Origin of the sequence: Bacillus infantis (assembly GCF_050107595.1) — a bacterium.
Classification (GTDB): Bacteria; Bacillota; Bacilli; order Bacillales; family Cytobacillaceae; genus Bacillus_AB; species Bacillus_AB infantis_C.
This window is the reverse complement of sequence record NZ_JBNILH010000009.1, coordinates 1-54919: the sequence shown is the minus strand read 5'-3', so window position 1 is coordinate 54919 and position 54919 is coordinate 1. Positions and strand designations below refer to the sequence as shown.

69 protein-coding genes and 3 pseudogenes (1 of these 72 cut by a window edge) are annotated in these 54919 nt (G+C 43.0%); 20 read left to right on the top strand and 52 right to left on the bottom strand.

Annotated elements, in window-relative coordinates; all coding sequences use genetic code 11:
* Window positions 1–86, bottom strand: the start of a protein-coding gene (locus ACQCVH_RS18270; RefSeq protein ID WP_426837032.1) for a DUF5316 family protein. 205 nt of this gene lie to the left of the window's left edge; the window shows 86 of its 291 coding nt (coding positions 1–86); its start codon is at window positions 84–86; the stop codon falls past the left edge of the window.
* 219 nt (window positions 87–305) lie between these two features.
* Here ACQCVH_RS18270 and ACQCVH_RS18265 point away from each other — a divergent pair, with 219 nt between their 5' ends.
* Window positions 306–1085, top strand: coding sequence for a Cof-type HAD-IIB family hydrolase (locus ACQCVH_RS18265; protein WP_426837030.1), 780 nt, complete (start codon window positions 306–308; stop codon window positions 1083–1085).
* A gap of 132 nt (window positions 1086–1217) precedes the next feature.
* Here ACQCVH_RS18265 and ACQCVH_RS18260 read toward each other — a convergent pair whose 3' ends face one another.
* The 8 genes from ACQCVH_RS18260 to ACQCVH_RS18225 form a co-directional block, all read right to left on the bottom strand.
* On the bottom strand, window positions 1218–1397 hold the full coding sequence (locus ACQCVH_RS18260; protein WP_224897552.1) for a hypothetical protein: 180 nt from the start codon (window positions 1395–1397) through the stop codon (window positions 1218–1220).
* A complete protein-coding gene (locus ACQCVH_RS18255; protein WP_426837029.1) occupies window positions 1394–1981 on the bottom strand; it encodes a hypothetical protein in 588 nt (195 codons plus the stop codon). Before ACQCVH_RS18255 ends, ACQCVH_RS18260 begins: the two co-directional genes overlap by 4 nt.
* Before the next feature lie 59 nt (window positions 1982–2040).
* Window positions 2041–2895 carry a phosphotransferase family protein gene (locus ACQCVH_RS18250; RefSeq protein ID WP_426837028.1) on the bottom strand — a complete coding sequence of 285 codons (855 nt, stop codon included), beginning with the start codon at window positions 2893–2895 and terminating at the stop codon, window positions 2041–2043.
* A gap of 16 nt (window positions 2896–2911) precedes the next feature.
* On the bottom strand, window positions 2912–3352 hold the full coding sequence (locus ACQCVH_RS18245) for a GNAT family N-acetyltransferase (RefSeq protein WP_426837027.1): 441 nt from the start codon (window positions 3350–3352) through the stop codon (window positions 2912–2914).
* Window positions 3353–3435: 83 nt separating this feature from the next.
* Window positions 3436–4989: a DUF5643 domain-containing protein gene (locus ACQCVH_RS18240; protein ID WP_426837026.1), complete on the bottom strand. Its 1554-nt coding sequence runs from the start codon at window positions 4987–4989 to the stop codon at window positions 3436–3438.
* The gene (locus ACQCVH_RS18235; protein WP_426837025.1) at window positions 4976–5509 is read right to left on the bottom strand and encodes an RNA polymerase sigma factor; all 534 of its coding nucleotides are present in this window, start codon (window positions 5507–5509) and stop codon (window positions 4976–4978) included. Before ACQCVH_RS18235 ends, ACQCVH_RS18240 begins: the two co-directional genes overlap by 14 nt.
* A gap of 346 nt (window positions 5510–5855) precedes the next feature.
* Window positions 5856–6503 (bottom strand): pyridoxamine 5'-phosphate oxidase family protein, encoded by a 648-nt coding sequence (locus ACQCVH_RS18230; protein ID WP_426837193.1) that lies wholly within the window; start codon window positions 6501–6503, stop codon window positions 5856–5858.
* Between the two features lie 323 nt (window positions 6504–6826).
* Window positions 6827–7141, bottom strand: coding sequence for an STAS domain-containing protein (locus tag ACQCVH_RS18225; protein ID WP_426837192.1), 315 nt, complete (start codon window positions 7139–7141; stop codon window positions 6827–6829).
* Between the two features lie 84 nt (window positions 7142–7225).
* On the opposite strand from ACQCVH_RS18225, the gene ACQCVH_RS18220 reads away from it, so the two are divergent.
* Entirely contained in the window at window positions 7226–7744 is a 519-nt protein-coding gene (locus ACQCVH_RS18220) for an NUDIX domain-containing protein (RefSeq protein WP_426837024.1), read from the top strand.
* Between the two features lie 23 nt (window positions 7745–7767).
* Here the strand turns inward: ACQCVH_RS18220 and ACQCVH_RS18215 are convergent, their stop codons facing one another.
* From ACQCVH_RS18215 to ACQCVH_RS18180, 8 genes and pseudogenes are all read right to left on the bottom strand, one after another.
* On the bottom strand, window positions 7768–8340 hold the full coding sequence (locus tag ACQCVH_RS18215; RefSeq protein WP_426837023.1) for a histidine phosphatase family protein: 573 nt from the start codon (window positions 8338–8340) through the stop codon (window positions 7768–7770).
* 121 nt (window positions 8341–8461) lie between these two features.
* Entirely contained in the window at window positions 8462–8656 is a 195-nt protein-coding gene (locus tag ACQCVH_RS18210; protein ID WP_426837022.1) for a hypothetical protein, read from the bottom strand.
* Window positions 8657–8711: 55 nt separating this feature from the next.
* Window positions 8712–9203 (bottom strand): GNAT family N-acetyltransferase, encoded by a 492-nt coding sequence (locus ACQCVH_RS18205; protein ID WP_426837021.1) that lies wholly within the window; start codon window positions 9201–9203, stop codon window positions 8712–8714.
* A gap of 34 nt (window positions 9204–9237) precedes the next feature.
* The gene (locus tag ACQCVH_RS18200; protein ID WP_426837020.1) at window positions 9238–9366 is read right to left on the bottom strand and encodes a hypothetical protein; all 129 of its coding nucleotides are present in this window, start codon (window positions 9364–9366) and stop codon (window positions 9238–9240) included.
* Between the two features lie 77 nt (window positions 9367–9443).
* Window positions 9444–9968 (bottom strand): GNAT family N-acetyltransferase, encoded by a 525-nt coding sequence (locus ACQCVH_RS18195; protein WP_426837019.1) that lies wholly within the window; start codon window positions 9966–9968, stop codon window positions 9444–9446.
* Window positions 9969–10009: 41 nt separating this feature from the next.
* A complete protein-coding gene (locus ACQCVH_RS18190; protein ID WP_426837018.1) occupies window positions 10010–10171 on the bottom strand; it encodes a hypothetical protein in 162 nt (53 codons plus the stop codon).
* A 32-nt stretch (window positions 10172–10203) separates the two neighbouring features.
* Window positions 10204–11297, bottom strand: a pseudogene (locus ACQCVH_RS18185) (threonine aldolase family protein).
* Window positions 11298–11415: 118 nt separating this feature from the next.
* A complete protein-coding gene (locus tag ACQCVH_RS18180) occupies window positions 11416–11670 on the bottom strand; it encodes a DUF3949 domain-containing protein (protein WP_426837017.1) in 255 nt (84 codons plus the stop codon).
* Between the two features lie 205 nt (window positions 11671–11875).
* Between ACQCVH_RS18180 and ACQCVH_RS18175 the strand changes: the two genes are divergently transcribed.
* Both ACQCVH_RS18175 and ACQCVH_RS18170 read left to right on the top strand, forming a co-directional pair.
* Window positions 11876–12439, top strand: coding sequence for a sigma-70 family RNA polymerase sigma factor (locus tag ACQCVH_RS18175; RefSeq protein WP_426837016.1), 564 nt, complete (start codon window positions 11876–11878; stop codon window positions 12437–12439).
* Window positions 12436–13461: a DUF4179 domain-containing protein gene (locus ACQCVH_RS18170; RefSeq protein ID WP_426837015.1), complete on the top strand. Its 1026-nt coding sequence runs from the start codon at window positions 12436–12438 to the stop codon at window positions 13459–13461. Before ACQCVH_RS18175 ends, ACQCVH_RS18170 begins: the two co-directional genes overlap by 4 nt.
* A 616-nt stretch (window positions 13462–14077) precedes the next feature.
* On the opposite strand, the gene ACQCVH_RS18165 is transcribed toward ACQCVH_RS18170, so the two are convergent.
* The 3 genes from ACQCVH_RS18165 to ACQCVH_RS18155 form a co-directional block, all read right to left on the bottom strand.
* A complete protein-coding gene (locus ACQCVH_RS18165) occupies window positions 14078–15850 on the bottom strand; it encodes an ABC transporter ATP-binding protein (protein WP_426837191.1) in 1773 nt (590 codons plus the stop codon).
* A 49-nt stretch (window positions 15851–15899) separates the two neighbouring features.
* A complete protein-coding gene (locus tag ACQCVH_RS18160; RefSeq protein ID WP_426837014.1) occupies window positions 15900–17657 on the bottom strand; it encodes an ABC transporter ATP-binding protein in 1758 nt (585 codons plus the stop codon).
* A gap of 80 nt (window positions 17658–17737) precedes the next feature.
* Window positions 17738–18163, bottom strand: coding sequence for a MarR family winged helix-turn-helix transcriptional regulator (locus ACQCVH_RS18155; RefSeq protein ID WP_426837013.1), 426 nt, complete (start codon window positions 18161–18163; stop codon window positions 17738–17740).
* Between the two features lie 153 nt (window positions 18164–18316).
* Between ACQCVH_RS18155 and ACQCVH_RS18150 the strand changes: the two genes are divergently transcribed.
* The 3 genes from ACQCVH_RS18150 to ACQCVH_RS18140 all read left to right on the top strand — a co-directional run bounded on the left by ACQCVH_RS18150 (window position 18317) and on the right by ACQCVH_RS18140 (window position 19840).
* Window positions 18317–18457 carry a hypothetical protein gene (locus ACQCVH_RS18150; RefSeq protein ID WP_426837012.1) on the top strand — a complete coding sequence of 47 codons (141 nt, stop codon included), beginning with the start codon at window positions 18317–18319 and terminating at the stop codon, window positions 18455–18457.
* 318 nt (window positions 18458–18775) lie between these two features.
* Window positions 18776–19015 carry a hypothetical protein gene (locus tag ACQCVH_RS18145; RefSeq protein WP_426837011.1) on the top strand — a complete coding sequence of 80 codons (240 nt, stop codon included), beginning with the start codon at window positions 18776–18778 and terminating at the stop codon, window positions 19013–19015.
* Between the two features lie 96 nt (window positions 19016–19111).
* The gene (locus tag ACQCVH_RS18140; protein ID WP_426837010.1) at window positions 19112–19840 is read left to right on the top strand and encodes a ZIP family metal transporter; all 729 of its coding nucleotides are present in this window, start codon (window positions 19112–19114) and stop codon (window positions 19838–19840) included.
* Window positions 19841–20150: 310 nt separating this feature from the next.
* Here ACQCVH_RS18140 and ACQCVH_RS18135 read toward each other — a convergent pair whose 3' ends face one another.
* Window positions 20151–20603, bottom strand: coding sequence for a hypothetical protein (locus ACQCVH_RS18135; RefSeq protein WP_426837009.1), 453 nt, complete (start codon window positions 20601–20603; stop codon window positions 20151–20153).
* Window positions 20600–21151, bottom strand: a complete 552-nt coding sequence (locus ACQCVH_RS18130) for a DinB family protein (RefSeq protein ID WP_426837008.1) — start codon at window positions 21149–21151, stop codon at window positions 20600–20602. The genes ACQCVH_RS18135 and ACQCVH_RS18130 overlap by 4 nt, the downstream gene beginning before the upstream one ends.
* Before the next feature lie 144 nt (window positions 21152–21295).
* Here ACQCVH_RS18130 and ACQCVH_RS18125 point away from each other — a divergent pair, with 144 nt between their 5' ends.
* The gene (locus ACQCVH_RS18125) at window positions 21296–21541 is read left to right on the top strand and encodes a DUF2164 domain-containing protein (protein ID WP_426837007.1); all 246 of its coding nucleotides are present in this window, start codon (window positions 21296–21298) and stop codon (window positions 21539–21541) included.
* 99 nt (window positions 21542–21640) lie between these two features.
* Here ACQCVH_RS18125 and ACQCVH_RS18120 read toward each other — a convergent pair whose 3' ends face one another.
* The 3 genes from ACQCVH_RS18120 to brnQ all read right to left on the bottom strand — a co-directional run bounded on the left by ACQCVH_RS18120 (window position 21641) and on the right by brnQ (window position 24891).
* Window positions 21641–22060: a GyrI-like domain-containing protein gene (locus tag ACQCVH_RS18120; protein ID WP_426837006.1), complete on the bottom strand. Its 420-nt coding sequence runs from the start codon at window positions 22058–22060 to the stop codon at window positions 21641–21643.
* A gap of 115 nt (window positions 22061–22175) precedes the next feature.
* Window positions 22176–23021, bottom strand: a complete 846-nt coding sequence (locus tag ACQCVH_RS18115) for an aldo/keto reductase (RefSeq protein WP_426837005.1) — start codon at window positions 23019–23021, stop codon at window positions 22176–22178.
* Window positions 23022–23550: 529 nt separating this feature from the next.
* Window positions 23551–24891: a branched-chain amino acid transport system II carrier protein gene (gene brnQ, locus ACQCVH_RS18110; protein WP_426837004.1), complete on the bottom strand. Its 1341-nt coding sequence runs from the start codon at window positions 24889–24891 to the stop codon at window positions 23551–23553.
* A gap of 267 nt (window positions 24892–25158) precedes the next feature.
* On the opposite strand from brnQ, the gene ACQCVH_RS18105 reads away from it, so the two are divergent.
* Window positions 25159–25815, top strand: coding sequence for a GntR family transcriptional regulator (locus tag ACQCVH_RS18105; protein WP_426837003.1), 657 nt, complete (start codon window positions 25159–25161; stop codon window positions 25813–25815).
* A 37-nt stretch (window positions 25816–25852) separates the two neighbouring features.
* On the opposite strand, the gene ACQCVH_RS18100 is transcribed toward ACQCVH_RS18105, so the two are convergent.
* The 3 genes and pseudogenes from ACQCVH_RS18100 to ACQCVH_RS18090 form a co-directional block, all read right to left on the bottom strand.
* A complete protein-coding gene (locus ACQCVH_RS18100; RefSeq protein ID WP_426837002.1) occupies window positions 25853–26422 on the bottom strand; it encodes a hypothetical protein in 570 nt (189 codons plus the stop codon).
* A 240-nt stretch (window positions 26423–26662) separates the two neighbouring features.
* Window positions 26663–28120: pseudogene (locus tag ACQCVH_RS18095) on the bottom strand (CoA-acylating methylmalonate-semialdehyde dehydrogenase).
* Window positions 28121–28156: 36 nt separating this feature from the next.
* Window positions 28157–29352: pseudogene (locus tag ACQCVH_RS18090) on the bottom strand (iron-containing alcohol dehydrogenase).
* A 335-nt stretch (window positions 29353–29687) separates the two neighbouring features.
* Between ACQCVH_RS18090 and wrbA the strand changes: the two are divergent.
* Window positions 29688–30311, top strand: a complete 624-nt coding sequence (gene wrbA, locus ACQCVH_RS18085; protein WP_426837001.1) for an NAD(P)H:quinone oxidoreductase — start codon at window positions 29688–29690, stop codon at window positions 30309–30311.
* A gap of 122 nt (window positions 30312–30433) precedes the next feature.
* Here the strand turns inward: wrbA and ACQCVH_RS18080 are convergent, their stop codons facing one another.
* From ACQCVH_RS18080 to ACQCVH_RS18070, 3 genes are all read right to left on the bottom strand, one after another.
* On the bottom strand, window positions 30434–31423 hold the full coding sequence (locus tag ACQCVH_RS18080; RefSeq protein WP_426837000.1) for a sigma-70 family RNA polymerase sigma factor: 990 nt from the start codon (window positions 31421–31423) through the stop codon (window positions 30434–30436).
* A 137-nt stretch (window positions 31424–31560) separates the two neighbouring features.
* Window positions 31561–32319, bottom strand: coding sequence for a MerR family transcriptional regulator (locus ACQCVH_RS18075; RefSeq protein WP_426837190.1), 759 nt, complete (start codon window positions 32317–32319; stop codon window positions 31561–31563).
* Window positions 32320–32343: 24 nt separating this feature from the next.
* Window positions 32344–33162, bottom strand: a complete 819-nt coding sequence (locus ACQCVH_RS18070) for a VOC family protein (protein ID WP_426836999.1) — start codon at window positions 33160–33162, stop codon at window positions 32344–32346.
* 248 nt (window positions 33163–33410) lie between these two features.
* Between ACQCVH_RS18070 and ACQCVH_RS18065 the strand changes: the two genes are divergently transcribed.
* The gene (locus ACQCVH_RS18065) at window positions 33411–34553 is read left to right on the top strand and encodes a metal ABC transporter solute-binding protein, Zn/Mn family (RefSeq protein ID WP_426836998.1); all 1143 of its coding nucleotides are present in this window, start codon (window positions 33411–33413) and stop codon (window positions 34551–34553) included.
* An 87-nt stretch (window positions 34554–34640) separates the two neighbouring features.
* Here ACQCVH_RS18065 and ACQCVH_RS18060 read toward each other — a convergent pair whose 3' ends face one another.
* Window positions 34641–35219, bottom strand: a complete 579-nt coding sequence (locus ACQCVH_RS18060; protein ID WP_426836997.1) for a hypothetical protein — start codon at window positions 35217–35219, stop codon at window positions 34641–34643.
* A 299-nt stretch (window positions 35220–35518) separates the two neighbouring features.
* On the opposite strand from ACQCVH_RS18060, the gene ACQCVH_RS18055 reads away from it, so the two are divergent.
* A complete protein-coding gene (locus ACQCVH_RS18055) occupies window positions 35519–36274 on the top strand; it encodes an SDR family NAD(P)-dependent oxidoreductase (RefSeq protein WP_426836996.1) in 756 nt (251 codons plus the stop codon).
* 118 nt (window positions 36275–36392) lie between these two features.
* On the opposite strand, the gene ACQCVH_RS18050 is transcribed toward ACQCVH_RS18055, so the two are convergent.
* The 5 genes from ACQCVH_RS18050 to ACQCVH_RS18030 form a co-directional block, all read right to left on the bottom strand.
* Window positions 36393–36965, bottom strand: a complete 573-nt coding sequence (locus ACQCVH_RS18050) for a hypothetical protein (RefSeq protein ID WP_129612699.1) — start codon at window positions 36963–36965, stop codon at window positions 36393–36395.
* Between the two features lie 373 nt (window positions 36966–37338).
* A complete protein-coding gene (locus ACQCVH_RS18045) occupies window positions 37339–37755 on the bottom strand; it encodes an RrF2 family transcriptional regulator (RefSeq protein WP_009793461.1) in 417 nt (138 codons plus the stop codon).
* A 58-nt stretch (window positions 37756–37813) separates the two neighbouring features.
* Complete coding sequence (gene spxA / locus ACQCVH_RS18040; RefSeq protein WP_426836995.1) at window positions 37814–38209, bottom strand: transcriptional regulator SpxA; 396 nt, start codon at window positions 38207–38209, stop codon at window positions 37814–37816.
* Between the two features lie 250 nt (window positions 38210–38459).
* A complete protein-coding gene (locus ACQCVH_RS18035) occupies window positions 38460–39464 on the bottom strand; it encodes a DUF3231 family protein (protein ID WP_306009151.1) in 1005 nt (334 codons plus the stop codon).
* A gap of 148 nt (window positions 39465–39612) precedes the next feature.
* Window positions 39613–40125, bottom strand: a complete 513-nt coding sequence (locus tag ACQCVH_RS18030) for an SRPBCC family protein (RefSeq protein WP_426836994.1) — start codon at window positions 40123–40125, stop codon at window positions 39613–39615.
* A gap of 193 nt (window positions 40126–40318) precedes the next feature.
* Between ACQCVH_RS18030 and ACQCVH_RS18025 the strand changes: the two genes are divergently transcribed.
* Complete coding sequence (locus tag ACQCVH_RS18025; protein WP_426836993.1) at window positions 40319–40960, top strand: cupin domain-containing protein; 642 nt, start codon at window positions 40319–40321, stop codon at window positions 40958–40960.
* 124 nt (window positions 40961–41084) lie between these two features.
* On the opposite strand, the gene ACQCVH_RS18020 is transcribed toward ACQCVH_RS18025, so the two are convergent.
* From ACQCVH_RS18020 to ACQCVH_RS17990, 7 genes are all read right to left on the bottom strand, one after another.
* Window positions 41085–41360 carry a hypothetical protein gene (locus ACQCVH_RS18020; protein WP_426836992.1) on the bottom strand — a complete coding sequence of 92 codons (276 nt, stop codon included), beginning with the start codon at window positions 41358–41360 and terminating at the stop codon, window positions 41085–41087.
* Between the two features lie 40 nt (window positions 41361–41400).
* Window positions 41401–41856 (bottom strand): DUF4064 domain-containing protein, encoded by a 456-nt coding sequence (locus tag ACQCVH_RS18015; protein WP_426836991.1) that lies wholly within the window; start codon window positions 41854–41856, stop codon window positions 41401–41403.
* 193 nt (window positions 41857–42049) lie between these two features.
* On the bottom strand, window positions 42050–42517 hold the full coding sequence (locus ACQCVH_RS18010; protein WP_426836990.1) for a nucleoside 2-deoxyribosyltransferase: 468 nt from the start codon (window positions 42515–42517) through the stop codon (window positions 42050–42052).
* 63 nt (window positions 42518–42580) lie between these two features.
* On the bottom strand, window positions 42581–43018 hold the full coding sequence (locus ACQCVH_RS18005) for a hypothetical protein (protein ID WP_426836989.1): 438 nt from the start codon (window positions 43016–43018) through the stop codon (window positions 42581–42583).
* A complete protein-coding gene (locus ACQCVH_RS18000) occupies window positions 43015–43221 on the bottom strand; it encodes a helix-turn-helix transcriptional regulator (protein WP_426836988.1) in 207 nt (68 codons plus the stop codon). Before ACQCVH_RS18000 ends, ACQCVH_RS18005 begins: the two co-directional genes overlap by 4 nt.
* A gap of 121 nt (window positions 43222–43342) precedes the next feature.
* Window positions 43343–43552: a helix-turn-helix domain-containing protein gene (locus tag ACQCVH_RS17995; protein WP_426836987.1), complete on the bottom strand. Its 210-nt coding sequence runs from the start codon at window positions 43550–43552 to the stop codon at window positions 43343–43345.
* Window positions 43553–43561: 9 nt separating this feature from the next.
* Window positions 43562–44038, bottom strand: a complete 477-nt coding sequence (locus ACQCVH_RS17990; protein ID WP_426836986.1) for a DUF2975 domain-containing protein — start codon at window positions 44036–44038, stop codon at window positions 43562–43564.
* 175 nt (window positions 44039–44213) lie between these two features.
* Between ACQCVH_RS17990 and ACQCVH_RS17985 the strand changes: the two genes are divergently transcribed.
* Window positions 44214–44744, top strand: a complete 531-nt coding sequence (locus tag ACQCVH_RS17985) for a hypothetical protein (RefSeq protein WP_426836985.1) — start codon at window positions 44214–44216, stop codon at window positions 44742–44744.
* A gap of 46 nt (window positions 44745–44790) precedes the next feature.
* Here ACQCVH_RS17985 and ACQCVH_RS17980 read toward each other — a convergent pair whose 3' ends face one another.
* The 5 genes from ACQCVH_RS17980 to ACQCVH_RS17960 all read right to left on the bottom strand — a co-directional run bounded on the left by ACQCVH_RS17980 (window position 44791) and on the right by ACQCVH_RS17960 (window position 47257).
* Entirely contained in the window at window positions 44791–45387 is a 597-nt protein-coding gene (locus tag ACQCVH_RS17980; protein ID WP_426836984.1) for a GNAT family N-acetyltransferase, read from the bottom strand.
* 151 nt (window positions 45388–45538) lie between these two features.
* Entirely contained in the window at window positions 45539–45934 is a 396-nt protein-coding gene (locus ACQCVH_RS17975; RefSeq protein ID WP_426836983.1) for an NUDIX hydrolase, read from the bottom strand.
* A gap of 25 nt (window positions 45935–45959) precedes the next feature.
* Window positions 45960–46511, bottom strand: a complete 552-nt coding sequence (locus tag ACQCVH_RS17970) for an ATP-binding protein (protein ID WP_426836982.1) — start codon at window positions 46509–46511, stop codon at window positions 45960–45962.
* 56 nt (window positions 46512–46567) lie between these two features.
* The gene (locus ACQCVH_RS17965) at window positions 46568–46987 is read right to left on the bottom strand and encodes a VOC family protein (RefSeq protein ID WP_426836981.1); all 420 of its coding nucleotides are present in this window, start codon (window positions 46985–46987) and stop codon (window positions 46568–46570) included.
* Between the two features lie 63 nt (window positions 46988–47050).
* Window positions 47051–47257 carry a hypothetical protein gene (locus ACQCVH_RS17960; RefSeq protein ID WP_426836980.1) on the bottom strand — a complete coding sequence of 69 codons (207 nt, stop codon included), beginning with the start codon at window positions 47255–47257 and terminating at the stop codon, window positions 47051–47053.
* A gap of 77 nt (window positions 47258–47334) precedes the next feature.
* Here ACQCVH_RS17960 and ACQCVH_RS17955 point away from each other — a divergent pair, with 77 nt between their 5' ends.
* From ACQCVH_RS17955 to ACQCVH_RS17940, 4 genes are all read left to right on the top strand, one after another.
* The gene (locus tag ACQCVH_RS17955; RefSeq protein ID WP_426836979.1) at window positions 47335–47520 is read left to right on the top strand and encodes a DUF4083 domain-containing protein; all 186 of its coding nucleotides are present in this window, start codon (window positions 47335–47337) and stop codon (window positions 47518–47520) included.
* Between the two features lie 138 nt (window positions 47521–47658).
* Window positions 47659–48195, top strand: coding sequence for a sigma-70 family RNA polymerase sigma factor (locus ACQCVH_RS17950; RefSeq protein ID WP_426836978.1), 537 nt, complete (start codon window positions 47659–47661; stop codon window positions 48193–48195).
* Window positions 48195–48602, top strand: a complete 408-nt coding sequence (locus ACQCVH_RS17945) for a PadR family transcriptional regulator (RefSeq protein ID WP_426837189.1) — start codon at window positions 48195–48197, stop codon at window positions 48600–48602. The genes ACQCVH_RS17950 and ACQCVH_RS17945 overlap by 1 nt, the downstream gene beginning before the upstream one ends.
* A gap of 4 nt (window positions 48603–48606) precedes the next feature.
* On the top strand, window positions 48607–49893 hold the full coding sequence (locus tag ACQCVH_RS17940; RefSeq protein WP_426836977.1) for an FtsW/RodA/SpoVE family cell cycle protein: 1287 nt from the start codon (window positions 48607–48609) through the stop codon (window positions 49891–49893).
* Window positions 49894–49986: 93 nt separating this feature from the next.
* On the opposite strand, the gene ACQCVH_RS17935 is transcribed toward ACQCVH_RS17940, so the two are convergent.
* The 3 genes from ACQCVH_RS17935 to ACQCVH_RS17925 all read right to left on the bottom strand — a co-directional run bounded on the left by ACQCVH_RS17935 (window position 49987) and on the right by ACQCVH_RS17925 (window position 52924).
* Complete coding sequence (locus ACQCVH_RS17935) at window positions 49987–50640, bottom strand: 2OG-Fe(II) oxygenase (protein ID WP_426836976.1); 654 nt, start codon at window positions 50638–50640, stop codon at window positions 49987–49989.
* A gap of 201 nt (window positions 50641–50841) precedes the next feature.
* Window positions 50842–51261 carry a cytidine deaminase gene (locus tag ACQCVH_RS17930; RefSeq protein ID WP_426836975.1) on the bottom strand — a complete coding sequence of 140 codons (420 nt, stop codon included), beginning with the start codon at window positions 51259–51261 and terminating at the stop codon, window positions 50842–50844.
* 40 nt (window positions 51262–51301) lie between these two features.
* Complete coding sequence (locus ACQCVH_RS17925) at window positions 51302–52924, bottom strand: lysylphosphatidylglycerol synthase domain-containing protein (protein ID WP_426836974.1); 1623 nt, start codon at window positions 52922–52924, stop codon at window positions 51302–51304.
* Window positions 52925–53095: 171 nt separating this feature from the next.
* Between ACQCVH_RS17925 and ACQCVH_RS17920 the strand changes: the two genes are divergently transcribed.
* Complete coding sequence (locus ACQCVH_RS17920; protein ID WP_426836973.1) at window positions 53096–54211, top strand: serine hydrolase; 1116 nt, start codon at window positions 53096–53098, stop codon at window positions 54209–54211.
* A gap of 289 nt (window positions 54212–54500) precedes the next feature.
* On the top strand, window positions 54501–54919 hold a 419-nt coding region (locus tag ACQCVH_RS17915; protein ID WP_426836972.1), incomplete at its 3' end, for a transposase.

Here is a 54919-nt window from a genome sequence, read left to right as displayed (position 1 = left end):
AAATGGGCATATTCAAGTACCCCTGTTAATAGAGAAGCTACTATACCAAGGATGGCTATTGCAATTCCTATAAGAATATATTTCAAGTTGTTTCCCCCTTTCTCATCTCAATTTTACGAAGATGGTATCCATTTGGTTTCAATATCAGAATAAATTTCTGAAAAATCAACCTTTTACCTTGAGAGCAGAGTTGTTGAAGATGTTATAATATTTTATAAAAACATCTTAATAGTGATCGCGATAATATCTCGGGTCATTCCTATTTAAAACTAATATACTGAAAACAATTGCCGCCGGAGGTTCTTATGAGCTATAAAATAGTATTTTTTGATGTGGATGGGACGATTACCCATCATGAAGATGGCAGTATTTCAGATCAGACGAAGGAGACGATCATTAAGCTGAAAGAGCAAGGGATCAAGATTGCTGCTGCCACCGGCAGGCCCTTATCCTTGTGCAGGGAGATCGAGGAGCTTGGCATTGATACATTTGTGACTGCAAACGGAGGTTATGTTAAGCACCGTAATCAGGTCATCCATAAGGTAACGCTTGATCCGCAGGTTATCCGTGATGTAGCAGCTTTTTCTAAAGCTAAAGGTCATGGATTATCCTTTTTCACTGAAGAATTCAGCACAAACGGTGTTCAGAGTGAAGAAATTCTGCAGATATTGAAGGAAACACTTGCCTTCACCGATTACCCTCCATTTTATGCTGATATCCATGAACAGGAAGTTTTTTTGATGTGCCTGTACGCAAACGAGGAAATGATGGAAAAATACATCCATGCTTTTCCCCATCTTTCTTTTCAAAGATGGCATCCTTTTATAGCAAATGTGCTCCAAAAGGAAGTATCCAAGTCTTTGGCCATTATGAAAGTGCTGGAATTCTTTGAAATTGAGCCATCAGAGATGATTGCTTTCGGGGATGGAAATAATGATATTGATATGCTTGAACTGGCCGGACTAGGGATAGCGATGGGGAATGGAACTGATGAGCTGAAAGCAACGGCTGATTTTGTCACCCGTAAATCCAGTGAGGATGGCATAGAATTTGCCTTAAAGAAATTTGGAATCATCCAGAATTAGAATCGATTAATTCCAAGCTGAGCATATACTGAAAGCTGCGCCCTTCTTTAACAGCGGCAGTGGCCTATAGCGAACCATTTGTCCGCAATGCCGCCGCTGTCCTGTATTGCACAGGCTTTCAATTATAACTTATTAAGTGTTAGAGCCGCCATGATCCCTATTATCTCCCATCATATAATTTGAATCATCGCCAGGCTTGGCATGAGGATGGGTGATATTCGGGGGATTATTATTGATCTTCTTCCTCCGCCAGTCGATCAAAAAGGCAAATCCAAGGACAAGGAAAATAAAAATAAATAGAAACCAAATCATGATTCTCCTCCTTTTCCATAGTACTCCAGCGGGATCTTTAACTCGCCAATTATCAGTGTATTTCCCTCTTCCACTTCATATGACATAAAAATAAATTCCCTCTGGCTCTTTTCAGCGAGTATTGAGTCATCCCTGAATTCTTTTCCCTCCTGATAAACATATGGCAAAACCCTTCTATATACCTTTACGGCCACGCCATCATATTCTTTCTGTGGAATTTCATAGCTAAATCCGGTGACAGCAAAATCAGTACTCTCAATGATTGTATAATTTTCTGCCAGCATAAGCCTTGGCAGTATGGAAACAAGAATGATGAGCAGCAGGAACACCGCAGCCATCCCAGGTATGCTTTTGTTCTTAAAATATATTCCCGAAGCCAGTTTGAACACAAAGACCATCAAAAAGTCGGGAACCAATGTTGCCATCTGCAAATCCTGCCCTTCTTGTCCGATAAGGGCGAAGCCTGCAGCCGAAATAATAATCATGCCCAGTCTAATAAGAAGATATATTCCGGTAATTCCCAATAATGTTATACAAAAAATAGAGCGGATAAAATAAACAGGACGTCCACTGGTATACATCATTAGACCTCCTTTCAGCAGGCTTTTCAGGTATAAAAAGAGCTGCAGAAAGAGGTAAGCATTCAAAGCAGCGAGGAAAGCAGCACCTCATTCTCTCTGATAAATTTCCTATGCTTTTCAGCTCCCCTCTTCTGCCCCCAGCCGACAGAACAAAATGCATCGAAAAACTTGTAAAAAGGAAGGATGCTGTCGAGATCAATCATCGGCCTAATGGTTTCATAGCCTTTTATATAAGCCTCCCTTGCACCTTCATGCCGTTCCCAAACATCACGGTTTATCTTTGAAAAATCCATTTCAGGAGATCCGGCACGGGCACTTTCAAAATCTATTATACCCGCCACTTTATTTTCTTTCACAAGGATATTTCCAGGCCTGAAATCCATGTGGATGATGCATGGGCCATCAGGGACGGGCAGCTCCTGAAAACTCTTATAAAAATGCTTTTGAGACATTTCAAGCAGACTCTCAGGAAGCACCTTGGAGGCATGAAGTCCGAAATGTTCGAATTTCTCCTTGACCATTTCTCGCCATGCCTTCGGATCAAAGCAGAGATATTCCTTAGGCACCGGGGCATTATGAAGCTTTGCATGATGCCTGCCGATCTGGAAGGCAAGCTCCGTGTTCATTCCCCGGGTGCAAGGTTCGCCTTCAATTCCTTCAAGCAGCAGTGCACCTGAAATATCTCCATCCCCTTCCCATTGATCAAGAACTGCCGGCACCGGGACATATCCTCTCAATCTTTGGAGCATTTCCAGTTCCCTTTCCAGCTTGTCTCTAGAAAAGGGGATTTTCAAATATACCGTTTGCCCTCCCTGAAGCACTAGCTTGTATACTGTTGAACTAAATGATTCTGGAACATCGCTGATTTGCTCTGCATTTATATGAAACCGGTCAATATATTTTTGGATATCGTCCATGGATTCTCCTATTCTTTTATAAGCCTTTGACAAAGCCTGTGCTTTTGGCCGCATAACCTGCGCTTGTATAAAACTGATGTGCTATTTCACGTTCTTCGCGGTTGCCGCTGTTCAGCACTATGCTTTCTGCGCCTAGACTGACGGCCATTTCCTCCATCTTAGCCAGGAGCATTTTTCCTATGCCCAGCCCTCGGAAATCACAGTGTGTTACCAGCGCAGTCACACGGGCATACAAGCTGTCAGATGTGTATAAATAGCCTGTATGAAAGTCGATCATTCCCATTAATTTGTCTTCCGATACTGCAGCTAATGTATAATGATCAGCAAGCGGATGAATCTTCTTGAACCGCTTTTCCATACTTTTAATGGTTGTGGGGTAGCCGAGCTGTACCATTAAATCAGACAGCTCCGGAATATCTTCAAATCTTGCCTCCCTAATCTCCATTTTTACCTCCATATTTGTTCTTCTCCTCTTTTTATCTTCGACTTGAATTAAAAATAACCTTTAAAATAGTAATAAAATGTAAAACAAAAGCAGGGTCAGTGCCCTGCTTTTCCATCCAGTTCAATCTTTATGTTTTTGCTGCTGAAAGTGGTATAGCTGAAGCCCTCAATCTCCAGACGCTCAGGAATCACTTCCCGGCTGCCATCTCCACTTATTTTAATAGTATGCTTTGTTGTATAAAGTCTCGGTTCTTTTAGTTCTGCTGTACGCATAAAGTATTCATCCGCCTTGTATCTTTGGCCGTCTTTGTCGATAAAATAACCGTCCGAATTGCTGCCTGATGAGGTCCTGCCCTTGGCAGCAATTGAGAATCGCAGTTTTTCATATGCACGGTTTTCGGGCAATTCCTCATTTATAACTACTTTAGCTGTTTTGCCGGGTTTTATACTTTCGATTGAGAGTCGGTTTCCTTTATACTCAGCCTTGATAGGAAGATTCTTTCCCTTTAGATCAATGCTTTTTGGTTCTTCTACTGAATATTGCAAAGCACCAAGATGTATTTTAATATGCTTTGGCTTTTCCCCGTATATAGAATCGAAGGAAGATGTTACTGTATTCCACCCATTGCCTGATGAGCCGCCCCCAGGGCCGAACAGCTGGCTGCTGACAAGGCCATTCTCTGTTTCGATACTGTCGATTGCAATATAATCAAGGGTTTTATCACTATGAATGTTTTGATATCTGTAGGTAAGCTTGGTCGCTGTCGGAGCAATGACGAGCTTCTCAAAGATGATTGGATTTCCGTCCGCCTCTGTTTCGGCAGACAAAGGATATTCTATGCTGGGGTGTTTCACCACCGGAACCTCAAATGACCATTCACCTTTCAAAGTATCACGTTCCTCATCCTGTTCTGACGCTTCACTAAATTTCTCCAGCTGCAGGATCTTCAGTTCAATGTTTCCTTCTGGATGGTCCATTGGCGCCACTGCCAGTTTCCCTCTGAAGGTATTTTGTTTATCGGAATAAAGGTTCATCTGGCTTCTGATGGGCGAAAATAATGGTTCATCCTGATCGCTCCAATACTTATCAGCATTCAAGACTTCAATTCCATCATAATCAAGCATAAAAAGATCTTCACTCTTCAAATTTTCTACCTCATAATAAATCAGTGTCTGGATATCATCAGCCGCCACACTTGTTATCCTGACTTTGATCCCGCTGCTTTCTGCTTCCAGATCCAGCTTCTCGCCAAGTCCGGACTGGATGTATTGCTGCTCCTGCTCGCTCTCCTCGGTACTGAGATTCTGCCACCAATCTTTAAATGCAGTAAATCCGCCTTTGGCAGCTGCGGTACCGGCAAATAAGGTAAGGCAGACAGCAGCCGCCAAACCGCCGATCCTGCCGGCTTTGCCTTTCTTTTTCGATTCTGTCTGCCGGACCCTCTTTCCCACATTCAGCATAAAATCTTCCGGCATTTCATTTTCTTGTGATCTTACGGCCAATGCTGCCGTTATTTCCTGGAGCTGTATCATTTCATCTTCACATTTTCTGCAGTTTTCCAGGTGCTCAATCAATTTTATCTCGTCTTCAGGCTGCAGTCGTCCTTCCAGGCTATCCAGCATCAAGTTTTGTATTTCACTGCATGTCATGGCTGCCAGCACCTCCATATTCTTTGCGAAGAATCAGCAATCCTCTATAAATACGGCTTTTAACAGTGCCAAGCGGAAGCCCGAGAATGCCTGCGATTTCTTCCTGAGAGAATCCTTGTATATATTTCAGCAGAATTGGCTCCCTGAATTTCTCATCTACCTGCTCCAGTGCATCCAGCACTTCCAGCCTGTCAGAGGGATGCTGTCCGGCCTCATTTTCTTTTATAGCAGCTTCCTGCTGCCTGCGCTTATTCCTCCTGAAAAGGTCCCTGCACTCATTAATGAAAATAGAAGTGACCCATGTTTCAAAATAACGGTCCTGCTTCAGTTTATCAATATGGTCATGGACCTTAAGGATCGTATTATGGAATACATCCTCCACATCATGATGATTCTTTAAATAAGCCCAGCCGATTTTGTAAAACTTCGATTTTCGTGCCTCAAACCAGCTTAAGACAGCATCAATATCCTTTTCCTTGATTTTTTTCAGCATAATCGAATCCTTTATCGCTTTAATCACACGCTTCCCCCGGCCCCTTCCTGCTGTCTGTTTGTTAATTAGAGGAATGCAGGGTGCAAAAAGTTCCCATTTAGTTTTTGTTATCTCAATAAAAAAAGAGCTGCAAAGCAGCCCTCATCCAGACAGTTACAATTTCACCCGTCTAGTGTATATGATTGCTATAAGGATCAAAAACCCCTGACAATAAAAGCACACAAATACCAAGAATGATAATGCTCCCAGCCAATAATACTGCAGCAGCCTTATTGTTCTGCTTAATAATCAAACATCCTGTTATCAGGAGTCCAGCAGCTATGAACAGCAGTATGATGCCCGCTCCTATATTCATAAGAAAATCTCACCGAAATCAATAAAGCCGCTGCACATAGCCTTCATGCAGCTCCCGTTCAACCTGCTCAGCCGAGACATTCGGTATCTTTGTATGAGCGACGATCATTTTAGCTGCAGATGGCAGATCCTCTTTATCTGCCCATGTGTCCGGCTTCCACAGCCCTGATCTGATAAAAGCTTTGGCACAATGGGTATAGCATTCCTTCACTTGCACCCCGATGCCGAATAAAGGCAGCTTCCCGTTTACAGCACTCTCTTCCAGAAGCTCAGAATCACGGACGATAAATGCTTTTCCATTGATCCTTAAGGTCTCTCCCAGTCCTGGAATGAAAAAGACCAGTCCAACATGGGGATTTTCCAATATATTTTGGACAGAGTCCAGCCTTTTATTGCCGGGCCTTTCCGGGATGAACAAATGTGTCTCATCCAAAACGGACACAAACCCCGGCATATCCCCCCTTGGGGAAACATCACATTCTCCGGCGCGATTGGAGGTGGCCATCGTCAGAAACGGCGACATTCGGATGAACTCCCGGCAATGTTCATCGACTATCGGTATCACCTTGCTTTGGGCCCTCTCACTTGGAGAACCGACGACAGGACGGAACTCTTCAAATTCTTCCTTTGTTTGTATGATATTTTTAAAAATTGTATTCAATCCAATCACCTCTTCCAACAGATTTACGCTTAAAAAAACCTTTGACCTTTATGTACATACCACCTAGCTATCAATCTTTTTATCTGTAAATGCCCATGTGAAAAATAGCCGGGCTCCAGTCACACATATTGCTATACTAACGTTCCTCTGCCAATCAATGCTATCTCCCCTGATCACATCAAATAGACTGAATGAAACCATCCAGATCAAAAAAATGACTGCTGGATACCATCTTGTGTTCCTGATAAACCTGTTCCCCCATTTCTTCATTCCAAGAATAGCCTTTTTTCTGTTATGAATTACTTAAAATCCCAGATAAGTATATGTATTCAGTATAATAGACGAAATGCTGAGAGAAAAGATTCATTTTTCGCGAAAAAAAGAGAAGCAGTCTCTGCCTCTCCTTTCTCCTGCTCCTTGTCTACAATACCTGATGAAGGCTTGAAAAAAACTTGTATGTCGTTTAAATTCACACGCAGTTTCACAAAGGTCTGGGCAATTTCCGGCCGGATTCCCGTCAGCTTTACCGCTGTGCCTGTTATCTTAATCGCTTTAACTGTCCTAAGCAGTTCATGGGCGATTCGGGTGTCAATGAATTCGACACCAGACAAATCAAGAAGACTGTGGCTGGTTTGACCCGGCAGAACAAGTGGTTAGAAACTTGACAGGCGAAAAATAGTTTTTCCAAACATATCCATCGTATAATAAAAGAAAAAGGAGGAATTATCATGTCTGATGAAATTGTATATTGGGGAGATGCGAGGATTAAGCTATCCTGGACTCTAAGCAGTTCATTGCCGCCATTAAATAGGATTACGAGCATCCATAGCTTTTGTTTCTATAATGATCAATTACTGCTTGTTAATCTGAATGAACGTGGATGGGATTTCCCTGGGGGTCATTTGGAAGAAAATGAGACAGCGGAAGAATGCTGCAAGCGGGAAGCCTGGGAGGAGGGCTATATAGAAGGAAATTGCACCCTTCTGGGATATATCACCGTCAGCCATGAGGAAAATCCGCTTTGGAACGAAAGCAGCCCTTATCCCAAGATAGGATTCCAGATTATCTACATCATGGAAGTAGAGAAGCTCCACCCTTTTGAAGGGAAATATGAATCTGCAGAGAGGATGCTCATAGATCCTGAAAAAGCCTGTCTATGGTATAAAGGCTGGAATTCGCTGTACGAAGAAATACTGAAAGATTCACTGGCAAGCCGTCAGCCTGGCACCGGGCCTTCTAATTTCTGACGGAGGCATTTGGTAACTCGATACTAGTCATGCCAAAGCCTTGTCACACTTGAAAGTTTGATGCCATCAAATTCCAATTTATATAAATCAGGCTTTGAGGAACTTAGTAAAAATGCCAATCCATAATCTCTGTTAAACTTACCCATCATAAGAGTCATAACCGCCCCATGCGTACCTATGGCAATTTTCCTGCCCTGATTTGTTTTAATCAGACTAAGCAGTACTCTTAATGCCCTATCTTGACAAGCTCTGTTAGACTCCCCTCCCGGAAAAGTGTAATCAGGGTCGGAAAAAGACCGTTCCAGCAGCGGCAGCAGATTCTCTTTACTTATAATAGCTTCATCCGGCAAGAACATTCTTTCCTTCAGATCCTCAAAAACATGGATGTCTTTATTAAGCCTTGCTGCGGCCCGCTCCATTGTCATAACCGCACGGCGATATGGACTTGATGCAAACACCTCAACGCCTTCATCCAGAAGGCACTCACACACCTTTTTTGAATCTCTTTTTCCTTTTTCAGTCAGCCCTCTTGACCTTTCATTTTCATTTTCTTTGGGGGACTCTCCATGCCTCACCATATATATGTATGTTTTCATAGATTCTCCTTTGTCTTTATATATACCCGTCTTTACCCATTTAAGCCCAGGCGGTCCGGGTATTAAAAAGGAAAGGTTGACGGTCCTTCCCCTTTCAGTCAACATTTTCACATATAAACGGTCACTTTCTTTTTTTTCTGAGCAGAGAATAGAAAAAAAATCCGCAAGTCGCTGCTATAAGCAGCAAGTGGGGAACAAAATGGAATTCTGCCGGGACGACCCAAAACAATATGACTGCCACTGCTATAACCGGCAGCATGATCAGCAGCCAGGCCATGACAAGCTTATTATTCAGGCTAAAATCAAAGCGATCCATATGGACTCCTCCCTCTATACGTTTTTTGGGATTACAGGGCTGAGGCTTGAAGGCTTTAATTACCTGGACGCAAAACCATGCGGATCGTCACTAATAAATGGCCTTCAAACTCCTCCTCAAAATCTTCGATATGCTCGAACCCTTTTGCCAGATAAAAATTCCTGCCAAGCTCATTATCTTTTTCTACATTTATATAAATCTCTTTCACACCAGTCAATTCCTCTATACCTTTGTTGAGGAGAGAGGTTCCAATCCCTTTGCCCTGTGCTTCAGGATACAGATAGATCGCTCCTAATTCTGCCTGGCCATCCTTGTTTACAGGTGAAAAGTTGGCAAAGCCAATAATCTGCCCTTCTTCCTCAGCAACAAAAAGATGGGATCGCTCAATCCTTTGCAGCATTCTTTCACTGCTGTAAGCTGCAGCCAGGAATTGGGCCTGCACTTCCCTTGGAATGATGCCTTCATAGGTGGTGTGCCAGCTGGTCTTTGCTACGTTCTGTACCTGTTCAATATCGCGGGGGGTCATTTTTCGAATGATGGGTATCATCTTTTATTCTCCTCTATTAAAATGCTGACAGCTGTTACTTTTTCATTCTTCTGTATGCTGTTCCATTTATCATGAACGTATAAAGAAGAAAATAATATAGTACGACGACTGCATGGATGCTGTGCAGCTGGCTGTAAAAACATCCTGCTTGTATGACCACCATGAGGCGGACCCCACGCTAAAGCCAGGAAAATCGTACCTGGTACCTTCATAACCGATACATCTACTTTCCAGCGAAATTTACAAGATTTTGCCCATAACCGCCGTGCTATAATATTTACCGTCAGACAGCAGCTTATCCTTCCTCAATAAACCCTCGATTTCAAAGCCATATCTTTTATAAAGCTGGATGGCATTTTCATTCGTTTCAAGAACCTGAAGGGTGATTTTTTTAATAGCAGCTCCTTCTGCCCATCTAATGGAATCAATCAGAAGCTGTTTGCCGATCCCATTTCCCCAATATTCTTTAAGAACGCATACTCCGAACTCCACCTTATGGGACGTTCTTCTTAAATTGGAGCCCTCGCAGCGGGAAAATCCGACAAGTTTGCCATCCGCTTCAGCTACCAGGAAAAGATGGTTCTTCTGTTTGCTGTCATTTACAATGACTCTCTCAAATCCTTTTTCATCGATGAAATTTTCACCGCTCTCCCTGTCCATGTTTTCCGTTTCGCCGTCGATCTTCACTCTCAAATCTGAAAGGCTCTTAGCATCTTCTATCTTAGCTTCCCTAATTGAGAATATTGCTTTAGCGCTCTGTACCAAACCAAATCTCCCCTTGATTTAAATTATCTTCTCAGGATTTCTTACTTTGAAAGAATGTATATAACCGTATTTCGCACAAAAAATAGCACCGCCTCTGAATATTTCAGGACGGTTTTTTTCTTAATAATTGGCCGATAGCCTTTAAACTCGCCAGTTGCACTTTCTGCTGAACAGCACTGAGGACAAATTTGTTCTTCGGTCATCTCTAATCTCCTCTCAGCAAGGTTTTACTAACTCAGGCAAACACATTGGCCATCTTCTCATTAAGAAGCTGGAAGGCCTTCTCCAACTGTTTTTTTGGCACCTCTCTATACATATCGCCAATGCTGAGCTCAAAATAGCATGCATAACCCTCTTTATCTCTTAAGTTACCAGTGAACCCTACGCCTGTTTCTTCCTGGACTTCCGTCAGAATCGGCTCGATTTCCTCCTTCCGATGCTGGAAATAGACATGAAACATATTGGATACTGGTATTGTCGGCAAAGTATAAACACCTTGGCTGCTGTTAAACATTTCTGCAAGCTCCTTAGCTTCCTGATAATAATCTGCCATTTTTTCTGAACGCCTGTCGAAATAATAGTCTGCAGAAAGTATGTAAGGATAAAGACTGATCAAATCGCCTCCATGGCGGCGTTTCCATATCTTTGATTTTTCGGTGAACTCTCTGCCGCCAGCAAGAATGGCGCCGGCAATCCCGCCGATCCCTTTATAAAGTGAGATATAAACACTATCAAACAGTGAACACACTTCTGCGGCTGTTTTTTCATAAAACGGAAGCACTTCCAATAATCTGGCACCATCAAGCTGCAGCTTGATCCCTTTTTCCCGGCAATAGGCCGATATCCTCTCCAATGTCTCATAATCAGGAAGCTGTCCGCCGATCTCCCGCTGGGGCAATTCAAGCAGCAGGCAGGCAACATCCTCTTCCATGCCAGTGACATCCTCAAGTTCAATCACCCTTGTTTTGTCTGCGAGCAGAACAGTTTCAATATGGTGCAGCTTTTTCAACCCGTCTTCTTCATGGATTTCAAGATGGCTTAAAGGATGGTAAGCCACCTTCGCAATCCCCATTTCGTCGCACCAGATGCGCAGAGCAATCTGCTGTGCCATTGTACCGCTTGGAAAAAAAACAGCAGCCTCCTTTCCGAGCAGCTTTGCCATTTTTTCCTGGAAGTCCTCGATTACCTTCCCCTTGCCGTACATTTCACTCTCAATTTCGCCGCTGATATGTTCGAAAGCCTTTTTCAATCCTCTACATTCCGCTTGCCATGGCCTGCGAGCGGGTATTTAGCCAGGCTGTATGATTCCTGGAGCGATTTAGTATGCATATGTATTCTCCTGTCTTTTCAGAATAATAAAATTATAGTTCAAAGCGGGCTTCCGGGTCTAGGGATTGCGGGTCTGTCAGAAAAAAAGGGCGGCCGATTTTGGCAGCCCTTCCCATTCTTATCCTTTTTTGATTTTGTAAAATAAAGAAGCTATCAGGTTTGCTCCCCAGAAGAGGAACCCTTGGGCATTATAGTGCAGCTGCTGATTTTCAAAGGTCATGCTTTCATAAAACTCATCCTGGGCTTTTCCTTGTGCTTTTCGCTCCTGATCCATTTTTTTCAGTTCTTTTATATATCCATATTGCACTGGAGCGAGAATGAACGATAGCAGCAGATATATGCCCAGGATCCATAAAAAAATCATCCGGTCCATTTTTGCAGCTCCTTTCCAGTGGTTTCCTATATTTACGAATGGCAGATTGGATAGGTTTCATTTTTTGAAAATATTCCCTTTATAATACGTGCAGCTATTACGATTTGAATGAAAACAAAAAAATTAGAAAAGCTGAGAGTTTTCTTTTCCGGATTCCGATATAGTTAATGAAAAAGCTTTTTCTAAAAATAAAAGGAGAATATAGATGAAATGTAATGATCGGAATTTTATCAAGCGGCTGCAGAAAAAAAATGAAGATGCCCTGGAATATATCATTGATGAATATTCGCCCCTTGTTCACGCAATCTGCCGGAAAGCATTATCGGCTTATGGAAACGGCGCAATCCAGGAATGCTTGAACGATGTTTTCCTGGCGGTTTGGGAGCAGGCGGGCAGATTTGAAGGAAAACCGGAGGATTTCAAAAAATGGATCGGCATGCTTGCCAAATATAAAAGCATTGACCTTTTCCGGCAGCTTGAACGGCAGGGAGTGCGGGAGCAGGATGATCATATGATCTATGAATACCCGGGACAGCAGGATGTCCAGACGCAATTGGTAAGAAAAGAAGAGCGAAACACTATGCTCCTTGCCCTTAGCACCCTCCCTGAATTGGACAGGGATATATTTATTCAAAAGTACTATCTGAACCTCTCAGCCTCAGAAATCGCCGAATCGCTCGGCCTGTCTGTCGCCGCTGTAGATAACCGCCTGTATCGGGGCAAAAAAAAACTCGCAAAAAATCCTAAGCTGAAGGAGAGATTCCTTTGAAAAAAGATGTAAAACAGCTATTGAATATTAATATGGAAGAAATTGAACCAGAACCATTGTCCGATAAGCAGAAGGCGGCGATGCGAACTTATATACTCTCAAAGAACAGTCCTAGAAAGAGATTTAAACCAGCACATATGGCCGCAGCAGCGATTCTCGGAACAGCGGTTGTTTCAGCCAGCCTGGTATCCGTACCAGCTGTCGCAAACCAAGTCCCATTTCTCCAAAGTATCCTTTCCTACTTTTCGGATGAAGAACTGCCGGGGAGCTACAGCGATTTGGCCACCGTCATCAATCAGGTTCAATCAAGCAATGGTATCGATATCATGATTGAGGATGCTGTATATGACGGTACTAATATCATCCTTACGTACGCTATCCAAACGGACAAAGACCTTGGTGCAACACCTCGTTCGGAAGGATGGTTAGATGTAAAAGATGCTACTGGCATGGGTGGGACAGGCACCATTGAAAAAATTAACAGCACAACCTATGCCGGCATTGAAGAAGTAACCCCTCATTTCAGCGATAACAATCCGGACGAAATACTGGTGAAGTGGGAGCCGAAAATATTTGAAAATAGGGCGACTAACGAGCAGTTCAAAGGTGATTGGAAATTTAAGTTCACGCTCGAACAGCTTAATGGTAATGTACAAAAACTGTCCGGAACGGTTAAGCACGATGATATCACCCTAAGCTTTAATTCTTTGAAAAAAACTGATTTGGGAGCAGTTCTCACTTATGGCTTTATAGTGGAAAAATCAACGCTGGATGAGTATCCTTTTGTGACTGTCGAAATGTCAGATGTAAAAGATAATCTTGGGAATGAATATAAGATTCAAGGCAACGGCGGTGTCAGCCATGACAATGGTGTTTCATTCGACTGGACAACAAGTATTTATTCACTCGACGCCAAGGCAGAAACACTCACCTTCGTACCGAAGATCAGCTATTCCAAAGGCTCAGGCAAACAATTAATGGAGAAAGAAATGGAACCGGTCACAATTAACATTGCAGATTAATTGAAAAATCCCGGCATGAGTGCCGGGATTTTGTTAGTTTTTTATAGGTGTTTTTTTCGTTAATTCATTTTCGGTCATTATTTGGCTTTCGGGTAATTTAATGATTATATTAAGCCAGAATAGTGGTTCTAGCTATCCAGCTCTCTCTTCTTCAACCACTATTCCGGATTTCTCTTAAAATAATGGCTCCAGCTCTCTCTTCTGGAACCACTATTCTGGCTTTTTCCTAAAATAATGGCTCCAGCTCTTCCTTCTGGAGCCACTATTCTGGCTTTTTCCTAAAATAATGGCTCCAGCTCTTCCTTCTGGAACCACTATTCTGGCTTTTTCCTAAAATAATGGCTCCAGCTCTTCCTTCTGGAGCCACTACTCCGGCTTTTTCCTAAAATAATGGCTCCAGCTCTTCCTTCTGGAACCACTATTCCGGCTTTCTCTTAAAATAATGGCTCCAGCTCTTCCTTCTGGAACCACTATTCCGGCTTTCTCTTAAAATAATGGCTCCAGCTTTCCAATCTGTAAACCCAAACTTGAATTTCTTAAGGTTAAATCCGGAGATCTATTACCAAAAAAGCAAATAACACTCAATGTACCAATTCAATTATACCTATTCTACTGCTTAAGAAGCATCCTCAAACTGGCTATTATACAAATCAGCATAAAAACCATTCTGCCCCAGCAGTTCTTCGTGATTTCCGCTTTCGATAATGTCGCCGTCTTTCATGACGAGAATCAGGTCGGCATTTTTGATGGTGGATAGCCTGTGGGCGATGACAAATGACGTTTTGCCTGCTGTCAGCTTATCCATTGCCTCCTGGATCAGTACTTCTGTCCGTGTGTCGACAGAGCTTGTTGCTTCATCCAGAATCAGGAGCGGTGCATCTTTTACCATGGCCCGTGCTATCGTAATTAACTGCTTCTGTCCTGCTGAAAGATTTGCCTTATCATCGAGGATGGTATCATAGCCCATAGGCAGCGTCTGGATAAAATGATGCAGGCCAACGGCTTTGGCTGCTTCCACTACCTCCTGATCACTTACCCCTTTTCTGGAATAGACGATGTTTTCACGGATTGTCCCCTCAAACAGCCATGTATCCTGAAGCACCATGCAGAACAGGCTGCGCAGTTTTTCGCGGCTTAGTTCTTTGCTAGGCATGCCATCAATCAGAATTTCTCCCCCATTTACTTCATAAAAGCGCATCAGCAGATTGATGATGGTTGTTTTTCCTGCTCCTGTCGGTCCGACAATCGCCACTTTCTGCCCTGCTTTTGCGAGAGCAGAAAAATCATGAATAATCATTTTATCTTCACTGTAGCCGAAGCGGACATTCTTAAATTCAACTTCCCCTATGACATCAGTGAGAACAGTTTTCTTATTATCTTCATTTTCCAGCTCATCTTCAGCCAGAAAATCAAAAACACGCTCACTTGCAGCGGCTGTCGCCTGCAGATTTGCCGCTGCCTGTGCAAGCTGGGAAAGCGGCTGGGTGAACAGTCTGATATAGATCATGAACGCGACGATTACGCCGAATGTAATTGAGCCATTTACCGCAAGCACTGCGCCGACAACACATACTACGACATACCCGAAATTTCCGACAAACATCATAATCGGCATCATAAGTCCTGAAAGGAACTGTGATTTCCAGGCGCTTTCATAAAGCCTTGTATTGATTTTATGGAAGGCTGCCTTTGCTTCCGCCTCTCCGTTATATACCTTTACAACGCTGTGGCCTGAATATGTTTCTTCAATATGGCCGTTAAGCCTTCCCAGCTCTGCCTGCTGCTGGGCAAAGTATTTTTGAGACTTGGATATTAAGAAACTCATAAACACAAAACCGACTAATGTTGACAGAATGGCAGATACAGCCATGATCCAGTTAGTATAGAACATCATGACGAGCGAGCCGAGGAACATCGTTATGGCTGATACCAATGTACTTAAGCTCTGATTCATTGTCTGCCCGATCAGGTCGACGTCATTTGTCACGCGGCTTAGCACATCTCCGGTACTGCCTGAATCAAAGTATTTCAATGGCATCCGGTTCATTTTGGAGGATAAATCGCTCCTTAAGTTCTTGGATACCCGCTGGGTGACTGTTGCCATGATGAATCCTTGAATATAATTGAACAGAAAACCCAATCCGTATAAAAAGGCGAGGATGGAAGCAATACTTACTACTTCATCCAAATCGATTTTCGCCATCAGCCCTTCTGCAATCAGGTCAGTGATCCTGCTGAGAAGGTCCGGACCGATGATACTGAAGATAGATGCAGCCATTGCAAGAACAAGAGCAGTCACAATAAACGGCAGATAGGCCCTGCAATAAGAAACCAGCTTCTTAATGGTCTTTTTGAAATTCTTAGGCTTTTGCCCGCCTGCGGGGCCCATAGCATCGGGTCCGCCTTTTTGCCCTGCCCTTTTGCGGTTAGATTTTTTATTAGCCAATTTCCAGTTCCTCCTTTGACAGCTGAGAATAGGCAATCTCCTGATACACGCTGCAGCTGTCCAGCAATCCTTCATGCGTACCGATGCCGGCAACCTTTCCTTGATCCAGCACTACAATGCGGTCTGCATCTTTAATGGTTCCAATGCGCTGGGCAACAATCAGGGTTGTGCTGTCACTGGTTTCTTTTTTCAAAAGTGACCGCAGCCGCCTGTCAGTTTTATAATCAAGTGCCGAGAAGGAATCATCAAACAGATAAATTTCCGGTTGCTTATATATAGCCCTGGCAATGGACAGCCTTTGCTTCTGGCCGCCTGAAAGATTGGTTCCTCCCTGGGAAATCGCGCCTTTGTACCGGTCTTCCAGCTTTTCAACAAATTCAGAGGCCTGCGCTATTTCTGCCGCTCTTTCTATCTTCTCTTCAGGTTCTATCCTGCCGGTGCCGTAAGCGATATTCTCCGATACTGTGCCGCTGAACAATACAGCCTTTTGCGAAACATAGCCAAGCTTATCGCGGAGATCTTCCTGCCTGTATTCCTTAACATTGATGCCGTCAACCAGCACCTCGCCATCTGTGGCATCATAAAAGCGGGGAATCAGGTTGAGCAAGGTGCTTTTTCCGCTGCCTGTTGATCCGATAAAAGCGACAGTCTCCCCTTTATGGGCAGTGAAGCTGATATTCTGCAGGATATAATCTGCCGCATCAGGGTATTTGAAGCTTACATTCCGGAATTCAATCTCCCCTGCAGTTTTTGCATCAATCCCTCTTAAGCTGCCGTCAAGGATCTTGGAATCTGTTTGCAGCACCTCATTGATCCTCTTTGCGGATACCGTCGCTCGCGGCAGCATCACAAAGATAATCGAAAGCATCATGAATGCCATTATGACCTGCATGCTGTAAGAAGAGAACACGACCATATCAGAAAAAAGGGTCAGTTTGTCCGGCAATGCAGCATTGTTGATGATAAAGGCACCGATCCAATAGATGGCAAGATTGATTCCCGACATGATCAATGTCATAACCGGCATCATGATCGCCATGGTCCTGCCTGTAAAAAGATTGGTCCTCGTCAGCTCGCTGTTTGCCTTTTCAAACTTATCTTCCTGGAATTCTTCAGCATTATAGGCCCTGACTACCCGGATTCCAGTGAGGTTTTCCCTTGTCACGCGATTCAGGTTGTCTGTTAAAGTCTGGATCACTTTGAATTTAGGGAGGGCAATGACAATGATGACAGCGAGCATCACCATAAGTACGGCAACAGCAATCCCGGTCGCTGCTGTCCACTGCCAGCTCTTGCCCATGATTTTTAAAATTGCCCATACAGCCAGTATCGGCGCCTTGACAATCGCCTGTAATCCAACAGCAATCAGCAGCTGGATTTGTGTTATGTCATTGGTCGAACGGGTAATCAGACTTGGAGTTGAAAACCCATTTATTTCCTCCATCGAGAACGACATTGTTTTTTCAAACACCATTCCGCGCAAGCGTACGGCAAACCCGGCAGCCACCTGAGCGGCAAAAAAGCCGACAATCATGGCAGCAGCCATACTGCAGATGGCACATAATAGCATGTAGCCGCCCTGAATAAGGACATCGCCCATACTGCTGCCTTCAGTCTGGACCAGCATGGTGATTTCATGCATATATTCAGGCAGCTTTAAATCAAGCCAGACCTGGATAATGATAAATACAAGGCTGCACAGGACAAGCAGCCAATCTTTCCCCTTAAAATGCTTAAACATAGCAAGCATCCGCCAAATTCCCCCTTGATATTTCTTTATCTAACAGTATTAGATATTAGTCCGGATATACCGCATTGAGCGGCTGAAGATCATTCCATTTCTTTATGGATTTCTTCAATGCGTTTCACAATGCGGACGAACTCTTTTGCATCATGTTCTCCAAGCTTTCTGAAGGTCTGCTCGACAATTCTTTTAGCTTCTTCATGCTCTTCCATCACAAAAGTCCTGCCGATTGGTGTAATCGAAACGATGACAAGCCGCTTGTCTTTATCATTCCTGCTTCGCTCGATATACCCCTTCTTTGCCAGGTTCTTTAATGCAGCAGCTATTCTTGGAGTCGAAAGGCACAGCTTTTCACTCAGTTCACCAGAAGTAACGTCATTATGAATAAAGGTCAGGTAACCCAATATACTCCTTTCTCCATGGGAAAGATCATTGACCTTCTTTTGGAAAGGCATCTTCGGTGATTTGCTTATATTCTGGAAAAATTCATCTACCAAACCCTTATAATCCATAACCAGCACCTTTTGATTTAATTTATCTAATACTATTAGATATCATATTCAGCAAAAAGTCAACGACTTGAAACAGCAGCATAAAACAGCCAGTATTGCACCAAAATAAAAACCTTTCCGATTGGTTATTTTACTTTTATGGAGGTGATTGGAATGGCGGAAAAAGAATTTCCCAATGTAAGCCTTGGAGGAAAGATTGCCAAGGAAAAGGGAGATGGCGGAGATCAGGTTCATGGGCATGAAAAAGAAAATACTAAGGGAAGAATTAACACTAATCCTAAAACGAATATGTGACGGCTGTGTGCCGGCAAAGATAAGGAGCGGCCCGGATGCCTCTCCTTTTTTGCCGGGATATTATAAATTGAAAAAATGACGGGTTTTTTAGAAAATACAATAGCTGCACTTTTAGCCGATTCCCTAAATCACACCTTAAACATTATCTGGAGTTGATGAAAAGGTGGCGATATAGCTAATGCTGCATGGTGTTAGGCTTTTAGCAATATAATGAAGAAAGCACCAGAAAAAACATACCCCAACACATCCAAACAGGAAACCACACTCAACCTCTGCTATTCTTTTTATTAAAGCCATTTAAATGAAGGAGTCCTGAGATTGGAAGAAGACCACCTAAAAAATCTCCTGGAATTACTGGAGAGATACCCGCAGACCGAAATTACCCTCACCCTTTCGAATCAGCAAAAAATTCCCTATGCCATCATTAAATACGAAAAGAAAGCTTTCATCCTTTTTGAACTGGACACCGAAATGTCCTCTCATTTTACAGAAATTTGGACTTTATTGACTTCCTTGCATAGATACTGGAGCCGCAATAACAAACTGGCCGGTGCCTAGCCATCTTAAACGACATTCAAAATAGGCATGTTTAGCCCTCAACTGTGCACTCTATAAAGAGAATGAAGAGAGCTTCAATAACGGGGAGGAGCCGGCATGTGGAATGCATTGTTGTGGGGAGGAATATCAGGATCTGCTGTCCTATTGGGGGCAATGTCATCAATGCTGCTACAAATCCCTCAAAAGGTCATCGGGCTGATCATGGCATTCGGGACAGGAGTCCTGATCGGTGCAGCATCTTATGAACTGATTGGAAATGCCGTCATTGAAGGAGGAATCCTAGCCACAAGCATCGGATTTCTCTCGGGTGCCCTCCTTTTTACCATCCTGGACAGCATTGTTTCCCGGAGAGGTGCAGATAAACGGAAACGGTCCAGCCATATGGCTGCGCGAAGCGGAGGATTGGCCATTTTCATCGGCACCGTAATTGATGCAATTCCTGAATCGATCATGATCGGAGCCAGTTTGATTGAGGGCCAGTCAGTCAGCTTCCTTTTAGTCGCCGCCATATTTATCAGCAATATTCCTGAAGGCCTCTCCAGTACTGCCGGCATGAAAAAAAGCGGCTATTCCAATGCAAAGATATTTCTGCTCTGGTTCACTGTCCTCGCTATCTCTGCCATTGCATCACTCTCAGGCTACAGCCTTCTTGCCGGGGCCCCTGCTGAAGTGATGGCGGGGATTGCTTCTTTTGCAGGGGGAGGCATCATCAGCATGATCGCTTCGACGATGATGCCTGAAGCCTATGAAGACAGCGGTCCTGTTACAGGGCTTGTCGCCTCCCTTGGACTGCTCGTTTCCATTATCCTGGATCATGCTTCTTAAGCATAAGAGGCAATTCAATTGCATTGACTGAAACCATCTTTGAAAATTTCGATTGCGGCAGCAGCCCAAATAATCGCAGCTGCCGCAGAATATAAGCTTCATGGGTGCCTATTTCAGATTTTTTATTAGATCTATTAATACAAGAGTGCAATCAAAAAAGCACATAAGATCAAATTTATGCAGCCAAAAGTCATTGCCGCGAATTCTCCCGGTGAACTGTCAGCAACAAGGCTTGTAAAAATATAAAACAAGATGTTGCTGGACCAGATCCCCAGAAAAAAATGCTGATATATTTAGCCATGGCCCCTCCTTATTTCTTAAGCTTTGTTTCTGCAATCACTGTACCCGCCATCAGCAGAACAAAAATAACAACAAGACCAGGGATAAGCAGCAGCTTTGAATTTTTTTCCTCATTTGCAAATGTATACTCTATACCCCTGTCAGCTCTTGCATATGTCCCGCTCCCTGCTTCCACTGCAATCGATTCTTCGGTACTGACTCCTTTTATCGAGAAGTATTTGCTTCCTTCCCGGAACTCATTGGAAAAATTACCGCCCAAAGGCTGCATATCAGAATAAGCTGTTACTCGCCCAATTTCTGACTCAATTTCACTTTCTTCTATATATTCATCCTGTACTGTATACTGATAGCCTTCCCACACAATAAAGCTGCTCGACCATTTGGTCGCCCCAGCAGTGCCTGGATATGCTGCAATCAAAAGAAATAGAAGGCTTAACGAAATGAACATTCTTCGGATTCTCACTTTTCTTCTCCTGACCCGGCATTTCGATTTCTGCTGAGTATACCCAGATACTCCACCCATGGTCCGACATCCTCACGATATCTTTCTGCCATAACCCTTGTAATCTGTGCAAGATGGGTAAGATCATGCACTGCCCAGGTGGAAACCAGTTCCCTCGCCTTCACGGTTCCAAATGCAGGGTGCTTTCCTGCAGCTTCGAGCCTGTCTTCACTCCCCATTAGTTCCCGCAGAAGAGAAAGGTTTTCAGCTCTCATCTCTTTAAATTCTTTAAGCTTCCGGGCTACAGTCTGTTCCTCCTTTTCCAAGTGGGAAAAACGGTCAAAAGGAGGAAAAGGCTCTTCTTCCCCTTTTTCCAGCATAAACTTAAGGCGAGGCACCCAGTTATGCTTTTCTCCCTCTATCAGATGATCGACCACTTCGACAGGATTCCAGGTTCCTTCTCCTTCATTGGCCTCAAGCCATCCTGGAGACAGCCCTTCCAAAAAAAGTTCCAAGACCCGGGGTGTCCGCTCCAGCACTTCCATTGCTTCAATCAGCTTAAAATTCATCCCTTACTCCCCCTTCTGTTTATAATCTTTAATATTCTATTCCAGGCATTTATCATTTACCTGCTGTACATAAATTTCAGGAAAATAACAGTCTTGGATTTGCTCCGCCATCTGTACTATAGTAAGTGCGAAGGAGTGATAAATATGTTCATTAAACTGACGAAAGAACAGCAGCAAACCATGATTTCCGATATACAGGAGTTTTTCCTGCAGGAGCGTGACGAAGATATAACAGAATTTGCGGCTGAAAGGGTGCTCGATTTTGTAAAACAGACACTTGCCCCTCATTTTTATAATAGTGCCGTTTCAGATGCCAAAACCGTTGTGGAACAGCAATTTGCTTCACTGGAAGAAGAAATCCTGACGCTGCAGCGCCCGATAAAAAGATAAGATGGAATGGCCTGGAAATAATCCGGGCTTTCTTTATTTAATGGCTTCCAATAGCTCCACGTCCACATTTTCAGTATTGTCAGGATCACTATTATGTTCTTAAATCTCCAGATTCCAGCAGTCTTTGGCCCTTTCATATCCCTCTGCTTCCATCCACCTGTGCAATATTTCATAGCTTTGCCGGATATCGGTGTTCGGCCCATGATGATGGATGGCAGCATACCCTTGAGGCCGGACAGTCAGACTCGTCATTCCTTCTGGTACCGGATTGTTCCGGTCCGCTTCAACCCCAATCCAATAACCATCTTCATGCTCTGAAGCAGCTTCTGCTACAAATGCCCCAATCTGCCGTCCGCCATCCTTCACACCTTGGATTTCGGAGACCCGCTCCAGAAGCCTTTTAGCTGCCTTGGGGATTTCTTCTAAGTATTGGCATCCCTCACAAAGTACGCGAAAGCCGATAAGATGAACCTCCTCCATCTCAACTATCCTTTTTTCACGTTTCAAATTCGTCTGCATTCTGCCAGCTCCTTCCTTCCTTTTAACACCTTATTTCGACAAGGAAAGCAGGCATTCCCCCCCATTCACTAAAATTTGGGCATAAAAAAATGAGCTGAAGCCAGCTCATTTTTTATTAAAATTCTTCATATTGTGCCGGGTCCTGGTCATGCAGCCTGCCGCCAGGGTGGCTTAATTTAGAAATGGTGGCCATATCCTGCCCATCCAATTCAAAGTCAAAAATAGAAATATTCTCTTTTTGTCTTTCAGCAGAAGAAGATTTAGGAATGGAAACAGCTCCCAGCTGATAATGCCAGCGGAGAACCACCTGGGCAATGGATTTACCATGTTTTTCAGCAATCTTCTGGATATCTTCATTTCCGAGAACATCGCTGCCGCGGCCAAGCGGGCTCCAGGACTCTGTCAGTATATTGTTCTTCTCATGATAGGCGCGCTGTTCTTCCTGGTTGAAATAAGGATGCAATTCGACCTGGTTCATGCTCGGTTTAACTCCGGTCTCCTTCTCCAGCCTGTCCAGATGCTCCGGCAGGAAATTGCAGACACCGATTGAACGGACATACCCTTTTTTCTTTGCTTCTATTAATGTTTGCCAAGCTTCAACATACAATTCTTTCTTAGGATTTGGCCAATGGATCAAATAAATATCATAATAATCAAGGCCTGCTCTGAAAAGGGATTCTTCAATCGCAATCATCCCTTTTGAAGATTCATGATAGCGTCCCGGGAGCTTTGAAGTGATGATCAAATCCTCCCTCGAAACAGAGCTTCTTTTTACAGCTTCTCCGACTGTACCCTCATTTTCATAATTATAGGCAGAATCCAGCAGGCGGTATCCTCCCTCATCAATCGCTTGACGGATCGACTCGACACCGGCACTCCCCTTTAATTGATATGTACCCAGCCCGATCGCAGGAATGGACAATCCATCATTAAGCTTTACTTCAGGTATCCCATTAACCATCTTTCCTCACTCCTTTTTCTGTCATACTACTACCTTACCATACTTTGGATTTTTTACCCTGCTGAGGGGTTTGTACTTTGCTGTTCTTTGTTTCAGAAACTACTATTCTCTCTTCTGCCTGAAACTGCGGTCCCAGCTCACACTTCTAGAACCTTTATTTTCTCTCTTTCTTGAGATAGTTGCTCCAGTTCACATCTCTAGAACCACTATTCTCTCTTCTTCCTGAAATAGTGGTTCCAGTTCACTCCTCTAGAACCACTATTCTCTCTTCTTCCTGAAATAGTGGTTCCAGTTCACTCCTCTAGAACCACTATTCTCTCTTCTTCCTGAAATAGTGGTTCCAGCTCACTCCTCTAGAACCACTTTTTTCACTTCTTCCTGAAATAGTGGTTCCAGCTATCGCCTTTGGAACCACTATTCTCTCTTCTTCCTAAAATAGTACAGCTATTCTCTCAACCTCGATTCGTAAACCATCCACAACCCACCCAAAAATCAAAAAAACCTCCCGCGAAGGAGGTTTTTCATTCTATCAAAGGCTTTCTTTCGCCTGCGATACACCGCCGCTACGAATGGCAGCCACAAAGAATCCGATCACTGCACCCACTGCAGCCGGCATAACCCATCCAAGTCCGACTTCATATAATGGAAGGATTACGCTGAATACCTCCTCAACAGGTCCAAAGCTTAGGCCTGCAGCCTTCAATCCGTCGAATAAACTGACGATGAAAGTGAGCAGCATGCTTACCTGGTAAACTTCCTTTTTCCCCTTGAAAAGAGGATGCAGGAAGGTAAGGAACATCAGGCAGATGGCTAAAGGATAGATTCCTGTAAGAACAGGAACGGAAATGCTGATCAGCTGGCTGAGTCCTATATTGGAGATTACAGCGCTGAATACAGACAGAATGACAACAAATAATGAGTAAGAAACCGATGGAAACACTTTATGGAAATAAGATGAACAAGCCGTCACGAGTCCAATGCTCGTTGTCAGGCATGCACCAAGAACAATGATGCTTAAAAGCAGGGCGCCGAATGAACCAAAGTAGTATTCTGATGCACCGGACAGCACAGCTCCGCCATTATCAAGCCTGCCGAGCTCACCCACGCTCGATGCGCCGATATAAGACAGCGAGGTATAGATAATAGCAAGAAGTGCTGCCGCAATAAGGCCAGCTTTAGCTATTGAAACCATGATTTCTTTTCTTGAAGCGGCTCCTCTTTCTTTTACTGCATCCACAACAATGATCCCAAATACAAAAGCGGCAAGTGCATCCATTGTCAGATAGCCTTCCTGGAATCCTTTAAAAAAGGTGTCAGCTAAATAATTTTCACCTGGTGATTGGAAAGAATCCATTGGATTGAAAAAAGCGGCAATGATCAAAATGCCTACTACAATCAGCAGGATCGGTGTCAGGTATTTACCGACAATATCAACGATTTTGGAAGATTTTAAAGAAAAGAAGCCTGTAACTGCAAAAAACAGAACAGAAAAGATAATCAGTCCAATCGTGCTGTTACCAGTTAAAAACGGCTTTACGCCCATTTCAAATGAAACGGTTGCTGTCCGTGGAATGGCAAACAATGGCCCGATGGACAGATACAATAGCATCGTAAATACCGCGCTGAATGCTGGATGCACCCTTCCTGCCAGCGACTGAAGATCGCTTTTGCCAGAAAAGCCAAGCGCCAATATTCCTAATAGCGGCAGCCCTACCCCAGTTACTATAAAGCCTGCATTGGCTGACCAGATACTGGTTCCTGCAGACTGTCCGAGCATCGCAGGGAAAATAAGATTACCTGCCCCAAAGAAAAGTGCAAACAACATAAAGCCTACGGCGACTACATAAGAAAACGGTATTTTAGTTCCCATCAAATTCTCCTTTATGCGAAAGATTCTCGCTGCTTAGTTTTTTCTCAACTTACAAATTTCTGAAAATGATAAAAGCAGTTAAGTTTAATAGTTACGTAATATATTGCATAACTCAAGATAACACACGTTTCGACCGTATGCAATATATTGCATAAAGAAAGTTGTCGAATTATGCAATATATTGAATTTTTCTTTCTAAATCTTTATACTAAATGTATATTCCAGTAAAATTTAAAGAACCTATGAAAATACTAGAGGTGAAGATAGATGCCCATCCCTGCCAATTTTGCTTCTCCTGCACGCGTATCGGCCAAAGACCGCGCTTTCCTGCAAATCCAAGAATGGATCATTGACGGCACCTTAAAGCCGCAGGAAAAATTAAACGATGCCGACCTTGCCAAGGCGCTCGGCGTCAGCCGCACCCCCATTAGGGAAGCGCTGCAGCTGCTCAGCGTCCAGGGATTCGTAGAAATGTTCCCAGGCGTCGGCACCCAAGTCACTACCGTTAATCCGGAAGATATCACAAAGATTCTTCCGCCGCTTGGATCCCTGCAGGCGCTTGCTGCAGAGCTTGCAGCACCCTCCATGGACAGCGCGACGATTGAGAAATTAAGGTCCATCAACCGTTCCTTTGCGGATTCCCTCTTAAGGGGCGATACCTTTTCAGCACTGAAACAGGATGAACAATTGCACAATCTTATCATTGAAAAAGCGGACAATCCATACATCACCAGCTATGTATCTTCGCTGCAGGCCCATGTAATGAGGCTTTATTATAATAAAACAATCATTTTGAAGCCCCGCTCTATTGATGAGCATGAGGAAATCATCAAAGCTTTTGAAGAAAAAAATACCCATAAAGCTTCAGATGTAGCACGGACCAATTGGCTGAGGGCCATTGATGAGTATTACGAGGAAAATTAATATTTGAAGAGGAAATGGCAGCTGCTATTTCCTCTATTTATTCTGCATCGGCCCCCAGCTGCGCTCTCCTCACCAGCCTTGTCCCAATATAAGCAATAAAGGCAATGCCAAGATCAATCAAAAACAAGTAAAACAAGTTCATTCCCTTATTCAGCTCGACCATGCCGAGCGCCTTCTCTATGGAAGCAAATACAAAAGAATACAATGCACTGAGAATAACGGTATACAGGATAAAACTTTTTCCATTCCTGGTGCAATACTGATAAATCAGCATAAATCCTGCAGGCAGCACTGACATCGTTACATTAAAAGCATGCGGGAAAATCGGCACCATATAGTATGTATGAACGAGCAAGGTATAATTACCGAGCACAATGTCTGTATATGTCCAAAGCGCGTGTACAATAAATCCAAAAAAGAACACCTCAAAGATCCTCTTGCGGTCGACTGTATAATATAATAAAACAAGCGGCAGCACCAGAAGCACTGCTACAGCCCAGAACTGCCATGAACCAGGACCGGAATAGCTCTTCCAATAAGAATCAACCAAGGAAGTCATCTCTTCACTCAGCTGAAAAATTTTATTCCAATACTCGTTATAGCTCATCTGCAGCACTCCATGACATAAATTTCAAGCCCGGTTTTGAGCTTGCCCTCTTATTTTTCGCAGGATTATTAAAAATATACATATAATTTCCATGAATTAGAATCAGAAAGAAAGGCACACCAGCTCAGAACGATATCCTAATAATATTTTCCGATTACGCCAGATCGCCTCCATTACTAAAGAGCATAAATAAAGACACCTATTTTCATTCCAGGTGTCTTAAGAGAGCTATCATTCCGTTTACCAGCGGGCAGTCAGCATCTTTCTTCTGGTATAAAACTCGACTCCGTCAGAGCCATTGGCATGGAGGTCTCCATAGAAAGAATTCTTCCAGCCGGAGAAAGGGAAAAAGGCCATAGGAGCAGGTACGCCGATATTAACGCCGAGCATTCCAACTTCAATGTTTTCTCTGAAATAGCGGACATTCGTTCCGCTGTCGGTGAACAGACAGGCACCATTGCCAAAATCCGAGAGATTTGTCAGCTCAATCGCTTCCTCAAGGCTCTTTACCCTGACAATGGAGAGAACGGGAGCAAAGATTTCTTCTTTCCAAATCTTCATGGATGGTTCAACGTGATCAAAGATGGTCGGTCCGATAAAATACCCGTTTTCATGCTGAGCTTCATCCTTCCGCCCATCACGTATAAGGACTGCTCCTTCTTTTTCGCCGATTTCAATGTAGCTTTTTGTCCGTTCTTTATTTTCCTGGCGGATGACAGGGCCTAAGAAAATATCTTCATCCAATCCATTTCCCATTGCCAGGCTGTCTGCCTCCTCCTGCAGCTTTGCCACGAGTTCGTCAGCAATGGAGTCCACGGCCACCACAACAGAGCAAGCCATACACCTTTCCCCTGCTGACCCATATGCAGCACCAATAATTTCTTTAACAGCGCCGTCAAGATCCGCATCCGGCATCACAATCGAATGATTCTTTGCACCGGCCAGAGCCTGGACCCGCTTACCCTTCGCAGAAGCAGATTTATAGATATACTCGGCGACAGGCTGGGAGCCTACAAATGAAATGGCCGGTACATCCTCGTGCGCAATAAGGCTGTTTACAACTTCATGGGCTCCATGAACAATATTGAAAACGCCGCCCGGGAGGCCCGCTTCGGTAAACAGCTCTGCCAGCCGGTTTGCGAGTATTGGAGTCCTTTCAGAAGGCTTCAGCACAAAAGTATTTCCGCATGCAATTGCCAGCGGAAACATCCAGCAAGGAACCATCATTGGAAAGTTGAAAGGCGTGATGCCGCCGATGACGCCTACAGGATAGCGGTACATGCCGGATTCAATATTTGTCGCAATATCGGGCAGCTGCTTTCCCATCATAAGAGATGGGGCTCCTGCAGCAAACTCCACACATTCGATTCCCCGCTGAACCTCTCCATACGCTTCTTTATAGTTTTTCCCGTTTTCCTGTGTAATCAGTTTTGCAAGTTCGTCCCAATTATCTATTAAAAGCTGCTGATATTTAAATAGAATTCTTGCTCTTTTAGGGACAGGCGTTTTGCTCCATGATTTTTAGGCTTCCCTGGCTGCCTGTACGGCATTCTCCACATCTTCCTTGGTGGAAATCGGTGTGCGCGCCAGTTCCTCACCGGTAGCAGGGTTGGGAACAGCTTCAAACTTTTCTGTTTTTGCATCCACCCACTTGCCATTTATAAAGTTTCTTAAAACATTTACGGATGTCGTTGCCATTAAAAAGCTCCTTTCAACATTAGTGACAGTCTGCCTTTACACCTTCTCAGTTTCAGAGGAAAAATTATAGTCATAGCAAATATGATAGAGTTCCTCCAGTTCCAGCTGGCTGGGCACTTGGGGGTTATTAGCCGGGCTGCCGCTGTCAATAGCGTCTGCAGCCATTTTTCCAACGGCTTGCTTGAAGGCTTCCCCGTCGATCCCCCACTCTTTTAGGTTGGGTATATTTAATTTTCTGCATAACTCTTTTACAGAATGTACAGCTATTTCAGCTGCCTTCCCAACGGTACCCTTATTAAAATCAGGCCTAAAGATTCTGCCTATGTCAGCAAGACGTTCTGCACAAGCCTCTTGTGTGAATTCCAATACAGCAGGCAAAAGCATGGCATTTGAGATGCCATGAGGCACATGGAATAAGGCGCCGATCGGCGGCTCATCCCGTGGACAAGGCAGACTGAAGCATTTGAGAATGCCATTCCCGCCTGAAGTGAGCCAAGACTCATCTTCTCTCGTGCATCGAGATTTCCGCCATCATTGTAAGCGGTTAAAATATTTTCTGCAATGAGCTTCATGGCTGAGATGGCCATCGTGTCTGTCATGGGATGTGCTTTTTTAGATAAGTATGCTTCAATGCTATGGCTTAGAGCATCAATTCCTGTAGCAGCGGTGATATTCTTTGGCGAAGATACTGTCAGCAGGGGATCCACAATCGCAGCATCCGGCAAGAAAGCAGGCTGCTTGATCATCATTTTAACATTGTTGGATGTATTGGTGATTACGGTTACATCTGTTGCCTCTGAACCTGTACCAGCTGTAGTTGGAATAGCAATATGAGGGACAGGTGTTTGAAGAGCCAGTTTCTTCCCTCCCATATAATCTTCGATAAAGCCGCCATTTGCAGCGAGGACTGCTATTGCTTTTGCGGTATCAATACAGCTGCCTCCCCCAATGGATATCACCAGATCGCACTGCTCACTTTTAAAAAGTTCCAATGCTTCTGACACATATTTATCAGTGGGTTCAGATTCAATACCCAGATAGACAGCGCTTTGAATACCTGCATCATTAAGCAAACCTCTGCTTCCGGTCACATACCCAAGCTGTTCCATTATTTTATCACTGATGATCAATGCCTTCTTCCCTCTAAGAGCCGCTTGCGCTCTTAAATTTTCAAAGGAGCCCCTCCCGTAAAAAATGGACTCTGGCACCCGGAATACCGCTGGTTTATTCAATGCTTTTACACCCCTTTTTCATAGACGGCCGCAATTCCATCCCAGGCACTATTTTTACAAATAATAGCTCCTCATTCATCAGATCCTGCTTCTTAGGTGAAAGGGCTGGAGCGAACAGTCGTCGGAATAGATTGATAATTCAAACTATATCATCAAAATAAGATTTCCCGTGAGTTATTATCCAAAATTATTCCTCCTGAAAACAAAAGAAAACACACCAACAATCCTAAGTAATCCTAAGTTTCCCTATTGAAAATTGAAGGTATAATCTTTCAAAGAGCGGGTAAACAATGAAGGATAATTATTTTAATTTAGCTTTGAATGGAGGATTTTTTATGACTGTCAAACTAGCAATTGTCTATTACAGCTCAACCGGAACAAACTATCAGATGGCCCAGTGGGCTGCTGAGGGCGCGAAGGAAGCAGGCGCTGAAGCCACAATCTACAAAGTTCAGGAGCTTGCGCCAAAAAGCGTGATTGAAGGTGTTCCTGCATGGAAAGCTCATTTGGAAGAAACAAAGGATGTTCCTGCAGTTACACCTGATGATATCGCTGAAGCAGATGCCATTATCTTCAGTACACCGACCCGTTTCGGGAATATGGCAGCCCAAATGAAGCAGTTCCTTGATACAACCGGCGGCATCTGGGGCTCGGGAAAAACAGTTAATAAGGTTGTCAGCGGCATGACTTCTGCTCAAAACCCCCATGGCGGGCAGGAGGCAACCATCCTTTCACTCTATACAACCATGTACCATTGGGGTGCCATTGTCGTAACACCAGGATATTCAGATCAGTCTTTATTCCCTGCTGGCGGCAATCCTTATGGAGCAAGCGTCACAGTCGACCAGAACAATGAAATAGTTGGCGATAAGGATGCTTATAAGGACGCGATCAAATATCAGGCAAAACGTGTTATCGGGATTGCTGAATCTGTGAAGAATGGTGCAGCGCAGAAGTAAAGCAAAAAAGCAATCAGCTTGCCGGCTGGTTGCTTTTTTGTGTAAACCTAATGTTTGGCTGTGCTGAATTTGTGTGAACCAGGAAGACGGCCTTGAACCTGCATGAAGTAGGGATCTTCTGATTAAAAAGTTTCACCCTTTCCATAATCCATGATCCTCTCCCATTCCTGTCCAAACAGTTCTTTCTCTGTATCAAGCTTTATTGAAAGTTCAGCCGCAGCCACCTCTAGAAATTCCCGGCAAAAATAATAGCTTTTATGCCGGATGAGCTTACCTTCTTCAATTTCCACTGTGGCAATGTCCCATAAAACAGGGCCTGAACCGGCATCCCTGGTATAGATGACTGTATACCGTCCCCATAAGACAGCAAGCTTTGCGGAAAGACCAGCTGTACTGCCCCCCCAGTCACCCATAGAGTTCTTCCGTATCTGTGTTTTCCCGATATCCATGCCCTGTCCGACCACTTCATTTGTCGCATACTCACCAAGAAGCTGGCCGATAGACTGGAAATCGCCCCTCACAAAATAATCCATATACTGCTGGATGACTTGTTTTTTTTCATCTGTCAGCATTGCCTCTTGGAAAGGAAGATCTGGCACAGCCCTCTGCTTTTTGAGATTAGCTCTCGCCCGGCTAAGCAAAGATTGGACACCTCCTTCTGTTGAACCGATGATTTCAGCGGTTTCCCGGATGGTGAAACGGTATACCTCTGCTAAAAGAATGGCCGCTGCCTGCTTTGCCGGCAATTGATGAATAAGAATCTCAATACTTTCAAGCACTTCTGAATAAGACACGAGATCACCATCCGGAATTTTTTCCAGCTCCATATCAAGCAGCTCAGGCGATCTTTTCCTGAAATGGTCCATCCATGTATTCGTTGCAATCCGGAACAGGTAGCTTTTTGCATTCATTGCCTGCCCAACCCTTGATAAAGAAGATAATGCCTTTAACAGGGTGTCCTGCAGCAAATCTTCCGCGTCCCACGGTGATCCCGTCAGCTTCCGGCAATAATGCCATAGCTGATCCCTGTATGGCTGAACGATGTATTCAAATGAAGATGCAAGCTCCTCCATATCTTTACTGATGGAAGACAAATCATTATGTCTCTTCACAAAAATCCCCCTTTTTCTATTCAATCTGTAAGACGGAATTGAATTGTAAAAACAAACTGACGATATAAAATATAATTCATTTTTTTAGGGGAATCTTCACTTCATTCAATTTGTTTTTTTGAGATCAGCTAACTTCTTCAGCATCCAGCAAGTGGAATGAGATAACTGAACGTCCGGCTTTCCGGGGATTCATATTTTTCCATTTTACTGCCCTCCGCCTTGAATCCAAACCTCTGAATCTGCCTCATAAAGTGGAAGCAGGTGAAAGGATCATACACATTGCATTCCACGGCAGCAAATAAACTTGGGCCAATCCGCTCAGTATACATGTCTGTATAACAGCCAATTTCTTTGCAGGGCTGGTTTTGTAAAAGGCAGCCCACTTCACCGGTTATTGTATCTCCCTTCGATTCTAAAGTTCTTACAAATACCCCTGACTTTGTTTCAATCCTTAATATCTTCATTCTTTCGATAATTTCAGACAACTCATTCTGAAAGGGATGGAAGGTTCTTGGAACAGTGCGCCGGAACCAGATAAAGAAGCTGTCCCCCTCCCATTTAACGAGATGCAGATGCCGCTCTTCAGCTTGCATGGAGTTCAAATACTGCTTTGCGATATTCATAGACGCAAGTTTTTCCTCTAATTCCCGCTTCCATCCGAATATCCATTTCTTCTGCTCTTCTTCTTCACCTTGCAAATAAGATTGGATTTCTTCTATTTTTATATCAGCCTGCCTGAGAGAATGGATGATCATTGCCTTGTGTATCTGTTCTTCTGTATAAATACGATAGCCTTTTTCACTGCGGCCTGCTGGCTCAATCAATTTTTTCCGGTCATAAAATCGGAGAGTACTCGGAGGAAGCCCGGTCCGCTCAGCAAACATCTGTATATTCATTTTCAATGAAGTACCTGCTTTCTTTTATGAGGGATATGACCAGACATTGATCCTGTTCCCATCAGGGTCATAGAAATGGAACCCGCCCCAGCCTGCTGTTGGATTGCCCGCAATTTCGGATGGGCTTAAACCTTTTTCAGACAGCAGCTCATATGTTTGATAAAACTCATCAGGCCTAAGATCAAAATAATTCCTGACTGAAGGGTTCCCTTTTTCAAAAGCAGCGCCGGCAGCCGTTTCCAGCCATACACTGTCATGGAATACTTGTTTATGCTGAATCCAATCGTATGCATCCTCTACCTGCATATGAGCAAATTTGCTCCCAAAGCGTTTGGTCAATTTAAGTCCTAAGTGCTCCTCATACCAGGAGATTGCATCATCCAGATTTCTCACGCCAATTCTTGCATTAACAGGACCGAATCCCATGATTCTTGCATCCGGAAATTGACTTCCTTCTTCAGGATTATACACAGCTGTGATTCTCGCCTTTTCATATGCACTAATGTCATAACTCTTTAGTCCTCCTGGAAGCTCAGCTATCGGAGTTACTTCAATCCCCTCATTCATAAAATAAGAGAGAGACCTGTCAATATCCAATATTTCAAAACATAGTCTCACTTGCCCTTCAATGCCGCCCCCCTTTTGAAAGTGTTCAAAATTCCCTTCAAAAGATTTGAGTGTAACAACCCCCAGTCTTGGCATCTTCAAAAACGCTTTTTTGCCGACCGGCGAAATGATCTTATCCAGGCAGCTCCAGCCAAAATGCCTTGTATACCACTCCACCCCTTCGTCGAATCCATCCCATGAAACCATGATAAAGCCGCCATCCCAACGAAATGTCATTTTACAGACCTCCTCCATTAAAATACGGAAATTTCTTCCATACCTAATACTAAAGCTTAAAGTTAGTTTAAGGTCAAACATAATTTTGAAAAATCTTAAAATCTTTGTTTGCTATTTTAAAATTCATGCATTAGAATACAAATAGTAATCATTACGTTTTAATACGCGCGCAGCTATTTTTTGTCAGTTAAATCGGAATGATTTCTAATTACTTAACATAAAAGGTTTAGAGAATAGGAGATAAAAAGATGAAGATGAATAATTGGAAAAATGTTTTGCTCAGTACTTTGCTTGTCTCTTCTGCTTTCCTGGCAGCCTGTTCAGGTCCAGATAGTGAAGGCAAGTCCGGTGAGGAAAATACGGAAGAAAAACTTCAAGTCTTCACTACTATTTTTCCTCTAGAGGATTTTGCAAAAAAAATCGGCGGGAATAAAGTTGAAGTTAAGAGCATTTATCCGCCGAATATTGATGCCCACTCTTATGAGCCGGATATTAAAACGATGACAAATATCGCAGACGCCGACCTGTTCATCTATACAGGAGCCGGTGTTGAAGAATTTGCAGAAAAAGCTGAAAAAACACTTCAAGGCGAAAAAGTGAAAATTGTAAAAGCGGCTGAAGGAATCGAACTTTTAAAAACGGCGGATGAACATAGTCATGAAGGCGAAGGACACTCTCATGAAGAGGAAGACCACGACCACTCTGAAGAAGGCCACTCCCATGAAGGAGAAGACCATGACCACTCTGAAGAGGGACACTCCCATGAAGGAGAAGACCACGACCACTCTGAAGAAGGCCACTCCCATGAAGGAGAAGACCATGACCACTCTGAAGAGGGACACTCCCATGAAGATGGCCACCACCACGGCGATCATGACCCTCATGTTTGGCTTGATCCATCAAAGGCTATAACACTAGCGGAAAATATAAAGAACAGTATGGCTGAATTAAAACCTGAAGCAAAAGAGCAGTTTGAGGATAACTTTAATGTTCTGAAAGAACAGCTTACTTCATTGGATGCTGAGTTTAAACAAACGATAGCAGAAAGCAATACAAAATACATTCTTGTATCCCATGCGGCTTATGGCTACTGGCAGGAGAGGTATGGTCTTGAACAAATCGCGATTGCAGGCTTATCCCCTACACAGGAGCCCAGCCAGCAGCAGCTTGCAAGGATTATAGAAGAATCCAGGGAGCATGAACTGAATTATATCCTGTTTGAACAGAATGTTGAATCTCGTGTTGCAAAAGTCATCCAGGATGAAATCGGTGCGGAAAGCTTGACTCTTCATAATCTAGAAGCAGTAACCGAGGAAGACGTTAAAAATAAAGAAGACTATTTCTCTATAATGGAGCGTAATTTAGAAACGCTTGAAACGGCTTTGAACTAACAGACACTCCGGTTGATCACAGTATTATTCTCCCAGAATCACTGTTAAAGATCCCCTCCCTTTTAGGTGCGGGGATTTTTCATTTTTTTATTCCAGCCGATTGCTGTATCGCTTTTCCATCCACAAAAAAACATTTGTAATCATTTTTGCTGTCAATAAAACAGTTAAATACCCTCCAAACAAATGAAGATAATGAGTGTTTCCATACATTCGAAAAAGGCCAATTGCAATTAAGAATGGCTTAAAGACAAACGCTAAAAATACTGCTGTAAGAATGATATATACATAATAGTTCTTTCCTTTGTTCAAAGTCCACTGATAGACAAGCATGAAAACAACAGGTATTAAGCTCGAATCAATGGATATTCCAGGAGTTACCGGAATCAGCGGAAACGGGTAATTCCAAAAGCCGCTGTTTTTACCATACCAGTCTGTATAATTGAAAAACACATGGATGCTGTAACCATAAAAACCAAGCAGAAAAATCTTGCTTCGGTCTATTTTGAAATAAAGCACAATTAGCGGAACAAAGAAAAATGCCGCCATCAGCCAGTACTCAAAGGATGTATACAGCGAATAATCCATCCAGTACGAATTGAGGGCATCCTGCCCTGTTTCATTCATCTCTACAATATTATCGAATTCTTCGACCCTTTTATTCTCCATCACTAATCATCCTTATAAATGCTTATTAAATATTTTTAGATGGCTGTTTCAAAATTAATTAATCTGTTCACCATAACTATAATATCAATCAATATTTTCAAAAATATTCCTCGAACAGTTTGCCATCCTTGAATTAAGACTTATGGGGGCACCCTGTTAGGCAGTGCCCTCTTATCTGGCAGAAAAAAGACCATGCATCCGTATTAGTCAGATGACATGTTTAAATGCTTTTATTTAGAGAAAAATTAGAGAGTAGACATAAAAAGTCAAAGCTCTTTATACAGCAAGGAGGAATATACATGAGCAGCAATAAAACAGCTATCATAACAGGTGCGGGAAGCGGAATAGGACAATCCACTGCCGTCCGTTTAGCAAAAGAAGGTGTCGATATAGCTGTTGTCGATATTAGTGAAAAAGGCGGAAATGAAACAGTCGAGATGGTTAAAGGGCTGGGTGCTGATGCTATCTTTATTAAAGCAGATGTTTCCAGGAAAGAAGAAGTTAAGAATTATGTAGACAAGGCCCTTGAAGAATTCGGCAAGATAGATTACTTCTTTAATAATGCCGGTATTTCTGGAAGCGGACAATTTTTTCTTAACACAAGCGTAGAAGAAATTGAGCAAATTGTTGGCATCAACCTCATGGGAGCGCTGTATGGCGTCCGCTATGTTGCTGAAGAGATGCTGAAAAAAGGCGGTGGTTCAATCGTTAATACCGCTTCCAGTGCAGGTGTAATCGGGCAGGATTCTGTTGTAACATATTCCGCAACAAAGCATGGTATCGTTGGATTAACGAAGAGCATGGTTGCTGAGTATGCAAAAGATGGTTTAAGAGTAAACGCTATTGCTCCAGGTCCGACTGAAACTCCCATGGTTAAGGCCTTTTATGAGGCAAATCCTGAAATGAAGGAGAATGCAACAGGCGGCATTCCCCAAAAGCGTTTAGGAACACCGGAAGAAGTAGCAGAGCTTGTCACTTTCCTTCTAACTTCCAAAGCAGAATATATTAATGGTGAAGTAATCAGAATTGACGGCGGCTTCACTAATACTAAATAGCAGTAAGAATATGGCATAAAGCAGAGGGACCCCCTCTGCTTTTCATTATCTATCTGTATATACCTATAATACTAAAAGCAGCACACTATCCTGCCTCACTTAAGCATTGTTCAGGGAGCTAAACTTCTGCCCGGTTCTTTTGCATGGAAATGAATATATTGGTGATGATTTTAGCGACGAGGAAAAAAGCAATATAACATAAGAACAAATGGAAATAATTCACGCCCTTGAACATTCTGAAAAAATCTAAGCTGACTAATATAGGCTTAATGACAAAAGCAAATACAGCAGATAATAGCAATGAATATAAATAAAAGTTCTTCTTGTGGTTTAATGTCCACTGGTAAAGAAGGATGAACATAACGGGAACAAATGATGCATCCAGGGCAAAGCTCGGGAGGACAGGCAGCAGTTCATAAGGATACTCCCACAGACCCAGCCTGATTCCGATTGAATTCGTATAAGCAAACCAAATATGATAATTCAGTCCATAAAAACCCAGGAGCAGTATTTTACTTCGGTCAATTTTAAAATACAGAAGGATCAGCGGGACAATAAGAATAATAATTACTGCCCATAGCTGCCAATCATTAAAGCTCGAATACTCTTTCCAATATTCAATCTGCTCACTGGAAAGAGCCCCTGCCTTTTCTCTTATATCCTTAAGCATCTCCCGCTGTCTCTCACCCATCAAATACACACCTTTACTTTGAATTTAGTTCAGTTATTCATGCCATGCTGATTTTTGGCCCATCTGTGAAACTTTGTTTAGCACAGCATGATAATGGGATACAAGAATAGGTTTTGGTGTTACGGAACAAATTATTCCAAGATGCATTAGAAAAGCGGACTCAAAAAAGAACGCAGACTATAAATGCCGTGTTCAAAGTCAATGTCTTATAAATCCTGCCAAAAAGCCTTAAAAACACTCTCCTGGAATGGCATCTATGAAGTGACAGCAGCCAAGACAGCCATTTAAGCTGGAAATATGCTTCTTTGTCATAAAACGAAAAAATGCCAGCTGCAATGAGCCGGCATTTACCTGGAAAACGGTAAGAACATATTTAATTGCTGTCCTGATTGACCAGTTCAACTATGTCCTTAATCGTATAATCTTTCAAATATTCGCCAAGATGCTCTTCTGCTCCGATGAAGATGCTGAAGAGAACGTTCCGCATATTGGCCCCTACTATGCATTGTTCGTTGGATTCCGGACATTTTGGCTGCAATGCGCCTTCAGAGGTGATTTTATAGATATCCCATAAACTGACCTCATCCAGCTCCCTTGCAAAAATAAATCCTCCGCCGGTGCCTTCCTTGGATTTGATAAAGCCATTCCTTTTTAACAGGCTCAATACTTTACGGATCCGTACAGGATGGACCCCGGCGCTCTTGGAAATTGCCTCGCTTGTAGACATCCGGTCCAGCTGCAGCGCAAGATAGGCCAGGCTGTGAATGGCTAGTGTAAAGTCGCTGTTCATGGATAGCCTCCTAACTAAGCAGAGTTCCAAGCCATTCTGCTGTTTTATGCATCACAGATCAGTTGGCCAAATTCTGCATTTGCATGAATGAGAATGTGCGCAGTTTCCGCGGAAGGAAACTTCTGATTTCTTCATCATTATATCCGACCTGCAGCCTTTTTTCATCAATGATGATCGGCCTTCTCAGCATCTGCGGATTGTCAGCAATCAACTGATACAGCTCTTTAAGAGGAAGAGAATCGATCTCCATGTCCAGCTGCTGATAAGCTTTGGATTTAGTTGAAATGATTTCTTCCGTCCCATTTTCCGTCATGCGCAGAATGGATTTAATTTCTTCAACAGTAAGGGGTTCGTTAATGATATTCCTCTCAGTATACTCAATTTGATGCTCTTCAAGCCATGCCTTTGCTTTGCGGCAGGATGTACAGCTGGATGATACATATAGGTTGACCATTAATCATGCACTCCTTTAATGAAGATTTATATAGTGATTTTTAGTTTATCTATATTGAAGTGTAAAATAAAATGTTACAGTTACAGCAAAAAATAAATAAAAATATCAGAGTCACTACTGTAATTTTAATATTTACAGTTGAAAAAGTCAACCTGTTTCTTGCTTAGGGAGCTGGTCATTGCATGATCCTTACCAGCCCCCAGCGAGCTTCTTTATCCTAGTATAAAAGCAGAATACGTATTGTGACGGATTACTCCTTAGCCAAAGCTTCATGATCGGCAGCTGCAGGAGGTGCTTCAAACCAGGCATTTTTAATCATAAGCTGCATGCCATCCTCAGCGATCAGTGCAATTTCTACATTCATTCTGGTATATGCAGAAACAATATCCCTTCTTTGGCTGAGGGCGGCTGCTTCGCCATAATAACTGATCGCTGCCGACAAAAGGCCAGTTATATGGAAAAGCATCAGCTTATCAGAAAATGGCGGCACAGTTGAATCTGTTACTTCCGATTCAAAGACTTTGGGGACATGCAGGTTCTCTTCTTTCAGTAATGATGCAAGTATTTCAAAGTGCTTCACACAAAGCCCTCTTGCCCTTTCCATGTACGCCCTCACATCGTTAGATTTACAAACCTGGCTGAAGCCGAGCTCTAATACCATCTTCACCATCGTCTTCTGCATATTCAGAAAGACACCGCTGATTTCAATCGCATTAATGGGCCTGCGTTTTCCAAGCCAGCCCTTCATATAACCGTTTTTGATAAAATGCACTTTCTGTTTATTATGGAGTGTTGGAGCTTTATCAATTATACCTTTTTGAAGAGCCACCTCGGTAGTGCGGTCATACAGCTCCAAAGCTTCTGAGGTACATTGCATAAAGTATTGCCTGATATCCTTCCGTGAGCATACTGACGTCGCGCCTGCATATCTTGTAAGCCCATGGAGTGCCATGATATGTAAATAAACGATTTTAAAAGCATCCGTAAATAATCCAGGGGCATCTGCATTTACATCTTCTTCAGAAAAGCCTATCGGCAGAGGCTGATTCTCACTTTTCAGGAGCTTTTTAGTCTTTTCTAAATGCCGCTCTGACAGTTCAAGGGCGAACTCAAACACTTCCCGGATATTTTTGTCTTCTGCATCTTTCAGCATATGCTGAAGCACACAGCTTGATAAACTGTCATTTATGTATTGCGACCATATGACAGCATATTCAGAAGCATTCATTTTTGTTTGGTGCTGGATCTGTTCCATGCATTTCCCTCCCTGCTGTATATCCGTTATTTTTAACTTTTTTAATAAAATTATTTATCTTTAAACATAAAGGGAGGGTGCAGGTTTTTATTTCTATTCTGCCATTCATACAAAAAGGCCAAATCCCATGATCCGGCCCCGCTCAATTTTAAACCTTATTCCCTGACAAGAGTGCATCCAGTTTTCTCAGCTGAGAAGAGAACCCCTCAGCAGCCCCCATATCGATGATCTGCCTGATAGCTCCGCTGGAAGGAAATTCAGTGACGGACACATACTTGGTTTTCCCCTCTTCTTCACTAAATGTTGCCGTAATCAGGGTTTTTGGCAATGATTCATTAATATTTCCTTCTTCATCGGAGAAAGCATCAGTATGGACAATTTTCTCTGGTGCCGAGATTTCCTTATAGACAGCAAGCCCCCAAGATTCCATCCCATAAAATTCGCCCTGGCTTTTGTCCTTGCAGGTCATACCATAATGCCATATCCCGCCAGGTTCAAATTCAAATTTCTTATTCTTCGTTTCCCAGCCCTCAGGACCCCACCAGCTTTCCAGCAATTTGGAATCTGTGAATGCTTTAAATACCTCCTCCCTTGGCGCATCAAAAATCCACTCCATTACCAGGTTATTGCCTTCTTCCCTCATAATCAGCTTTCCGCTCATTTTTTCTGCCTCCCCTTTCGTATGTTCCGCGCTGCCTTTAACTTCTGTCCGTGTTTATATTCAACAGGCAGTAAGCATTTCCTTTAGGCAGGCTTCAATACATTTCGACATTCTTCTCTCAGAATGGCACCTGCACAATCAGCTCATTGCTGCATAGTTTATTGGAAATAACATTCCCTGGGAGAAAATGAACATGACTGCTTATCTGGATTACACTTCCCCGTCCCTTGCGTACGCTTTCGATGTGAATAAAAGCCCCCTTATGAAAAAAGACAGACATAACTTTATCAATATTCTGGGGATTGCCCAGCTGAATACCCTTGAAAATGTTTCCCTGCTTGATATATATCTAAGCACCGGCAATGCTGTAGAACCCCATTACCACCAGAACGCTGCAGAATTGGTCTATTGCATATCCGGAACAGCCACTGTTTCCCTGCTGAATCCTTTTACAAAGAACATCCAAAACTATACGATCGGACCAGGACAGGTTGCCAATGTACCGCAAGGCTGGTGGCATTACGAAGTAGCCCTGCAGGACAACACGCATCTTCTTGCTATTTTTAATGCACCGACGCCTGAAGTGATACTTGGTTCTGATATCCTGAAATTTACACCGGCCAATATTATGGCAAACACCTACTGTATAGATGAAAACCACTGGAAAGAGACGGTTGCCCAAGTGCAGCCTACAGCCTATATCGGTCCTGCCAATAGCTGCAGCAAATCCAATAAAATGGCGCGCAGGCACCAATATTCCCATGGACATCAGGGTTCAACTTCCCAGCCATCCGCTTATAGCAGAGCAGGATTCTGGCCCGTATATCCAGGATGAATGCCTTCATTGCACTAAAGGATTACGAAATTTAAATGTATCCCCAATAAGAGGATAAATAAAATCCGCCGCTTTCATTAATAGAAAGCGGCGGACACCTTGGCAGAGTTAAGAATAGTTTTACTCATAGTTGCTTCTCTTCTTTACTTTTGCTGTACTTTTTCCCGGCTCCAGAACCTATGAATACAGTAAACATAATGCAGGAAAAGGTATAGATTCTCTCGTCTTCAATGGGGACAAGCTCAGTGAGCAACAGCCATGCTGCAAAAGGTAGTGTGATCGCCAATGCCCCGGCTGCCATTGTGCCCAATCTGTTGAAAAGTTTTTCACGGACTCTAAAGACAGGCTCTATTGCGAACTCTAAAAGAAGATCCAGAGCTAATGGAATGGTTATAAACATCCTATTTTCCTCTTCATATTTCCATAAATCCGGTCCCTGTTTAATAATCCGGATACGAAGGTTCTTTTTTCTTATTGGCTGTGAGGATCAAAACTCCGGCGGATATAAGAAGGCCTGGTATAATTAATGTGGGCAGACTCAAAACACCAATAACAATAAAAATGATCCCTGCAGCTTTCGGATATTTCTTTAGAGTTAAAATGCCTGCCAGGTTGAGAAACAGCATAAGAAGCCAAAAAACGAGAAATATAATAAGCACTACCTCGACAATATTCATAGTCCCGCCCGCTATCTCCCGGGCTGCTGCAGTTCCATCCTGCCCTGCCATTTCCCGCTGGAACTTTGGATCGCTGCTGATCAGTTCAGTTAAAATATTTGCCGTATATCCCCTCGAAACGAGGAAATAGAAAAGTCCTGCGGAAAAGTTGATCAAGACCATTACGCCAAAAGAAATAAATCCCAGCAGTTTAGGCACCCTGTATTTTTCTTCTGCCAACTTTTTTCTCTCCCTGCTCTTTCTGTAATATCTTTTCTGCTTTCCTGGAACTTCGCTCGATCCTGCTCTTAGATTATAATTTCACATTAGGAATCATTTTCCTTTTTTATTGTAATCTCTGCCTCTTTATTATTCAACACTTGTGATTATTGTTGTGCCCGGCAAATTGAGTTATATAGAATAACCATTGCCTTTAAATAAGTGGGCCTTTATAAGGAATTTTAGGCATATTGATAAAGTCATATGCGGCAATCTCATCTGCCCTGGTCAGGTAAGCATGCAGGCTTTCCACCAGCATTAAATTCGGAATGCTCGCTTCTTTTTCTTTTATCAGTATGATCGGCTTTTGCATTGCATACGCATAGCCCAGTTCAAAGGCAGTTCCGCTGTCTACAGAGTTTTCTTCATAGTCGTGAATGGCAACTACCACGTCCGCACGCCGCAAAAATCTTAAATCATTTTGGAAAACAGTCTTCCTCCAGGGATCAGAAGCAAAGGTCAGCTGCGGGAACTGATAAAATCTCGCCGAAAAGAAATCAGCCACATAAGGATTCTTCCTTAGCGCACTCTCCAGCCTCCCGATTCTTTCCAGCTGCTCCTCATTAAAAAAAGGGCTGGCGATAAAAACCCTTACCGTCCTGAAAAACTGATTTTTCTCCATCGTTATTCCTCCGCATTTTTTGTATATATATGTTCAGGAGGACTGTGATTATGTTAATTCCTTTTATTCGCCTTCCTCATCATGCCAATCTGCCTGTTTCAGCCGCAGCCTGTAAATGTAAAAGGCAGGTATTCCGCTGCACACAGCTACAATAAAACCGACGAGCATACCATCACCCCACCCATAGCCCGGTGTTATACTGATCAGATAAGAAATGATGACAGCCACTGCCAGGATGGCTGTTATGCTTACAATGAATGGCTTCTTCGGATCTTTTCCCCCTCTCTCATGCTCCACACTCACACTCATGGATAGATAAGCAAATACAACCGAGGTTCCGATAAAAACAAGCCAAAGCGGATTCTTACGCATAGCTTCCATGCCGCCTTGTATTAAATCGTATGCAAGAATGCAAAGGATTCCCAGCGTCTGGACGATATAGACTATTCGTACATGCTCTAAATTTCTCTGCTTCAAACGTTCATCCGTAATTTTTTTCATTTCAGGTCCTCCTCTTCCACCCAGAATAATTCATCCAGATTTGACTGGACTGCATAGCAGATCTGGAGGCACAGCTTTAAAGAAGGATTATACTTACCCTTTTCAATTAAGCTCACCGTCTGCCTGGTAATCCCCACCCGGTCCGCCAGCTCTTGCTGGGTCAGCTCTGCCTGCAGCCGGGCCCGCTTCACGTTATTTTTCATATATTCTTCCTCCGAATAAAATGTAACATATATATTACTTTATGTAAAATATACATTCCATCTTCAGATTAAACGCCATGAAAAAAAAGAGACAGGCTCGCCCTGTCTCTTCATACTTCTGCTATTCTTCTTCACGGTATTCGAGAATATCGCCCGGCTGGCAGTCCAGTGCCCTGCAGATACTGTCAAGTGTGGAAAGCCGCACTGCCTTTGCTTTACCGTTCTTCAGTATAGAGAGATTAGCCATGGTGATTCCCACCCGCTCGGACAGCTCTGTAACACTCATTTTCCTTTTTGCCAGCATAACATCTATGTTAATGATAATCGACATTCCTTCACCTCAAATAGTCAGTTCATTTTCATTTTTCATCGTAAGGGCGCTCCGAAGCAGCTCCTTCAGGACAGCTGCAAATACACTGATGACAAAAGAACAGAAAGCAATGGCTGCACCCATCAGCAGAACTCCTGGATGAAGAGCACCGGCAGCTCCGACTCCGATAATGCCAGCAGCGTAAATCAGTCCCAAAGCAATGCCGCAATTCCTGATGCGGCGGAGCGACTGGACAGAGAGATCGGAAAAAGCAGAATGCCCTTCAATATATCTTAATAGATTCCATGATTCATACAGCGCTATATAAAATGGAATGGCAGCCCCATACATGCCCAAAAGGACCGGCCATTTCAAAAAAGCGAATTCAGGGTTCTCTGCAGCTGCACTCCCTGCAAGTCCAGGCAGAAGAAAAATACAGAGGACGGCCACGATCAATCCCATAATAAGGATGGCGGCTTTTAGAAAACTTGTTATAGCTTTGTTCATTAGGTACCTCCGGTTAAAGAATTATAAATTTATCTTAATACAGATTTTATCGTATTTCAATAAAAAAGAAACAAATTTCAGTAAAAATTTTATGATTCTTAATATAAAAACATTGACATATTTTATTGACTTGCGATAAATTATTATTACACTTCAATATTGGAGGCTGTTCATTATGACATCTTTTTTATTTTTGGGAATCATAGCAATTGCTTTATTGCTTATTTTGTTTAAAAAGAACCCTGCACTTGAGGGGAGTGCAGCCAATCGGAAGATGGTAAATTTATTGAGTCATGCTTCCTGGTTTCAAAGCCATTGGAGAGCTGGTTTGTTTTTATTTGTTTCCAATGCACTGCTGTTTTCAGCAGCACTGCTGTTTTTGTATTCGCTGCTGTTTATTAATATACCTTATATCCACCTGGTAATCATGTTCCTGGCAACAGCCTTTAGCATCCGTTTATGGCTCAATATAAAACTGGCATGGAAAGGAGCTGAAAAGGGACGTTTAAAAGCGGGGCTGATTGGAAGCAGCTTTTATCTATTTCTATTCATTTTCTTTTTTTATCAGTTTGCAGCAGCAGAGTCAGAATTTCCTGGGGATGACCCCTTTATGCGGGCCATTGGTTTCTTATTTGGAATGATTGTGGCAGCCACTGCAGGTATTTCTTGTTTATCAGTTATTAGTATTTCTTCACAAGCAAAATGAAAAGGCAGACTTTATGTCCGCCTTTTTGCAATGCAGGTAATAAATTTTAACAAATTATACTACATTCTCTTTCATAACAAACGCATTCATGCACTCTCTTAAAGCTATTCTTTATCATTGCAGTATCTTCTCCCGTATAATGGGCAAAAACCTTCACAGGATACAGGTCCTTCAAGCCTGCAGGGACAGTCCCTTTCAGCTCGTCTTCGCCATTCATATAAACATGCAAATATGATTCCTTCTGGACGAAACCATTTTTCTCATACCAGGCACGAACCCATCTATCATCACGGGTCCATGCTTCCATCCTGTTCAATCCTTGTTTCTTTGCAAGCCTTGCAGCTTCCTTCAGCAGGGCTGCCCCAATCCCCCTCCGCTGAAAATCGGGGTGGACGGCAATATGCCAAATCATTCCGCCCAGCCCGGTTCCGCGGGAACAGACTGTCCTTTCCTCTTCCTCATATTCCAAATCAAGCAGCCCTGCTATCATCCCGTCCACTTCGGCAACAAGCTCGATCGCCGGATGATCATATTTTTCCTTTTCACGAAGAACATTGTCATAATAAGCCGTATTCAAAAATGACAGCACCCTGCAGCGGACCCAGCCTTTCTCATCTTCCGGCTGATAGGTTCTGATAATCATACTTTCCTCCTTCAGGGCCGCTTACAGCAAGGCCCTTATTTCTGATTAGTAAAGTGTACATTTACTGGCTTTTGGTATATCAAGTTGTTATTGTCACAAGTTTACGTTGTTTTAGAATTTGCAGACTTACTCCTGGCTTACACTGGAAAGCTCAAAGAAACGCCATTTCCTTTACCAGCTTAGCCACTTCTACTGGCCTTACAGGCAGCTCTTCGAGTAAACCGATATCCACCCAAAGCGGTTCATAATTGCCACGGTCCCGCGCCGGATCAAATTCTTCTCCGGTCCCGCTGCCCATAATACCAGACACCATCTCTGCAAAATAAAAATATTGCGGACCATTAAAATCATGACGGACCAGCAATCCGCCGACCTTAACATCAATTCCCAGCTCTTCAAGGATTTCACGTGCTGCTGCCTCCTCAGGCAGCTCCCCAGGCTCTGCCCCTCCGCCAGGGAACACATAATATTCCTCACTTTCCCTGATCCGCTTAATGAGTGCCAGTTTCCCATCCTTAATGATTACCGCCCTGCCGCATATTCTCAATTCGCTCCACTCCCGCTTCTATAAATTATTGTTCAGAAAGCCTGACAATTTCTCTAATCACAGAACCAGCCTCTTCATTATCTTTGATAACAAAAAGATAATCCCCCTCATCTTCAGCGGGATCTTCCTTTAGAGTATCTGCCTGCTGCCGCTCCAGCACCTCTAAAAAGGAGGCAGCGCCCCTAAAAATATTAGTGCTCCTGGTGCTTGCTGCAGCCCTTGCTTCCAAAATGGAATCCTCGATATGTAAATGAACAATAATGCGGAAGAATTCTATACTTGGAAAAACTTCTTTCAATAGATACGCTCTATCTTTCCTGCTGAGATTCGAATTACAGATGATCATATGCAGGCTGGTATTTTCTTTTGCATACTCGACAATATATTTTGAAAGGCCGTGCTTTAAGGTATTCGGCCCGCTTACAGGCTGAAGAGCCTCATAATATGTATGAATAAATGCCGCGTGGTTATCCTGGTCCATCACAAAAGAGCCTTTCAGCTCTTTCTTCAATTCTCCTGCAAATGTGCTTTTTCCGCTGTGTGTCTTCCCAACGGTAATGATTGCAAATCGTTTCATATATTCAGCTCCAACTCATAAAATTATTCAGACAAAAAAAGGACCTGAAGGCCCTTTTACTGTGATACAATGAATTTTTCTTTGAATGAAGGACTCAGCTCGCTCCATACATCGAACAGATTGCCGTCCGGATCCCTAAATACAAAGTTTCTGCCTGCGTGACCCCTCTCCTCAATCTCGCCTGTATGGATTCCTTGTTCACTGAACTCCTGGTGAACAGCTTCAAGGGCATCCAGCCCGTCCACTTCAAACGTCAGCGAAAACCTTTCCGTTCCTGAAGCATCTGTGAAATTGCTAGTTTGTGATTCTGCTGCTTTAACAAGAAAAAAGCTCTGGTTTGCCAAATTAAGGATGGCTTTGTCTTCATCAATATATTTCAGCTCTGCCCCCAGCTTCCCAGCATACCAATCTGCAGATGTCTGCACATCCTTAACCGGAATATAAGCAGTCCCTACTCTCCAAATCTTTTTGCTCATGAGAATCCCTCCTGGAAAATTCAGTATACACAGAGATTCTACATCCGAAAGCAGGAATCCTTTTTATTCTGTCAGCTTTTTTGCCTTTCTTCTGGATGAAATTGAAATCCAGGCTGCCGTATAAAGGATAATGATCAGAACTCCACAGATTAGAAACAAATAAAACGAAGCAGTCCTTCCTTCAGTATAGCTGCTGTATGCCTGTGAAAAAGAAACAATAGAAATAAAATAGCCTATTATAATCTGAAATGGCTGTATATGTTTGAACATTGCAATCCCCCCTGCTGACTGATAGTATTATACCATAATTTCCCTAATATTCTTTTGAACAGCATTGGAGGTATAGTATGTATATAGGAGATTGGATGATTTTGATAATCATTGTTTTGCTGACTTTGCTGGGTGTATTCTCTTTTACCCTGTTTATAAGGAGGATGGTGTCCCGTTCAGCAGCCTCCTATTCTTCAGATCAGGAGCTGCATGCCAAGCTGGATGAAATCATCAGATTGCTGAAAAAACTGGAAAAAGATTAATAACTGTCTTGCCCTCCTTAATTCGGGGGGTTTTCTTATTTACCTTTTAAAAGCTAAAATGAAATGTAACTTTTTTATAAAAAAAACAAACCTGAACAGCGGGTGCCCCGTCTAATGGTTGGAAGGGAGCAAAAGACCGTGGAAGAAACTTTATCAGAAATATTATTGGCGATGGACAGGGAAGCAGCCATTGATCAGATTATGCAGCTATATGGCCAGGATATCCTCCAGCTTTCCTATACATATGTAAAGCAAAAGGATGCAGCAGAAGACCTGACACAGGAAATCTTTATTAAATGCTATAAAAACCTCCACCAATACAACCGCAAATCAATGGTGAAAACCTGGCTTTGGCGGATTGCCGTCAATCACTGCAAAGACTATCTCAGAAGCTGGCACAACCGTCATATTATCCTTTCGGAAGAACAAGCAAAGTCAGGCGGCAGCCTGAAGGATGAGGTCGAAGCAGCCGTAATCAGAAAAGACGATGATTCACAGCTCGCTTCAGCGGTCATGGATCTGCCGGACCATTACCGAGAAGTCATCTATCTTCATTATTACGAGGAAATGAGCATGAAGGAAATAGCGGCCGTCACCAGCATCAACCAAAATACAATCAAAACGCGCCTTAAGCGGGCAAAGCAGCTATTAAAAGAAAGACTGGAGGAGCTATGATGGAAGAGCGCCTGAAGAGATTAAAAAAAGCGATGGAAAATACTATTTTCCAGGACCTGTCATTTACCGACAAAACCCGTGAAGAGGTAAAGTCAAAAGCAAGAAATCTTCAGATAAAAACGGAAGAAGATGTCATCCTTGCCGTCCTGCAGCTGCTTGTCAATGAAAAGACAGGATTTGAATTGACCAGAAGCATCATCGCAAGGGGAATTTCTAACTTTGAAAAAAACGAAGGCTTCCTCTATGCCCTGCTGCACAGGTTGGAGCGGAAAAACTATCTTCAGTCCAGCTGGCAGGATTCACGCAAATACTACCAGCTGAATGACAGAGGCAGGAGGCTTCTGGAGCAGTCAGAGGAAAAATCGGCCGGCAGGCGTACGGCCCTCCAGGAATTATGGGAGGGATGAAATAATGGCAGCTGAGAAAGACGGCTTCCTCATTGAGGTCAAAAAGCATATAAAATCCAAAGAAGCCAAGGTTTTTGTCCATCAAGAGCTTGAGCATCATCTCCAAGAAACGAAAATAGAGCTGATGACAGAGGGAATTGAAGAAACAGAGGCGGAAAAAAAGGCAGTCCTGCAGATGGGCAGCCCCTCAGAGCTTGGGATGCAGCTGAATAAAATCCATAAGCCGAGGGTGGATTGGATGCTGATTGGGCTGCTGGCGGCAGCTTTTGGGATGGGTCTTCTACCATTGTTTAATATCCATTATGAAGATTATGATGTTGACTTTCTTTCAAAGCAACTCGTCTATATTGGCCTTGGTTTGCTGGCTGCACTTGCTGTCATGTTCTTTGACTATCGGAAACTGCGGAAATGGAGCTGGCACTTGCTTACAATTGGGGTTTTATACCTAGTTTTATTGCTTATAGCACCATTTTCTATAAGGGCCATTATAAACGGGTTCCCATATTTCATAATCCCTGGAATTGGAGCATTCGGCGGAATGACGATACTGCCGTTGTTCTACCTCTTTTGGGCAAGCTTCTTTTCGAAAGGAAAGCCGAACTTATGGATAGGCTGGCTTATTTTCAGCACTACGTTATTTCTTTTCTTATCGCTGCCGGGCTTCCCTATTGCCATGATGTACGGCATCCTTGTCATGATATTATTTATCAGAAGCGCCGTAAAACGCAAAACCATCATCGCAACACTATCTTCTGTCGGCAGCATCATTGTCTTATTTGGCATTATTGCATGGTTCACAAGCAAAGAGTATCAAAAAGTCCGCATACTCGCTTTCCTTAACCCAAAAGAGTACTCGGAAACCTCAGGCTTTATGTATATAAAGATAAGAGAGATGCTTGCTGAAGGCGGCTGGCTTGGCAATCCGGAACGAACGGAATCGATCCCTAATTTGCATTCTGATTATGCCTTCGTGAACATCACCTATTTTTACGGATGGCTGATGGCTGGCCTGTTAATTATCGTACTTACCCTTCTTTTAACCAGATTGATATCCGTTGGCGGCCAGATTAAGGACCCTCTCGGCAAACAGCTTGTCACTGGGGCAATCACCCTTTATTCAGTCCAGTTTCTTTATAATATCGGGATGACCTTAGGGGTTCTCCCGATCATATCCATATCATTGCCGTTCATAAGCTATGGACTAACACCGGCGATCCTTAATGCTTTTGTCATTGGCATTGCCCTCAGCGTATACAGGCGTAAGGATTTTACAGCAGCAGGCCACAAATAATATTGAAAAAAAAGACTTCTTAAAAGGAAGTCTTTTTTTTATATGAATTGTTGGTGCAGTTCTTTTCTTCAAACAATATCGATTTATTCTGCTTTATAGCTTCTTTCTTCTCATCCACTGGGTGGCTGCCCACTTGCTTCCTTTAATCACAGGCGCCCCCCCATGAAGAGTCAGATCATTCAAATCCTGATTATCATAGAAGTATTCGAAATAAACTGCCGAGCCTTTATGCGGGTTCACTGAAAAATTCAGCTTAGGAAAATACGTTTCCCCGCCTTCCTCGACATCATTCAGATACATAACAAGCGTGCTGATCCTCGGATTGCTTGCCGCCCTGCTGGATGAGGAAAAAAAGTCAAAATGGGCCTTATATTCCTGTCCGATGTGATAATTCAGCATCTGCAGGCCCTCACCATGTTCCACAGGGATATTCATAATTTGCGACAGCCTTCTTTCGATCCTTGCAACCAGCTCATTTTCGCCTTCTTCAAAGAACATGCTGCTGCTCGTCCTAATATCGTCTACCGTGCGGGTGTTTCCGATTTTTGAACGCTTCAGCTTATCCTCGGACATCCTGATCAACCCTTCACATTCCTCATCACTCAGCACATTCCCCAAAATCACGATCAGCGGTTCCTCTATTTTGGCAATGATATGAATCTCTCTATCTTCCGTTCTTATTTTATTACCAATATGATCAAAAATAGTCTGTTCTCTTACCTGTGTTTCATTAGCATCTATTTTCAACTTTCATCTTCCTCTTATTCAATTTTTAATTTTCTGAAATATTCGATAAATAAAAATATGGTTCCGCTGAGATTGGAATGCTGGTGTAAGGATGCCCTCTTAAAATTCTTTTGAACTTCAACTTAATATTACACTGAGGATAAAAGAATTTCTATCATTTTTATTGATGAAAAATCCATAAATAACTTTTATTCAAGCAGCCTATTTTACTCCATACTTCTCCGGAAGCAGCTCCATCACATTGCTTTTAACGAGTTTCCCTTGATAAGAAAGAATTACATCCGTTCCCTTTCCATAATCGCTGATCAGTTCTCGGCACATTCCGCATGGTGCAACTACCCAGCAGTCTTCTATGTCTTCATGAGGATGGGGATGGGCGACCGCGACAATCGTTTGAAATTCATGTTCTCCTTCAGAAATAGCCTTCCCCATCGCCATTGCTTCCCCGCAAACCGTTATTCTTCCTACATTTGCCTCCATATGGACGGCTGCAAAGATCTTCCCTGAGGCTGTCCTGACAACAGAACCGATATGGTGCCTCCCATAACGGTAATTTTTCTTGATTACTTCCTCTGCGGCATGAATCAGTTCATAATCTTCCTTTACTAACGGTTTTGTCATGATCATCTTCTTCTTTTCCCCATTTCCTGCAAGCTATTAATCATATTGCCGAATTTCTCTTTCTCTTTGAAAATGACTTTGACACATAGGAATGCCTTTCTTTTTCAGCCATAAAACGGTACCCCATTTTGTTAAAAACAACAGCAAGGCAAATGCCTGCAACTGCTGAAACAAAAAGCTCACTTGGCTTTTTCACAAGTAAGTCCCTGACTGGAGCCGGGATTGCCCTTCCCACATAAGGATGGTCAAAAAATCCGATCATAATATAAGAGGCTACAGTTCCCAAAGTTAAGCACCAGGTTATAAAAAATGCCTTCCATGAAAACGGAGAGCTGTCCCTGGAAAATTGTTTCTTGGCCCCCCGCAGCAGCGAAGCCATCCCCAGCATGAATAAGGCCTCACCTAAATCGATTCCTTTAAAAAAGGTAAATACAGCTCCGCTTACAAGTACCATATAAGTCAATATATAAGATGCTTTCACTTTCAGATAAATGCTCCTTGACAGGAGAAGCAGAGAAATTCCCGCTGTAACGGAAAGCTGAAATGACAGATTCAGCAGTGATTCAGAGAAAAGTTTTTCAGCAAACAGCATTTGTTCCAACCCTGCAGGAGCCCCGGCAGATATCAATAGCAGCACCCCGCTAAGGAACACCAATACGGATAGTGCCCAATGGGTAAAATTTGACAGCATATAATTGGAAATCATATTGTATTTTTTTATGAATCGGCCAGCCCTTGAATCCATAAACAGTTCCTTCGTCTGCACCGCTACTTCAGTAGATGCCAATATCAGGCCAATTATAAATGGAACAATATAATAGAATATCCGGTAAAACACCAGTATGAGCAAAACACTGCCATCATCCAGCCCGGACTGCTGGAGGCCGATCAGCACAATGATATCAAAGGCGCCTGCACCTCCTGGCACAAGGCTCAATGAACCCGCGACTGCACCAGCGACAAAGATGGTTAGCACCAGATGAAAAGGGAGGCTAAAGCCTAAAACAACAGCTATGCCCCAAAGAAAGGCAGCCGCTGAAAACCATTCAGCCACAGAAGCCAGTACCGCCAGCCATGCCCATTTTCCTTCCCATGCAGCATTATCATTTCTTCTGACATAAAGGAAGATAAGATAGACTGGCAAAAAAGCAGCCATTCCCCATAAGCCGGCATTCAGCCAAGGATAGGCTTCCAGCACCGCTCCTTTGCCGCGAAAAGAAATAATTGAGATCAAAGACATAACAGATAATCCTGTCAGCATAAATGGAGTCAGCCATATAATGCCGCCGAGAAGGCTTTTAGAATCTTTTGTATAGGCTTTGAGGAGAAAAGCGCGCAGGCTTGCGCCAGCCACCCCGCCGAAGCCGACTACATTATTGATCGCATTGGATATCCATGAAATTTTGGCTAAAGCTGGCAAAGAAATCTCCAGGTTCAGCTTTTTTGCGAGGATAAGATCATATGCAGCTAGTGCAGACACCGCTATCATCCCCATCAGGAAAATTAACAGCAGCTGTGCAGGAGACAAACTTTTTATATCTATCAGCAAACCGGAGGGGTCAATCTTTCTAAGCTCGTTTTTCCCCTCATGGTAAATAAACAAAATGAGAATAATGGGCAATAGATACTTTGCAGCTTGGATTGCGAATTTATTGTTAAACATATGTTAAGCCTCTTTTAATCAATTTGTCAGACTTTCCGGACACTTACATCATACCGTAACTTTAACATAGCTTCACCCTATTTTTTTACATATGCTTTTTAAAAATCCTCTAATTTATTGAAACCTCTGCCTGTTTCTTTCCGTACAGATAATAAAAGGAGGGAAATTTTTTTGAAAATATTTCTATGGATCGGCGGCATCGTATTCCTTGCCGTCTGTATGGTAATTGCTATAGGCGCCTGGCTCTACATAAAGGATGTAAAGAAAGACGAACCGGATTACCTGATTAAATTCATTAAAGAGAATAAGAATAAAAAAGATTTATCACTGTTTATCAGCCATAATAAAGAAACATTAGCCAAAATTCATCCTGACGAACCTTTGCCTTTGGCCAGCACCATGAAATTCATTGTAGCAATAGAATACGCGAAACAAGCAGCCGCAGGAAAAATTGATCCTGAACAGCAAGTCAGCCTGAAGGAGCTTGAAACATACTATGTACCTAAAACAGACGGCGGCGCCCATGAAGCATGGCTTTCTGAATTAAAAGGAAACAGCGCTACACTGCAGCAGGTGGCGAAAGGCATGATCGCTTACAGCTCGAATGCGAACACAGATTATTTGATTGGATTGCTAGGACTCGACCAAATCAACTCCAATCTGGAAAGCTTGAATTTAGAAAATCATGAACCGCTTTATCCGCTCGCCAGTTCCTTATTCATTCCATTAAAAATAATGGAAGAAAATAAGCTGTCAAAAAAAGAAGCGCTGGCCAATCTGAAGGAAATGCCATTACATGAATACCGCAATATGGCAAATGAAATTCACAGATCCTGGCAGTCCGCTCCCCCAACCTCTGAAAATAAGTCCCAGGTTCTCAAAAAGCTTGATATGGACTTTCAGGAGATCTGGTCTGACAGGCTCCCAAGATCGACGGCAGCAGATTATGCTTCTCTTATGGAAAAACTGAACAGCAAGTCTTATTTTGCAGAAGACGTACATACCCAGCTTGACCCGGTTCTTGAACAGCTGATGGAAGACCCCCGCAATCAGGAATGGCTTTTGCACGCAGGCCAGAAAGGCGGCTCAACCGCTTTTGTCCTCACAATGGCCATGTATGCGACAGATACAAATAACAATCAGACTGAAATCGCTTTTCTCTCAAACAATCTAAGTCCCAAAGAGCAGGCAAAACTATCACGTAATATGAACAGCTTCCAGCTGAAGCTGCTGAAGGAAGAAGATTTCAGGGAAAAAGTACGCAGGGAGCTAATAAATCTAAATTAACAATACACTCTCCTGGGGCTGCTATTATTTTTATTGAGAAATAGCGGTTCAAACTCTCTCTCCGCTGAGACCATTATTTTGGTGTTTCAGTGAAATAGCGGTTCTATTTATCTTCGCTGGAACCATTATTTTAGTTTTTTAGTGAAATAACGGTTCTAGCTCACTCTGCTGGAACCAGTATTTTGGTGTTTCAAGATTAAGTCCGTATAATTGTGTAAAAAGAAAAGGGGTCATTTTAATTCCTTTTGTCAACAATGTTAACAACCACGAAAACATTGGAGGAATTAAGATGACCCACTTACAGTTTAACCTAAATATTGACACTTTAAAAGAATCTGTCATGAATTCTAGCCTCGATGCAGTTGTAAAATCTTCGATTGTGCTGGTTCTTAATGAATTTATGGAAAAAGAAAGAGATGAGCATTTAATAGCTGGCGCATATGAGCGTTCTTCCGAACGACGGGATTACAGAAATGGCTATTATGAAAGAGAACTCCTCCTCGGTATCGGAAAGATTAAATTGCGGGTTCCACGTACACGAGAAGGTGATTTTTCCCCTTCACTATTTGAAAAATTTTCCAGGGTCGACCAAGCTCTTACGCTCTCTATGCTTGAGATGGTTGTTAATGGGGTCTCTACTCGGAAGGTCACTAATATTGTTGAACAGCTTTGTGGTGAGAGTGTATCAAAGTCCTTTGTTTCTTCACT

Coding starts and splice junctions, on each gene's coding strand:
- ACQCVH_RS18265 (WP_426837030.1), top strand. CDS start 306: ATGAGCTATAAAATAGTATTTTTTGATGTGGATGGGACGATTACCCAT.
- ACQCVH_RS18260 (WP_224897552.1), bottom strand. CDS start 1,397: ATGATTTGGTTTCTATTTATTTTTATTTTCCTTGTCCTTGGATTTGCC.
- ACQCVH_RS18255 (WP_426837029.1), bottom strand. CDS start 1,981: ATGATGTATACCAGTGGACGTCCTGTTTATTTTATCCGCTCTATTTTT.
- ACQCVH_RS18250 (WP_426837028.1), bottom strand. CDS start 2,895: ATGGACGATATCCAAAAATATATTGACCGGTTTCATATAAATGCAGAG.
- ACQCVH_RS18245 (WP_426837027.1), bottom strand. CDS start 3,352: ATGGAGGTAAAAATGGAGATTAGGGAGGCAAGATTTGAAGATATTCCG.
- ACQCVH_RS18240 (WP_426837026.1), bottom strand. CDS start 4,989: ATGACATGCAGTGAAATACAAAACTTGATGCTGGATAGCCTGGAAGGA.
- ACQCVH_RS18220 (WP_426837024.1), top strand. CDS start 7,226: ATGTCTGATGAAATTGTATATTGGGGAGATGCGAGGATTAAGCTATCC.
- ACQCVH_RS18215 (WP_426837023.1), bottom strand. CDS start 8,340: ATGAAAACATACATATATATGGTGAGGCATGGAGAGTCCCCCAAAGAA.
- ACQCVH_RS18210 (WP_426837022.1), bottom strand. CDS start 8,656: ATGGATCGCTTTGATTTTAGCCTGAATAATAAGCTTGTCATGGCCTGG.
- ACQCVH_RS18205 (WP_426837021.1), bottom strand. CDS start 9,203: ATGATACCCATCATTCGAAAAATGACCCCCCGCGATATTGAACAGGTA.
- ACQCVH_RS18200 (WP_426837020.1), bottom strand. CDS start 9,366: ATGGTGGTCATACAAGCAGGATGTTTTTACAGCCAGCTGCACAGCATC.
- ACQCVH_RS18190 (WP_426837018.1), bottom strand. CDS start 10,171: ATGACCGAAGAACAAATTTGTCCTCAGTGCTGTTCAGCAGAAAGTGCA.
- ACQCVH_RS18180 (WP_426837017.1), bottom strand. CDS start 11,670: ATGGACCGGATGATTTTTTTATGGATCCTGGGCATATATCTGCTGCTA.
- ACQCVH_RS18175 (WP_426837016.1), top strand. CDS start 11,876: ATGAAATGTAATGATCGGAATTTTATCAAGCGGCTGCAGAAAAAAAAT.
- ACQCVH_RS18165 (WP_426837191.1), bottom strand. CDS start 15,850: ATGGGCCCCGCAGGCGGGCAAAAGCCTAAGAATTTCAAAAAGACCATT.
- ACQCVH_RS18160 (WP_426837014.1), bottom strand. CDS start 17,657: ATGCTTGCTATGTTTAAGCATTTTAAGGGGAAAGATTGGCTGCTTGTC.
- ACQCVH_RS18155 (WP_426837013.1), bottom strand. CDS start 18,163: ATGGATTATAAGGGTTTGGTAGATGAATTTTTCCAGAATATAAGCAAA.
- ACQCVH_RS18150 (WP_426837012.1), top strand. CDS start 18,317: ATGGCGGAAAAAGAATTTCCCAATGTAAGCCTTGGAGGAAAGATTGCC.
- ACQCVH_RS18140 (WP_426837010.1), top strand. CDS start 19,112: ATGTGGAATGCATTGTTGTGGGGAGGAATATCAGGATCTGCTGTCCTA.
- ACQCVH_RS18130 (WP_426837008.1), bottom strand. CDS start 21,151: ATGAATTTTAAGCTGATTGAAGCAATGGAAGTGCTGGAGCGGACACCC.
- ACQCVH_RS18125 (WP_426837007.1), top strand. CDS start 21,296: ATGTTCATTAAACTGACGAAAGAACAGCAGCAAACCATGATTTCCGAT.
- ACQCVH_RS18120 (WP_426837006.1), bottom strand. CDS start 22,060: ATGCAGACGAATTTGAAACGTGAAAAAAGGATAGTTGAGATGGAGGAG.
- ACQCVH_RS18115 (WP_426837005.1), bottom strand. CDS start 23,021: ATGGTTAATGGGATACCTGAAGTAAAGCTTAATGATGGATTGTCCATT.
- brnQ (WP_426837004.1), bottom strand. CDS start 24,891: ATGGGAACTAAAATACCGTTTTCTTATGTAGTCGCCGTAGGCTTTATG.
- ACQCVH_RS18105 (WP_426837003.1), top strand. CDS start 25,159: ATGCCCATCCCTGCCAATTTTGCTTCTCCTGCACGCGTATCGGCCAAA.
- ACQCVH_RS18100 (WP_426837002.1), bottom strand. CDS start 26,422: ATGAGCTATAACGAGTATTGGAATAAAATTTTTCAGCTGAGTGAAGAG.
- wrbA (WP_426837001.1), top strand. CDS start 29,688: ATGACTGTCAAACTAGCAATTGTCTATTACAGCTCAACCGGAACAAAC.
- ACQCVH_RS18075 (WP_426837190.1), bottom strand. CDS start 32,319: ATGAATATACAGATGTTTGCTGAGCGGACCGGGCTTCCTCCGAGTACT.
- ACQCVH_RS18070 (WP_426836999.1), bottom strand. CDS start 33,162: ATGACATTTCGTTGGGATGGCGGCTTTATCATGGTTTCATGGGATGGA.
- ACQCVH_RS18065 (WP_426836998.1), top strand. CDS start 33,411: ATGAAGATGAATAATTGGAAAAATGTTTTGCTCAGTACTTTGCTTGTC.
- ACQCVH_RS18060 (WP_426836997.1), bottom strand. CDS start 35,219: ATGGAGAATAAAAGGGTCGAAGAATTCGATAATATTGTAGAGATGAAT.
- ACQCVH_RS18055 (WP_426836996.1), top strand. CDS start 35,519: ATGAGCAGCAATAAAACAGCTATCATAACAGGTGCGGGAAGCGGAATA.
- ACQCVH_RS18050 (WP_129612699.1), bottom strand. CDS start 36,965: ATGGGTGAGAGACAGCGGGAGATGCTTAAGGATATAAGAGAAAAGGCA.
- ACQCVH_RS18045 (WP_009793461.1), bottom strand. CDS start 37,755: ATGAACAGCGACTTTACACTAGCCATTCACAGCCTGGCCTATCTTGCG.
- spxA (WP_426836995.1), bottom strand. CDS start 38,209: ATGGTCAACCTATATGTATCATCCAGCTGTACATCCTGCCGCAAAGCA.
- ACQCVH_RS18035 (WP_306009151.1), bottom strand. CDS start 39,464: ATGGAACAGATCCAGCACCAAACAAAAATGAATGCTTCTGAATATGCT.
- ACQCVH_RS18030 (WP_426836994.1), bottom strand. CDS start 40,125: ATGAGCGGAAAGCTGATTATGAGGGAAGAAGGCAATAACCTGGTAATG.
- ACQCVH_RS18025 (WP_426836993.1), top strand. CDS start 40,319: ATGACTGCTTATCTGGATTACACTTCCCCGTCCCTTGCGTACGCTTTC.
- ACQCVH_RS18020 (WP_426836992.1), bottom strand. CDS start 41,360: ATGTTTATAACCATTCCATTAGCTCTGGATCTTCTTTTAGAGTTCGCA.
- ACQCVH_RS18010 (WP_426836990.1), bottom strand. CDS start 42,517: ATGGAGAAAAATCAGTTTTTCAGGACGGTAAGGGTTTTTATCGCCAGC.
- ACQCVH_RS18005 (WP_426836989.1), bottom strand. CDS start 43,018: ATGAAAAAAATTACGGATGAACGTTTGAAGCAGAGAAATTTAGAGCAT.
- ACQCVH_RS18000 (WP_426836988.1), bottom strand. CDS start 43,221: ATGAAAAATAACGTGAAGCGGGCCCGGCTGCAGGCAGAGCTGACCCAG.
- ACQCVH_RS17995 (WP_426836987.1), bottom strand. CDS start 43,552: ATGTCGATTATCATTAACATAGATGTTATGCTGGCAAAAAGGAAAATG.
- ACQCVH_RS17990 (WP_426836986.1), bottom strand. CDS start 44,038: ATGAACAAAGCTATAACAAGTTTTCTAAAAGCCGCCATCCTTATTATG.
- ACQCVH_RS17985 (WP_426836985.1), top strand. CDS start 44,214: ATGACATCTTTTTTATTTTTGGGAATCATAGCAATTGCTTTATTGCTT.
- ACQCVH_RS17980 (WP_426836984.1), bottom strand. CDS start 45,387: ATGATTATCAGAACCTATCAGCCGGAAGATGAGAAAGGCTGGGTCCGC.
- ACQCVH_RS17970 (WP_426836982.1), bottom strand. CDS start 46,511: ATGAAACGATTTGCAATCATTACCGTTGGGAAGACACACAGCGGAAAA.
- ACQCVH_RS17965 (WP_426836981.1), bottom strand. CDS start 46,987: ATGAGCAAAAAGATTTGGAGAGTAGGGACTGCTTATATTCCGGTTAAG.
- ACQCVH_RS17960 (WP_426836980.1), bottom strand. CDS start 47,257: ATGTTCAAACATATACAGCCATTTCAGATTATAATAGGCTATTTTATT.
- ACQCVH_RS17955 (WP_426836979.1), top strand. CDS start 47,335: ATGTATATAGGAGATTGGATGATTTTGATAATCATTGTTTTGCTGACT.
- ACQCVH_RS17945 (WP_426837189.1), top strand. CDS start 48,195: ATGGAAGAGCGCCTGAAGAGATTAAAAAAAGCGATGGAAAATACTATT.
- ACQCVH_RS17940 (WP_426836977.1), top strand. CDS start 48,607: ATGGCAGCTGAGAAAGACGGCTTCCTCATTGAGGTCAAAAAGCATATA.
- ACQCVH_RS17930 (WP_426836975.1), bottom strand. CDS start 51,261: ATGACAAAACCGTTAGTAAAGGAAGATTATGAACTGATTCATGCCGCA.
- ACQCVH_RS17925 (WP_426836974.1), bottom strand. CDS start 52,924: ATGTTTAACAATAAATTCGCAATCCAAGCTGCAAAGTATCTATTGCCC.